Below are 57,671 nucleotides of genomic sequence, written 5' to 3' on the forward strand. Positions count from 1 at the left end.
TACGTTGACCGATTGGCCAAAAAACATCGGCTCTTTGAGCTGGTCGTTTTGGGTTTGGCAGAAAGTTGAGTAGGCCATGGTTACCAGAATACGTGAATAGAGAAAACGGGAGAGCGGGAGCCAATGCTCCCGCCCGGTTTATCAGATCTTGCAGGCCCCACCCGCGCAACCATCATCTTGCAGATCGGTCTGGGTGTCGTCCGCACCATCACGGGTGTTGTGATAGTAGAGGGTCTTGAGGCCGTATTTGTAGGCGGTCAGCAGATCCTTGAGCAGCTGCTTCATCGGCACCTTGTTGCCTTCGAAACGGGCCGGATCGTAGTTGGTGTTGGCCGAGATGGCCTGATCCACGAACTTTTGCATGATACCGACCAGCTGCAGGTAGCCATCTACGCTCGGCTGCTTCCACAGCAGCTCGTACTGATCTTTCAGGCGATCATACTCGGGCACCACCTGTTTGAGAATGCCGTCTTTGGACGCCTTGACGGAGACCAGGCCGCGCGGCGGCTCGATGCCGTTGGTGGCGTTGGAGATCTGGCTGGAGGTCTCGCTCGGCATCAGGGCGGTCAGGGTGGAGTTGCGCAGACCCACGGTTTTGATCTCTTCGCGCAGGGCTTCCCAATCCAGGTGCAACGGCTCGTTGCAGATGGTGTCCAGATCCCGCTTGTAGGTATCAATGGGCAGGATCCCCTGGGCATAGGTGGTTTCGCCAAACAGCGGGCAGGGACCGAACTCGCGGGCCAGCTGCACGGAGGCTTTCAGCAGGTAGTACTGGATCGCCTCGAAGGTGCGGTGAGTCAGGGCCAGACCGGAGCCGTCAGAGTAGCGGGCACCGTTTTTCGCCAGGTAGTAGGCGTAGTTGATGACGCCGATACCCAGGGTGCGGCGACCCATGCTGCCTTTCTTCGCGGCGGCGATCGGGTAGTCCTGATAGTCGAGCAGGGCGTCCAGGGCGCGCACCGCCAGATCGGCCATCTCTTCGAGATCTTCCAGCTTGTCGATGGCGCCCAGGTTGAAGGCGGAGAGGGTGCACAGGGCGATCTCGCCGTTGTCGTCATCGATGTTGTTGAGCGGCTTGGTGGGCAGCGCGATTTCCAGACAGAGGTTGGACTGGCGCACCGGCGCCACGCTCGGATCGAACGGGCTGTGGGTGTTGCAGTGATCCACGTTCTGGATGTAGATGCGACCGGTGCCGGCGCGCTCCTGCATCATCAGGGAGAAGAGATCGACCGCCTTGAGGGTCTTCTTGCGAATGGCCGGATCCTGCTCGTACTTGACGTAGAGCGCTTCAAATTTGTCCTGATCCGCAAAGAAGGCGTCATACAGACCCGGAGCATCAGACGGGGAGAACAATGTGATATCGCCGCCCTTGATGAGTCGCTGATACATCAGCTTGTTGATCTGCACCCCGTAGTCCATGTGACGGACCCGGTTCTCTTCCACGCCGCGGTTGTTCTTGAGCACCAGCAGGCTTTCCACCTCGGTGTGCCACAGGGGGTAGAAGAGGGTGGCCGCACCGCCGCGCACGCCGCCCTGGGAGCAGCATTTGACCGCAGTCTGGAAGTATTTGTAGAAGGGGATGCAGCCGGTGTGGAACGCTTCACCGCCACGGATGGGGCTGCCCAGACCGCGAATACGACCGGCGTTGATGCCGATACCGGCGCGCTGGGAAACGTAACGCACGATGGAGCTGGCGGTAGCGTTGATGGAGTCCAGGCTGTCGTCGCACTCGATCAGCACGCAGGAGCTGAACTGGCGAGTCGGGGTGCGCACGCCGCTCATGATCGGGGTCGGCAGGGAGATCTTGAAGGTCGAGACCGCATCATAGAAGCGCTTGATGTAGTCCAGACGGGTATCTTTCGGGTACTTGGAGAAGAGACAGGCCGCCACCAGCATGTAGAGGAACTGCGGGCTCTCGTAAATCTCGCCGGTGACGCGGTTCTGGACCAGGTACTTGCCTTCCAGCTGCTTGACCGCGGCGTAGGAGAAATTCATGTCGCGCCAGTGATCGAGGTGGGCGTTCAGCTCCTCGTATTCGGCCTGGGTGTAGTCTTCCAGCAGGTGCTTGTCGTACTTGCCCATGTCCACCAGCTTGGCGACGTGCTGATAGAGGTGGGGCGGCTCGAACTGGCCGTAGGCCTTCTTGCGCAGGTGGAAGATGGCCAGACGGGCAGCCATGTACTGATAGTCAGGGGTCTGCTCGGAGATAAGGTCAGCGGTCGCCTTGATGATGGTCTCGTGGATGTCGGCGGTACGGATACCGTCATAGAACTGGATATGGGACTTGAGCTCCACCTGGGAGACCGACACGTTGTCGAGCCCCTCGGCGGCCCAGTCCAGCACGCGGTGAATTTTATCCAGATCGATGGGTTCTTTGTGTCCGTTACGCTTCGTCACAAACAAGTTCATTGGCTGATGACCCCTTTCATTGATACCTGCCGGCATCGGTTGATTCCCGAAAAACCATCGCACAATGCTGCCGTGCTGACACCGACCTGAGGCGGAATTGGGCAGAGATTGTGCGATGAATCACAAGATATAGTGTTATTTTGATTTCGAGCTACAAGATAGTGAGGTCAGCCCCTCAATGCAATGTGTGGATAACTGGCTTGCTGTGGATAAATTGTGAGTGTTGCGACCGCTGTTAGTGATCGCTCACAGTGAGCGGGTTTTCATTCGTCCGCTTCGTCAAATGCAAGTATCCAGATCGAAGATGGAAAATTTAAATAACTTTTTTTGCTTGCGAAAGAGGGGGGATTTTACTAGCGCCAGAACACTGATTATCCCTTATGCAACAGGGGACAAAAGCTGTCCAGTTGTTGCGGTCGCGCTTCTTCGCGGCGCTGATGCAGGTATGGTGGACCCGGGGACTGCGAGGCGCCTTGGTTTTTCATATGAGTATGGCGGTAGGGGTAAGGTGCCTTTTTTATCCATCAATAAGGAATGGCGGCGCGGCAGAGTATAGGGATTGTCCGGGCATAAAAAAGGCGGACAACATGTTGCCCGCCTTTGGATGATCGCAGGATCAGCCCAGCTCGTAGCGTAACCAGTGGTGCAGCGCCTGCACGGTATCGAATTGCAGATCCGCGCCCCAGTCGGCGGGATCCTCATTGTCATTCAGATAACCCCAGCCAGCGACGGCGGTGCGCATCCCTGCATTGCGACCCGCTTCTATATCTCGCACATGATCTCCCACATAGAGGCAGTGGGCGGCATCGACCCCCAGCTGTTCGCAGGCAAAGTACATGGGGGCGGGGTCGGGTTTGCGCACTGGCAGGGTATCAGCGCTCACGGTGACGCCACAGCTGGCCAGTGCCGGCAGGGCGGCCAAGAGAGGTTCTGTGAGAAAACCCGGCTTGTTGGTGACGATGCCCCAGGGCATCTGCCGCTCATCGAGCCATTCGATGAGATCTTCCATTCCCTCATAGGGGCGGGTACCGACGCAAAGGTTGGCCGCATAGTGGTCGAGCAGGGCGGTACGCAGGCGGGTTGCCCCCAGCTCCTCAAGCAGCTCGTCGCCAAGGCCTGCCCTGAGCAGCCCCAGGGCCCCGTGAGAGGTGGTCTGACGGATGATGTTGTCAGAGAGCGGCGCAAAGCCTTCGCTTATCAGCACATGGTTGACGGCAGCGCCGAGATCCGGCGCCGTGTCGAGCAGGGTGCCGTCCAGATCGAACAGCACGCAGCGAAGGGGGGCCCGAGGGGTATCTGCCATCAGCTCTGCTCCGGGCGGACAAATTCCACCATGTAGTTGACGTCGACGTTGCGGCCGAGCTTGAAGTAGTTGGTGAGCGGAGAGTAGTGAACGCCGCTCATGTCACGCACCAGAAGGCCTGCCGCTTCACCCATGCGGCACAGTTCGGCCGGGGTGATGAACTTTTTGTGGTCGTGGGTCCCCTTGGGCACCATCTTCATCAGGTATTCGGCCCCGACGATCATCATCAGGTAAGACTTGGGGTTGCGGTTGATGGTGGAGACGAACACCTTGCCGCCCGGGCGCACCAGGGTGGCGATGGCGCGCAGCACGGAGGCCGGATCCGGCACGTGCTCCAGCATCTCCATGCAGGTGACCACGTCGTACTGACCGGCGGCTTCGGCTGCGTGGGCCTCGGCGGTGATCTGGCGGTATTCAAGCTCCACCCCCTGCTCCAGGGCGTGCAGGCGGGCCACCCCGAGGGGCTCCTTGCCCATGTCGATGCCGGTTACCCTGGCGCCGCGACGGGCCATGCTCTCGGAGAGGATGCCGCCACCGCAGCCGATGTCGAGCACGCGCTTGCCAAACAGGCCGCCGCTCTTGTCGGTGATCCAGTCAAGGCGCACCGGATTGATCTGGTGCAGGGGCTTGAACTCTCCCTCCATATCCCACCAGCGGGAGGCGATGGCTTCAAATTTGGCGATTTCGGTCAGATCGACATTGGCGTCACTGTTCATTTTTCGAAGATCCTGTGGCAAGGGCGCGAGGGGGAGTCGCGCGCAATCTATTGTCCTGGCGGGCATTATAACGGACGGACTTTGTCAAACCAGCCCGATTTGTGGCTTAAGAAATTCGCCTTGGTGTGTTACCATGTCGCGCTGTTTAAGCCAAAGAACAACTAATTAGGGATTAAGGCTTTCTATGAGCGATCTGGCCAGAGAGATCACGCCGGTCAACATCGAAGAAGAGCTCAAGAGTTCCTATCTTGATTACGCCATGAGCGTGATCGTAGGACGAGCTCTGCCGGATGTGCGTGATGGCTTGAAACCGGTTCACCGCCGCGTTCTGTATGCAATGAACGAGCTGGGGAACGACTGGAACAAGCCCTATAAAAAATCGGCCCGTGTGGTCGGTGACGTAATCGGTAAATATCACCCGCACGGCGACAGTGCCGTGTATGACACCATCGTCCGGATGGCGCAGGATTTCTCCATGCGCTATATGCTGGTCGACGGTCAGGGCAACTTCGGTTCGGTCGACGGCGACAGCGCTGCGGCCATGCGTTATACCGAAGTGCGGATGGCCCGCATCTCCCATGAGCTGCTGGCGGATCTAGACAAAGAGACCGTGGACTGGGTGCCCAACTATGACGGCACCGAGATGATCCCGGCTGTCATGCCCACCAAGGTTCCCAACCTGCTGGTCAACGGCTCCTCCGGTATTGCGGTGGGCATGGCGACCAACATTCCTCCTCACAACCTCACCGAGATAGTCAACGGCTGTCTGGCGCTGATCGAGAATGGCGATCTCACCATCGACGAGTTGATGACCTATATCACCGGGCCTGATTTCCCCACCGGCGGCATCATCAACGGTCGCTCCGGCATCGTGCAGGCGTACCGTACCGGTCGCGGCTCCATCTATGTGCGTGCCAAGGCCGAGGTGGAAGTGGACGATAAGAGTGGTCGCGAGACCATCATCGTTCACGAGATCCCCTATCAGGTGAACAAGGCTCGTCTGATCGAGAAGATCGCCGAGCTGGTCAAAGAGAAGAAGATCGAGGGCATCAGCGCCCTGCGCGATGAGTCCGACAAGGACGGCATGCGCATCGTTATCGAGATCAAGCGCGGCGAGTCCGGCGAGATTGTGCTGAACAATCTCTACAAGCACACCCAGATGCAGACCACGTTCGGCATCAACATGGTGGCGCTCGATAACAACCAGCCCAAGGTGATGAACCTCAAAGAGATCCTGGATGCGTTCCTGCTGCACCGCCGTGAAGTGGTGACCCGCCGGACCGTGTTCGAACTGCGCAAGGCGCGGGATCGGGCGCACATCCTGGAAGGTCTGGCGGTAGCGCTGGCCAACATCGATCCGGTGATCGAGCTTATTCGCCACAGCGCGACCCCGGCGGATGCGAAAGCGGGCCTGGTTGCCAAGGGCTGGGAGCTCGGCAACGTGGCTGCCATGCTGGAGAAAGCCGGCGACGACGCGGCCCGTCCCGAGTGGCTGGAGCCCGAGTTCGGTATTCGTGACGGTCACTACTACCTGACCGAGCAGCAGGCCCAGGCCATCCTTGACCTGCGTCTGCACAAGCTGACTGGCCTCGAGCACGAGAAGATCCTGGAAGAGTACCAATCTCTGCTGGATCTCATTGCCGAATTGCTGCACATCTTGGCGAGCCCGGTTCGCCTGATGGAAGTGATCCGCGACGAACTGCTGGCCGTGCGCGAGCAGTACGGCGACGAGCGTCGTACCGAAATCAGCATGTCCAGTGCCGAGATCAACATCGAAGATCTGATCACCCCGGAAGACGTGGTCGTTACCCTGTCTCACCAGGGGTATGTGAAGTATCAGCCGCTCTCCGACTACGAGGCCCAGCGCCGCGGTGGTCGTGGCAAGTCGGCCACCCGGATCAAGGAAGAGGACTTTGTGGAGCGTCTGCTGGTGGCCAACACCCACGACACCATTCTGTGCTTCTCCACCCGTGGCAAGGTCTACTGGCTCAAGGTGTATCAGCTGCCGGAGGCGTCCCGTGGCGCCCGCGGTCGTCCGATCATCAACCTGCTGCCGCTGGATGAGGGTGAGCGCATCACCGCCATCCTGCCGGTGAAGGAGTATGACGCCGACAAGTATGTCTTCTTTGCCACTGCCAACGGCACCGTGAAGAAGACCAGCCTGTCCGATTTCAGCCGTCCGCTCTCCTCCGGTATTCGCGCCATCAACCTCAAAGAGGGCGATGAGCTGATCGGGGTGGACATCACCGACGGCAGCAACGAGATCATGCTCTTCTCCGACGCGGGCAAGGTCGTTCGCTTCGCGGAAGGCAGCGGTCGCGCCGATGCGGATGCCAGCGATGATGTCGAAAACGACGACGATGCCGGCAACGACGATGATGGCAGCGACAACGGTGAAAGCACCGAGAGCAAGGGCACCTTCAAGGGCGTGCGTCCCATGGGGCGTACCGCCGCCGGTGTGCGTGGCATCAAGCTGGGCGCCGGTGACCGTGTGGTCTCCCTTATCGTTCCGCGCGGCGAGGGGGCTATCCTCACCGCCACCGAGAACGGCTACGGCAAGCGTACCGCGCTGGATGAATACCCGACCAAGAGCCGCGGTACTCAGGGCGTCATCTCCATCAAGGTGGACGAGCGCAACGGCAAGGTGATTGATGCGATCCAGGTTGAGGATACCGACCAGATCATGCTGATCACCAATGGCGGCACCCTGGTACGCACCCGCGTCGCCGAGGTGAGCGTCATCGGTCGCAACACCGGCGGTGTGCGTCTGATCCGTACCGGTGAGGACGAAACCGTGGTCGGCCTGCAACGTATCGCCGAGAGCGACGAAGAGGAAACCGAGGCACTGGCCGTCGAGGGTGAGGTGTCTGAAGGCACCGATACCGCCGCAGACACAGGTGCTGTCGATGCAGGGGAGGCGGGCGACGAGTAATCGTTCCCCCTTTTGCCCGATACGAAAGAGCGACCTTCAGGTCGCTCTTTTTTTATGCCCGCCGTTAGCTGCCCCAGCCAGGCTGCCGCCAGAGCGGCAACCGAGATGTCATCGGGGCGTCATGCCTCTGTCATGGGGGCAGGGCATCTTACCTGCGTCGGCGATCACAACGGCGGCCTCTGCCGCATAGGAGCATCTTATGACCAGCTGGGTGATGTGGGAAATCTGGTGGAGCCGGGTATGGGGCGAAGCTGGGAGGGACGAGGCGCAGCACGAACAGGAGCTGGAAGTGGCCCATGAACCGGCAAGGCTGCCGGTCGAGCTGATTGCCCGCGAGCGCGCTGCAGGAGTACGCCCCAGAGGCTGACTGGCGTCATGACGGGAATTAAAACAGCCGCAGCTGTTCGCCCGGGCGGATGAAGGCATCCTGGCGCAGTTGAAAGTGGCGCTTGCCAAGCCCGAGCCGCTTGGCGATCAAGCGAAAGCGCTGGGCCAGCAGATCGGCAAACTGGCCTTCTCCCCGCATCCTGGTCCCGAAGGCGGGACTGTTGAGAGTGCCGTCCCGGCTGGCTCGCAGCTGGTTGAGGATCGCCTCCTTCTGGCCTGGGTAGTATTGCTCCAGCCAGTCACTGAACAGCGATGTCAGTTCATGGGGCAGTCGCAGCAGGATATAGTCGGCGCAATGGGCACCGGCCTCGGCGGCGCTCTTGATGATCTGCTCGAGCTCGGGCTCGTTGAGGCGCGGGATCATGGGGGCCGCCAGCACCCCGACCGGCACGCCGGCGCGGGCCAGTTTCTCCACCACCTTGAGCCGCCCGGCCCCTGTGCTGGCTCTTGGCTCCAGCTGTCGCCGCAGGGTTTCATTCAAGGTGGTGACTGACACCATCACCTGACAGAGCCCCTCTTGGGCCAGCTCGGTCAGCAGATCGAGGTCGCGCAATATCATGGCGCTCTTGGTGATGATCCCCACCGGATGGCGATGGGCCAGCATCACTTCCAGCAACTGGCGGGTGAGGCGATAGTGGTGCTCGATAGGTTGATAGGGGTCGGTATTGGCCCCCAGCACTATGGTCTGCGGCTGATAGGCGGGTCTGGCAAACTCCCGGCGCAGCAGCTCGGCGGCGTTGAGTTTGGCAAACAGCCTGGTTTCGAAGTCGAGGCCGGGGGAGAGCTCGAGATAGGCGTGGCTCGGTCTGGCATAACAGTAAATGCAACCGTGTTCGCACCCCTGATAGGGATTGATGGAGCGGCCGAAGGGAACGTCGGGGGAGCTGTTGTAACTGATGATGCTGCGGGCGCTGATCTCCGTCACCTCGGTGCGGGGAGCGCTGGCGGCGAATGCCGCTTCCCACTCGGGTTGGGCCCAGCCGTCGTCGACCGCATCGACCTGCGGGCCGCTGAAACGGTGATCGACATTGTGGGAACTGCCTCGTCCTGCCATCGCATTGCACCAGCACTGTTTATATATACAGTTATCATGCTGACCCTCATTGCCGAATGCAAGTTTTGCCGACCTATCCCGCCATAAAAAGCATGTCAAAAGGATCTCTTGCTTGATCGCGGCGCTACATTTCGTTTACATAGACGAAATGCGAACTGGATCACGGAAATCATCATGGCCCCCATCACCTACCGCTGGCTCTTCATCGCCGTCATTGCGCTGGTTATCTGGCGCCTGATCCCGCTCTCCACCGAGCAGGAGCTGGCTTCGGCCAACCGGGCCTGGCGCACTGGCCATTTTGAAGAGGCGACCCGGGTCTGGTTGCCACTTGCCGAACAAGGGCTCCCCCGTGCCAAAGCCCTGATGGGTTGGAGCCACGAGGTGGGGCAGGGCAGCGAGCAGGACATGACCCTGGCCATCGACTTTTATCGTCAGGCCGCCCAGGCGGGAGACGCCTTCGGCCAATATCGGCTGGGGGAAGTGTATCTGCGCGGAGCCGGGGTCAAGCGGGATCTGCGCGAAGCATTTCACTGGATGGAGCTGGCGGCTCGCAACGGTGATGTACCCGCCATGCTCAAAGTCGGTGTGCTTCACCTGATGGGAGCCAGTGGGCAGGTTGATCTCACTCAGGCCAAACAGTGGCTCTATCAGGCCTCGCAGAAGGGCAACAAGCTGGCGTTGAAAGTGCTGCAGGAGCTGGTGCGGGCAGAGGAGGGGAACAGCACCTTCGATTTCAACTGGCAGCCTCTTTTGGGGCAATAATTCGCCACGATCCTGGCCGACTGTAGAAAATCTCGACAAACCCGATACAGCTGCAACAACTTCTGGTAGGATTGCCCCGTTTTGGCTTGGTTTGCCTCGATAAATTCGCTGTTCTCGTGACAGGCCGGCTTCGCAAAGTGCTGTGGAGAACCAGAACATCACCCTTTTTTGAATCGATTTTCCATCCCGCATGTGACCTTTGGTACGGGTCACCACTGTATAAGGAAACATATAATGCCAATCATTACTCTGCCTGACGGCAGCCAACGTCAATTTGCCCATTCTGTTTCCGTCATGGATGTGGCCGCGGACATCGGTCCCGGTCTCGCCAAGGCGTGCATTGCTGGTCGGGTAAACGGTGAACTGGTGGATGCTTGCGAGCTGATCGAAGCCGATGCCTCCCTGGCCATCATCACCGCCAAAGACGAAGAAGGTCTGGACATTCTGCGCCACTCCTGCGCCCACTTGCTGGGTCATGCCATCAAGCAACTCTGGCCCCAGACCAAGATGGCCATCGGTCCTGTCATCGACAACGGTTTTTACTACGACATCGATCTCGACCGCACCCTGACCGATGAAGATCTGGCTGCCCTGGAAGAGCGCATGATGGCGCTGGCCGCCAAGGATTACGACGTCATCAAGAAGAAGGTCTCCTGGCAGGAAGCACGCGATGTGTTCGAAGCCCGTGGCGAGACCTACAAGGTCGAGATCCTGGATCAGAACATCGCCCGTGATGACCAGCCCGGTCTTTATCATCACGAAGAGTACATCGACATGTGTCGCGGCCCGCACGTACCCAACATGCGTCACTGCCACCACTTCAAGTTGCAGAAGATGTCAGGTGCCTACTGGCGCGGTGACTCCAACAACAAGATGCTGCAGCGCATTTACGGTACCGCCTGGGCTGACAAGAAACAGCTCAAAGCCTACCTGCAGCGTCTGGAAGAGGCCGCCAAACGCGACCATCGCAAGATCGGCAAGCAGCTCGACCTGTATCACATGCAGGAAGAAGCGCCGGGCATGGTGTTCTGGCACAACGACGGCTGGACCATCTTCCGCGAACTGGAAACCTTCATCCGCGGCAAGCTCAAAGAGTACGACTATCAGGAAGTGAAAGGTCCCTTCATGATGGACCGTGTGCTGTGGGAGCGCTCCGGCCACTGGGATAAATATGCCCAGGCCATGTTCACTACCCAGTCAGAGAATCGCGAGTACGCCATCAAGCCGATGAACTGCCCGGGTCACGTGCAGATCTTCAACCAGGGTCTGAAATCCTACCGCGATCTGCCGTTGCGCATGGCCGAGTTTGGCTCTTGCCATCGCAACGAACCGTCAGGCTCCCTGCACGGCCTGATGCGTGTGCGTGGTTTTACTCAGGATGACGCCCACATCTTCTGTACCGAAGAGCAGATCATGGAAGAGGTATCTGCCTGTATCCGCATGGTTTATGACGTTTACGGTACCTTCGGTTTCGAGAACATCGTGGTCAAGCTCTCCACCCGTCCGGAGCAGCGTATCGGTTCCGACGAGGCATGGGATCGTGCCGAAGCCGCCTTGGCCGAGGCGCTGGACGTGAATGGTCTGAAGTACGATCTGCAGCCGGGTGAGGGGGCTTTCTATGGTCCCAAGATTGAATTCACCCTGCACGATTGCCTTGATCGTGCCTGGCAATGTGGTACCGTGCAGCTCGACTTTGCCCTGCCGGGCCGTCTTGGCGCCACCTATGTGGGCGAAGACAACGAGCGACACGTACCCGTCATGATCCACCGCGCCATTCTGGGTTCGCTGGAGCGTTTCATCGGTATTCTGACTGAAGAGTACGCCGGTCTGTTCCCGACCTGGTTGGCTCCGGTTCAGGCAGTGGTCATGAATATCACCGACAATCAGGCCGAATATGCAGTAAAAGTAGCCAAAGCATTGAATGATGCGGGTCTTCGTGCAAAAGCGGACTTGAGAAATGAGAAGATAGGCTTTAAAATCCGCGAGCATACTTTGAAGCGAGTGCCTTTCATGCTGGTCTGCGGCGATAAAGAAGTTGAAGCCGGCAAGATTGCAGTACGGACTCGCAAAGGGGCTGACCTGGGTACTTATCCTGTTGAAGAGCTGATTGCTCTATTGACCCAGGAAGTTCAGACCCGCGGACAAAAGAAAGTGGAGGAATAAGCTATAAAAGGCGGAAAAAAACTGGGCAAGCAGCCGCAAGCCCGCGCTCACCGGATCAACGAAGAGATCCGACTGAAAGAAGTTCGTTTGGCTGGTCTGGATGGCGAAGCGCTCGGTATCGTCTCCATCCAGGAAGCTCTGAACTTGGCCGCTGAGGCCGAAGTGGATCTGGTCGAGATTAGTCCGAACGCTGAGCCGCCCGTTTGCCGGATCATGGATTACGGCAAATTCCTCTACGAAAAGAGCAAAACCACCAAAGAACAGAAGAAAAAGCAGAAAGTCGTCCAGGTCAAGGAAATCAAATTCCGTCCTGGCACTGACGAAGGCGACTATCAGGTAAAACTACGCAACCTGGTTCGCTTTCTGGAAGACGGGGACAAGGCTAAGGTCACCCTGCGCTTCCGTGGTCGTGAAATGGCCCACCAGGATCTTGGTATCAAGGTTCTGGAGCGCGTCAAGAACGATCTGGAAGAGTTGGCCGTAGTCGAATCGTTCCCGAAAGTCGAAGGCCGTCAAGCTGTGATGGTCCTCGCGCCCAAGAAGAAATCTTAAGGCCCACAAGTAATTGACACATGGGGCTCGCTCCATGTGTCGGTTCGCCTTGCGATTTTGTTGTCACTCACAATGCGGAGTATGAAATGCCGAAGATGAAAACCAACCGGGGTGCTGCGAAGCGCTTCAAAAAGACTGGCTCAGGTCGCTTCAAGTGCAAGCACAACCACCTGCGTCACATCCTGACCAAGAAGAGCAGCAAGCGTAAGCGTCAGCTGGGACCGAAGTTCTTTGTTTCCGCTGCCGACCACAAACGTGTTGTCGCTTGTCTGCCGTACGCATAAGGGGGGATGTGAAAAATGCCAAGAGTTAAACGTGGTGTGACCGCTCGTGCTCGTCACAAGAAAGTAATGAAAGCCGCCAAGGGTTACTACGGCGCCCGTTCCCGTGTTTACCGCGTAGCGGTACAAGCGGTAACCAAAGCCGGTCAGTATGCCTACCGTGACCGTCGTCAGAAAAAGCGTCAGTTCCGTCAACTGTGGATTGCTCGTATCAACGCAGCAGCCCGTCAGAACGGTCTGTCCTACAGCCGTCTCATCAACGGTCTGAAGAAGGCTTCCATCGAGATCGATCGCAAGATCCTGTCCGATATCGCCGTTCACGACAAGCTGGCTTTCACCGCCCTGGTTGAAAAGGCTAAAGCAGCACTGGCTTAATCCGGTTCTGTTATGAAAGATAAAAGGAGGCTCAGGCCTCCTTTTTTGTTGTCCCATTTCTGCTAGCCAGAGGAATGGGAAGTCCAGAAGAGGTGATGTTAAGCCTGCATTCTCTACCCTTTATATGCCAACAAACTAATGTTCAAACAAACTATTTAAAGAGGGTAGGGGATAAAGTGAGACTCGCTTGATATAACAAAATGATTTATAGGGAGAAAAGGGGACCTTAAGTATGGTCAGCGAAGGGGCTTTTTTTGTATTATTCCCCTCTTGACCTTATTTAGCCTAAAGGCTCCTGTTCCGGGAGTGGTGACGAGGAAGACATGCAACAGCTTGAAGAAGTAGTCGGCCAGGCCAAGGCCGAAATTGAGGGCGTCAGCGACATCGCGGCCCTCGACGAGATCCGGGTCAAATATCTGGGTAAAAAAGGCTTTTTTACCGAGCAGATGAAAGGGCTGGGCGCCTTGTCCGCCGAAGAGCGTCCGGCTGCGGGCGCCGTGATCAACCAGGCCAAGCAACAGGTTCAGGATACCCTGAACGCGCGTCGTGAAGCCCTCGAAATCGCCGTGCTGAACCAGAAGCTGGCCGCCGAGACCATCGACGTCAGCCTGCCGGGCCGTCGCATCGAGAATGGCGGTCTGCACCCGGTGACCCGCACCATCGAGCGTATCGAGCGCCTGTTTGGCGAGATGGGTTTCAAGGTTGCCCGTGGTCCCGAGATCGAAGACGGCTTCCACAACTTCGATGCGCTGAATATCCCGGCCCATCACCCGGCGCGTACCGATCACGATACCTTCTACTTCAATCCTGATCTGATGCTGCGCACTCACACCTCGGGTGTGCAGATCCGCACCATGGAAAAGCAGCAACCGCCGATCCGCATCATTGCGCCGGGCCGCGTCTATCGTAACGACTACGACATGACCCACACCCCGATGTTCCATCAGGTCGAAGGTCTGCTGGTAGACGAGCATGCCAGCTTCACCGAGCTGAAAGGCATCCTGCACGACTTCCTGCGCAACTACTTCGAGGAAGATCTGACCATTCGTTTCCGTCCTTCCTACTTCCCGTTCACCGAACCGAGCGCCGAAGTGGACGTGATGGGCAAGAATGGCAAGTGGCTGGAAGTGCTGGGCTGCGGCATGGTGCACCCGAACGTGCTGCGTTCGGTCGGCATCGATCCGGAAAAATACTCCGGCTTTGCTTTTGGCATGGGCGTTGAGCGCCTGACCATGCTGCGCTACGGGGTCAACGACCTGCGTGCCTTCTTCGAAAACGACCTGCGCTTCCTCAAGCAGTTCAAGTAAGGGCGAGAGAACATGAAATTCAGTAAATCCTGGGTGATGGAGTGGGTCCGCACCGAGTTGAGTGACAACGCACTGGCCGAACAGATCACCATGGCCGGTCTGGAAGTGGACGCTGTGGAAGCGGTGGCCGGCCAGTTCAACAACGTGGTGGTGGGTGAAGTGGTCGAGTGTGCCCAGCATCCGGACGCCGACAAGCTGCGGGTGACCAAGGTCAATGTAGGTGAAGAAGAGCTGCTGGACATCGTCTGCGGCGCGCCGAACTGCCGCCAGGGCCTTAAAGTCTGCGTGGCCAAGGTAGGGGCGACCCTGCCGGGTGATTTCACTATCAAGAAAGCCAAGCTGCGCGGCCAGCCGTCCCACGGCATGCTCTGCTCCTTCAGCGAGCTGGGTATCGACGTTGAGGCCGATGGCATTATCGAGCTGCCGAGCGATGCCCCCATCGGTACCGATATCCGTGAGTACCTGAACCTCAATGACGTCGCCATCGACGTGGATCTCACCCCGAACCGTGCAGACTGCCTCGGTATCGCGGGTCTGGCCCGTGAAATCGGCGTGCTCAACAGTGTGGATGTGGTCGAGCCGAGCTGGACGCCGGCTGCCGCCACCATTGACGCCACTTTCCCGATCCGGGTTGAGGCGCCGGCCGACTGCCCGCGCTATCTGGGCCGCGTCGTCAAGGGGCTGAACCTCAAGGCCCAGAGTCCGCTCTGGATGCAGGAGAAGCTGCGCCGTGGCGGCATCCGCTCCATCGACGCCATCGTCGACATCACCAACTACTTGCTGCTGGAATACGGCCAGCCGATGCACGCCTTCGATCTGAGCAAGCTGGAAGGGGAACTGGTGGTGCGCCGCGCCAAGGCTGACGAGCCCATGACCCTGCTCGATGGCACCGAGGTGAAGCTTAAAGAGACCACCCTGGTGATCGCAGATAGCCAAGGCCCTGCCTGCATGGCCGGCATCTTCGGCGGTGATCGCACCGGTGTGTCCGAGACCACCACCGACATCCTGCTGGAGTGTGCCTTCTTCGCCCCCCTCTCCATCACCGGTCGTGCCCGTGCCTACGGTCTGCATACCGACTCTTCCCACCGCTTCGAGCGCGGGGTGGATCCCGAGCTGCAAGCCAAGGTGATGGACCGTGCCACCCGTCTGCTGCTGGATATCTGCGGCGGCGAAGCGGGCCCGGTTATCGAGGTCAAATCCGATGATCATCTGCCCAAGGCTGCTCCTATCAAGCTGCGTCGTGCCAAGCTTGACAAGGTGATCGGCATCAGCGTGGCGGACGCGCAGGTGGTCGAGATTCTGACTCGCCTCGGCATGCAGGTGACAGTGGAGGCGGACGGCTGGACCGCGCTGGCTCCATCCTGGCGTTTCGATATCGCCATCGAGGAAGATCTCATCGAGGAAGTGGCCCGTATCTACGGCTACAACAACATCCCCAACCTCAAACCGGCTGCCTCTCTGGCGATGGTGGAGCAGGCGGAAGGGCAGGTGACCCTCAAGCGGGTGCGCGACCTGCTGGTCGCCCGTGGCTTCCAGGAAGCGATCACCTACAGCTTCGTCGATCCCAAGACCCAGCAGACCCTGTTCCCGCAAAGCGATGCCATCGTGCTGCCGAATCCCATCTCGGTCGAGATGTCCGCCATGCGCGTCTCCTTGTTCCCGGGTCTGGTGGAAGCGGTGGTTTACAACCAGAATCGCCAGCAGCCGCGTGTGCGTCTGTTCGAGCAGGGTCTGCGTTTCATCAAGGATGAAAGCGCCGAGAACGGCATCCGTCAGGAGCCCATGCTGGCCGGCATCATCACCGGCAACCAGAGCGACGAACACTGGGACATCAAGAGCCGTGGGGCAGACTTCTTTGATCTGAAAGGGGATCTGGAAGCGGTACTGGATCTGACAGCCGAAGGCGCCACCTTCACCTTCGAGCGTACCGAACACAGTGCACTGCACCCGGGCCAGAGCGCGGCCATCCTGCGCAGCGGCGAGGTCATCGGCCATATCGGCGTGATCCACCCGAGCCTCGAGAAGAAGCTGGGTCTCAAGAGCCGCGTTGTCATGTTCGAGCTGGAGCTGGACAAGCTGACCCCGGCCAAGGTGCCGGTTGCAGCCGAAGTTTCCAAGTTCCCGGCCAACCGCCGTGACATTGCCGTGGTGGTTGACCGTCAGGTTCTGGCAGGCGATGTACTGGCAGTAATTAAAAAAGTTGGCGGAAATCAGGTAGTTGGAATAAACTTGTTTGACGTATACCAGGGCGCTGGTATGGCTGAGGACAAGAAGAGCCTGGCCATCAGCCTGGTGCTGCAAGATACCCAGCGCACCCTGGAGGAGAAAGAGATTGCCGAGACCGTGGACAATGTCGTGCGGGCCCTTGGTGAAGAGTTGAATGCATCCTTGAGGGATTGATCTATGGCGCTTACCAAAGCCGACATCGCAGAGCACCTGTTCACCCAGCTCGGGATGAGCAAGCGTGAAGCCAAAGACATGGTGGAAGCCTTCTTTGAGGAAATCCGACAAGCGCTTGAGCGTGGTGAACAAGTCAAGATTTCAGGCTTCGGTAATTTTGACCTTCGTGAGAAGAATCAGCGTCCCGGACGTAATCCCAAGACTGGCGAAGATATTCCCATCAGCGCCCGTCGTGTGGTGACCTTCCGGCCTGGCCAGAAACTCAAGGCCAGGGTAGAAAATGTTGAACCCAACGAGTAACAAAGAGCCAGGCTGACGCCTGGCTTTTTTCTTTCCCTATGATCCGAACCTCCATGTTGTTGCTGATGGCGCTGGTTGCAACGCCGCTGTCAGCCACCATACTGCCGCTGGCGCCATCCACCCAGGCTTATGCCAACTCTCTCAAACAACTGACATTCTGTTACCCGGCCACGCTGCCGCCACCCTATCTGCTGGCACAAGGTGGGTTGCTCAAGGATCAGATCACCCGTCTGGCCAAGCAGCTGCCGGTGCCGCTTCTGTTTCAGGAGCTGCCCGACTGGCAAACGGTGCGCGGCGCCTTGCTGGAGGGGCAGTGCGACATGGTTCCCCATATCGGGGCGGCGACGAGCAATCTGCCCAATACCTGGCTCAGTCGTCCCATGATGGAGACGGACTCTGCCGTGCTCTACCGGGGGGCGCTCCAGCAAGCCACTTTTCTGGCTTACGCAGGTTCCGATGCCGTATCGGTATTGCATGACATCTTTCCGGCGGCGGCGATCAGAACCCTGGCACCGGGGGAGTCCTTGTATGAGGCGATGAAGAGTGGCCAGGGCAATGCCTACTTTGGCGATTACCTGCAACTGCGTTATCTGATGAAGGAGTTTCCGGTGGAGGGGTTGCGACTGCGCCGTCTGCTCGGGGATGACAGGGTAATAAGCTACCGTCTGATGATGCGAGAAGAGCCCGAGCTTGTTCGCCTCATCGACACCGCCATTCGCTACATGCCTGCCGGCAGTCTCTATACGGATCTTGATCACTACCTCGATCAGAGCGCGTTCTCCTTCAACCAACCCCGTTTTAGCGATATCGAACAGGCCTGGCTGGCTGGCAGTCGCCGTACCGTGCGGTTGGTGGTCAACCCGGAACTGATGCCCTACAGCGGCCTTGACGAGCAGGGCAACCCGAAAGGGTGGAGCGCCGATGTGCTGCGCTGGATCACCCAGGAGACGGGCCTGAAGTACCAGGTGGTGCCTGCGCTTAGCAAGGCTGATGCCATCGAGAAATTGCGCAGCGGCGAGGCAGACATGATGACGGGTTTGCCGGAGTCTCCGATCCTGGCAGATGAGTTCACCTTCAGTCGGATGATCTCCATCAATCGCTTTGCGCTGATCAGCAAGGGGACCCTGGCAGCCACTCATATTTCGGCTCTCAAGCGGCAGCGGATCCTGGTGCCCGAATCGCTCTATGATCCCTCTTTGCTGACGCTGCTGGGGGAACAGGAGTGGATCCGCATCGGCACTTTGGAGCAGGGGCTTGATGCGCTGCGACAGGGAGAGGCGGATGCCATGCTGAGCGAGCTCTATCAGTTGCAATATCCGCAACGAACCCAGTTACTGGAAGGGTTCGAGATCAAGGAGATGGAGGACAGGTTTGGCATCGGGTTTGCCATTCGCCAAGACGAGGTCGAGCTGGCCAGCGTGCTGGATCGCAGCCTGATGACCCTGACCCGCAACCGGATAAATGAGCTCAATCAACGCTGGCGCCGCTTGGTTGTCGTGCAGCAACCCGGGGTGAGCTATCTCGCCTGGTTTGGCTCCGTCGGTTTGGCACTATTGATCAGCGCCATCGTCATCGGCGTGATCTGGCGATCCCGCCAGCAACTGGCGCGGGAAGTGGCTCAGCGCCAGGTAGCCGAGCGGGCCCTGGCCATCGAAAGCGAATTGCGTGACACCCTGTTCCAGACGCTACCGCTGCCGGTGTTTATGCGTGACAGCCAGGGCAGGGTCATCAAGTCGAACAAGCTGGGGCGGCGCCTGGCCACTCGATATGGCGATCAGCTGGCGTTGCCTCCGGTACAAGCCCACAAGGAGGAGGGGGAGCTGATACTGGGAGATCAGGTGTTCGCCTTCGTGCAGCACCCATTGCCGCGGGACAAGCAGACTCCGGTGACCGATCTTATCGCCCTCTCTGATATCAGCGCGCTGCAGGAGCGGGCGCGTATCCTGCGCCAGGCGGAGCGGCGGCTGCGGGCCCTGACCAATACGGTGCCCGGCGTGGTGCTGCAGTTTTTGTTCGAAGATGGCAGGGTCCAGGGCATAGAGTTCATCAGTCGGGGCTGCTACGGGTTGCTTGGGCTGGCCAGCCAGCAGATCCGGCGCGATCCCGGCCAGGTCTTTGCCCTGCTGGCCCGTCACGAGCTGCGCCAGTTGCGCGATACCATGCAGGAGCGGCTGCAAGCGGGCAAACCCTTCGTCCATACCTTGCGCTATCGTCATCCGCAGCATCAGGAGCGCTGGTTGCAGCTTGATGGCCGTGGCCGTCGCCAGGGACAGGGGTGGCGCGTCTATGCGGTGATGCAGGATGTGACTGCGCGTATCGAGCAGGAGCGGGCATTGCAACGTTCCCATGAGCAGGCGCAGCAGGCCGTGCTGGCCAAGGGGCGCTTCCTGGCCGCAGTCAGCCATGAGATCCGCACCCCCATGAACGCCATCCTCGGCCTGCTGGAGTGGCTTGCCAGCACGCCGCTCACTCAGGAACAGAGCTCGGCGCTGGGGCGAGTGCGACAGGCAGGGGACGAGCTGCTGGGGCTGCTCAACGACGTGCTCGATTTCAGCCGCAACGAGAGCAGCAAACTCTCTCTCTCACCCCAACCGACCGACTTCATCGAGTTGTGTGAACAGGTGGCGGCGGTGCACTGGAACAAGGCGCGCGACAAGCGCCTGCAACTGCGCCTGGCGCTGGATCCGACCCTGCCTGCCTTGCAGACCCTGGACCCTCACCGGATCCGCCAAATCCTGCATAACCTGCTCTCGAATGCCATCAAATTCAGCCAGCGGGGGGAGGTGGTGCTCTGGGCCACCCGGGCGGGCGACAGGCTCCGCTTCGGGGTGGATGACGAGGGCCCCGGCATTACCGCCGAGATGCGTCCCACCCTCTTCATGCCTTTCGAGCAATTTGCCGTGGCAGGGCAGCTGCGGGCGCCCGGCACCGGGCTCGGGCTTGCCATCTGCAAGCAGCTGGTCGAGCAGATGGGGGGCCTGATCGATGTGGTGGCCAGAGAGGGAGGCGGCAGCCGCTTCTTCTGCGAGTTGCCCCTCGATGTGATCCGGCAGACTCCCCACTGGCAGCCCGAGGTACGGCAGCTGGCGCTGGTGATGCCGCCGGATGAAACTGAGTCTCTCATCCCCTGGCTGGCGCGACTTGGCGTCAACGTGGCCCCGGATGCCGCCGATGTACTGGAGGCCAGAGAGGACGAGCGCGGTTTGTGGCATTGGCAGTGGGCTGGGGAGTCCTGGGTGCCAGGCACCCTGATCAGCCTGCTGCAGCCGCAATGGTTACCCGATGAACCGGTGGCCGACCTCCAGCCAGGATTGAATATCAAGGTGCTGCTGGTTGAAGATCATGACGTCAACCGGGAGCTTATTACCCTTCAGCTAAGACAACTGGGTGCCAGGGTGGTGGGAGCGGCCAACGGTCAGCTGGCGCTGCAGATCCTCGCAGAGCAAGAGGTCGACCTGGTGCTGACCGATCTGCAGATGCCGGTGATGAACGGGGCAGAACTGTGCCGGGCGTTGCGTCATTCCCCCCAATGGCGCCATCTGCCTGCCTATATCATCACCGCCGATCTGAGCGAGCAGGCAGCCCTTGAGTTGCAGTCCTGCGGTTGTGATGGGCATCTCGACAAACCCGTGGCTCTGCGGGAGCTGGCAACCCTGTTGCAGCAGCTGGGAGGCGGGCAGCAGTCAGAGAAGACAAACGAGCAGTGGGAGATGGCCCCCTCTCCCATGCTGACCGATGAGCTGATAGCGCTTTATCTGGAGACAACCCGGGGGGATCTCGCCGAATTGGCGCTGCACCTGGCCAACAAGGACACGTCCGGGGTGGAAGCCACTTTACACAAGGTCAAGGGGGCCGCCAGAATGGTGGGAGCTACCCCCATAGTCGCGGTGATTGAAGAGTGGCAGCGTGCTCGTCACTCTTTCCTCCAGGCCAGGTTGTCCCGGGCACTGGACGAGGTCAGTCGCCATTTCACCAAGAGAGCTCAAGATGATCATCACAGATGAAGAATTACTGGCGTTGCTCAACTCGGAAGAGCCCGGCTTGGCCAGCTTTAGACCCATCACCTTGTATACCCTGGATCGTGCCTCCTATGAGCACGTGAAAGGATGCGCACTGCCCGATTATGTCGCACTGCACCGTACCCAGCCCGACGCCTGCTGGCAGTGGGAGGGGCTCTTCACGGCCGGTGCAATCGCCATCTATGATCCCGCCTCTCACCGGCAAACCGGCGATCTTGCCCAGCTACAAGGCCATGTGGGGATCTATGCCATTGACGAAGAGTGGCAGGCCGGACTTGCCGACAGTTATCGCCGTTGGGGGGACTGGCTGGCGGCGCAGCGGATCCTGCTGCTCGAAGATCACCCGTTTCAGGGCAAGCAGCTGCAACAAACCATTGCCGAACTGGGGATCCCCTGTCAGTGGGTGCAGGAGGAGCAGGCCTGTCTGACGGCCCTTGCCGACGGGGAGATCCGCATGTTGATCTGCGATCTCAGCCTGGTGGAGCAGGATGCCATCAGCGTCTTGATGGGGCAGCCCCAGCTGCGTGAGGCTGGTTTGCCGATCGTGCTGCTGTCCGCCCATGAGCAGACCCTGCTCAACGGGGCGCGCCGCTTGTTGCACGATGCCGGCTTCAACGTCATGGCCGCTCTTGCCAAGCCCCTCGATACCGATGAACTGCTCAGATTGTTGCGCGCGCTCTATCTTGGTCCGTTGCGCCAGCGCCGCTTGAGCGGCCATCGTCGCACCATTCGTACCTGGCGGGGGGAGGTGCTGGGGCAACTCAGCCCGCGTTCCCATCCTTCCACCACCTCGCCGGTCTGGTTGACGGTGAGCGGCCTGCCGACCCGATGGGAGAGCCTGAGGGAGTGGCTGGGCGAACAGGCTCGCCAGCCTGCGGAGTTGACGCTGCTGATCCATCGCCGGGATCACCTGCTCACCAACGCCGAGCGCTTCGCACTGGTGCTGCAGGCCAGTCTGGCTGGCTGCAAGCTGGCCCTGGTGCTCGATAACAGCCAGCACCTTCCCTTTGATCTGCTGGAACGCCTGCCCCTTGAGGCCTTGCTGGTCGGGCAGGGGATGCTGCCCGAGCTGGAGTCCTTGAGTCCGGACTCCCTGCAGGGGCGTTTCATGGCGCGGGTGCGCGAGCTTGGTATCGCCATCTATCTCGACGACCCCTACAACCTGCTCGATATCGAGCCGTGGCGTGATCGCGGCATGGCCGGGCGCTGGTAGCCATGGCTCGTTATCTTTGCTGGCCGATGCACAGGGAACGTCTGGAGAAGGGGTTGGCGGGATGGCACCCTCCGCACTCCCGTGCCGATCTGCCCGTCGCGATGACGATTGCAGAGGTGCCTTGCCAGCTGCGTGAGCTGCGGGGCGTCGAGCCTGCCAGCATGCTGGCGGCCTACGATGCCCTTAGCGAAGAGAGCGTCTATCTGCGTTTCATGCGCCCCAAGCTGGCACCGCCACCCGATCAGGTCGCGGCGTTTCTTCATTACGACCCGGCCCGCCAGATCTCGCTGCTGCTCACAGCGCAGGATGGCCGTCCGCTGGCCCAGGCCCAATCCATCCGTCGTCACCGCCATCCGGAGCGGGCCGAGTTTTCCTGCATTGTGGCGGATCATTTCCAGCACAGGGGGGCGGGCAGGCGCATCCTGCTGGCATTGGCTCTGCTTGCCAGGGCGGAAGGGATCCGGGAGTGGGTGGCCGAGGTGCTGGCCCAGAACCGCCCCATGCTGGCCCTGCTCAAGCGATTGGGGTTGCCCCTGACCCTGGTTACGGGGCGCGAGCTGGTGTTCGTCAGGCTGGATCTCAGCGTGCTGGATGAGTGGCTCCCCGTTCACGCCCTTAATACCAAGGGCGAATAGAGCCCCATTTTCCCCTGTGCTAAGGTCACAGCTATGAGCAGGGATGAAAAGGAAGATGTCATGGGACAGACGTTCAAACATATAGTGATCCTGACCGGTGCCGGGATCTCTGCCGAATCCGGGATCAAGACCTTCCGTGCCTGCGACGGTCTGTGGGAGGAGCACAGGGTGGAAGACGTGGCGACGCCGGAAGGCTATGCCCGGGATCCGGAACTGGTGCAGCACTTCTACAACTCCCGCCGCAAGCAACTGCAGCAACCCCAGGTTCATCCCAATCCTGCCCACTATGCCCTGGCTAGGCTCGAGCGCCTCTTCCCGGGGTCGGTGACCCTGGTGACCCAGAATATCGACAACCTGCACGAGAGCGCGGGCAGCAAGAACCTTATCCATATGCATGGCGAGCTGCTTAAGGCGCGTTGTCCCGAATCGGGGCAGGTGATCGAGTGGCGCGGCGATCTGTCTCAGCACGAACTCTGCTCCTGCTGCCAGTTCCCCCAGCCGCTGCGCCCGCACGTAGTCTGGTTTGGCGAGATGCCGCTGGGGCTGGATCGCATCTACAGCGCCTTGGCCCAGTGTGATCTCTTCATCTCTATCGGCACGTCCGGCGCCGTCTATCCTGCCGCCGGTTTCGTGCATGAGGCGGGTTTGAACGGCGCCCATACCATAGAGCTCAACCTGGAGCCGAGCGAGGTGGGCAGTCAGTTTGACGAGAGGCGTTATGGCCCGGCATCCCTGCTGGTACCCGCCTATGTGGACGAGTTGCTCGAGGCGTGTGGCATCCATCAGCCCAGGATAGTGGATGGACACAACTGGATGGAGATGCGTGGCTCCTGACGCTTCGGAACTACTTGTAGGGGAAGGGAAAAATCCATCTTGATTACAATATCTACAGTTGCAATGGCTCATTGAAGTCGCCACACTGACAGCCAAATGATGGGATCTAGTTGGCGCAATAATCATGAATAGAATGAAGCAATGGAGTGCTTTTATCCTCCTGGTGCTGGCCAGTGCCTGTGCATCGGCCGCTTCCCCCCTGATAACGCTGGTGTTGCCGGATGGCCAGCAGCGTCAGCTCAATGAAACCGACCTGGCGACGCTGCCGCAGACCGAATTTCAGACCGTGACCCCCTGGACCCGAGGCACTCATCGCTATCGCGGTCCGACCCTGACGACCGTGCTGGCTGCGCAAGGAGTGCCACAGGCCCGCAAGATCGCCGTATCGGCTCTCAACGGTTATCAGCAGGAGGTGGATCTCGCCCTGTTTGACGGGGTGCCCCTGACCCTGGTCCGCCATGAGGATGACAAACCGCTGACCCGGCGCAACAAGGGGCCGCTCTGGCTGCTGATCCCCTTTTCCGACTATCCCAAGCTGGACGTGCCGGCCATCCACAACAACATGGTGTGGCAGGTGAACCGCATCGAGGTGATCCGCTGATGGGGCGTCGACGCCACAATGGATTGCTGATCGCCATTATTCTGCTGTTTCTGATCTCCTCCGGCTGCGGCCTCTATCTGCAGCACAAACAGGATCAGCTGCTCGATACCTACTACCGCAATGTCCACTGGAACATCAGCCAGGTGATGCTGGAGTCCCAGCGCTTTCTCTTCGATCTGCGCCTCTATCGGGCAGGCCGGCTGGAGATGGAGACCCTGAGCCTTCATTACGATCTGCTGTGGAATCGGCTCGATATCTTCCTTATCAGCAGCGAGACCGCCGAGGTTCGGGAGCGCTATGGATTAGGCAGGCATGTCGCCCGGCTGTTCGAGCAGCTCAAACAGCTCGAGCCCCTGATGGATGGTGGGACAGTGCCTTGGCGGGAGTTTGACATCTTGCTGGCTCAGATGGGCGAGCAGACCCGCCAGATTGAACAGATAGGCGAACACATTCTCTCCGGCCAGGAGCGGGAGGCGTCGGTCAACCAGATCCGCGATACCCTGTTCTGGCTGCAGATCTGGCAGCTCGTCCTGCTGGCGACCGGTGGCGTGCTGGTCTATGCCCTGATCCGGGCCAATTTGCAGAACCGGCGTCTCTCCTTGAGCGATCCCCTGACCCGGCTCGGCAATCGTCGGGCACTGCAGGAGGAGCTGGCGCGCGCCCTGCAAACCCCCGGCGTACTGGCGCTGGTGGTACTCGATCTCAAGCGCTTCAAGCAGGTCAACGATCTGCTCGGTTATCAGGTGGGCGACCGGCTGTTGCAAACGGTGGCCAGCAAGCTGCAGCAGGCCCATCAGGGGAATGCCTACCGGCTGGGCGGTGACGAGTTTGCGGTGATCTTAACCGCCGGCAAGCAGCCGCTGGCGGTGCAGATCCGCGATCTGATGGCGCTGCTTCACTTCGAATTCGTGACCCGGGAGAGCCGTTTCGATCTCGACTGCAGGCTGGGAGGGTCTGAGGTGCTGCCACCACAAGATCCCGTGCGCCTGCTCGATCAGGCCATCCTCGCCCTCAATCAGGCCAAGCGGGATGGCAGCAGCGAGCCAGTCTGGTACCAGCCCGGCATGCAGCAACAACTGATGCTGAACCAGCAGCAGACCCAGCGATTGCGCGACTGGCTGGCCGACGAGGCGCCTTGCCCCTTGCTGATCGACAGGTTGGTGCTGTGCAGTGAGCAGGGGGAGCGTTTGTGGCAGTGGTCCCTTCGCTGGCAGGAGAGTCTGGCTCCCTGTGAGGTGAGCTGGTTGCAGGAGGGGGGACTGCTTGGGCCCGTCATGGCCCGGTTGCTGCAAGAGGATGACACGGCGGCAAGTGAGCGCGAGTCACAGCTGGTGGCGCTGGATAATCAGGTGCAGTTGGCCCATGTGCTGGCTTATCTGCCGGATGTGCTCCCCAATTCCCTTGTGCTACGAGTGCCCACCCTGCAAAAGGAGGCGGCGCTGCTGGCGCGGGTGCAAGCCTGCGGCTGCGTGCTGGCCCTCGCGCAATTGGGCTCCAGCACGCCCGCCACGCTGGCGGCTGGCTGGCCGGTACGCTACTGGTTGCCTGAGCCTGCAACCCACGGCGATTTGTTGCAGCCGCTGGCCAATCGACTGGGATTGCAGTGGCTGCGTCCGGTCGATACGCCCGAGGCGAACAACCCGGCAAATCCATGACAAAGGGAGACCCCGGGGTCGCCCTTGTTGTCTCTGCGAACTTGTCGGTTCAGGCCTTGGGGGGAGGGGCGCAGGAGGTTCTGATCACCAGATCCGGCTCGACCGTGATCATCCTGTTTTCCACCTGTTCTCCATTGATCCGCGCCAGCAGGCGAGTGACGGCGAGGCGTCCCAGCTCCTCCTTGGGTTGGTTGATGGTGGTGAGGGGCGGTGACATAAATTCTGCCAGCGCCACGTTGTCATAACCGACGATGGAGAGATCGCGGGGTATGTGCAGTCCCACCTGATGGGCGGCACTGATGGCTCCCATCGCCATCATGTCGTTGCAGACAAACAGGGCAGTGGGGCGCGAAGGTTGCGCCAGCAGACGTCTCATGGCCTGATGGCCGCTGGCACAGTCAAAGTCACCCTCCTGGATCCAGGCCGGGTTCACGGTGAGCCCCGCTTCCTGCATCGCCTGCTCGAACCCCGCCTGACGCTGGTTGGCGGGGGCGCGGTTGTGGGGGCCCGTGATGCAGCCGATGGCAGTGTGGCCAAGTTCGATCAGGTGGCGGGTTGCCAGGTAACCGCCGCGATGGGAGTTGTCGGCGATAAGATCCACCTCCCGGCTATCCATGCCCCAGTCCATCACCACCACCGGCAGGCTCTTGAGCCAGTCGAGCTGGTTGAACACCTCCTGCTGCCCCTCGCTGCACATGATAAGCAGGCCATCCACCCGCTTGCGCAGCATCATCTTGAGGTAGGAGAGGGCAGTTTCGGCCTGTCCTTCGGTGTTGCCCAGCATCAGGTTGTAGCCCTGTTCGAAGCAGTAGCGTTCCACCCCGCGCACCACTTCGGCGAAGAATGGGTTGCTGGAGGTGGTCACCAGCATGCCGATACTGTTGGTCTCTTTCACCTTGAGGCTGCGGGCCACCAGGCTCGGGGCGTAGTTGAGATCGCGCATGGCGGCAAAGACCCGCTCCCGGGTCGTATCACTCACGAAACGGGTCTCGTTGATGACGTGGGAGACGGTGGTGGTTGACACCCCCGCCAGCGCCGCCACCTCCTTGATATTGGCCATCAGTGCCCCTGCGCTGCTTGGGCCTGCAGGAAGGTGTCGACCTCCTGCTTGCCGGGAATGGAGCTCTGGGCGCCGAATTTGGTGACGGAAAGCGCCGCCGCGCCGTGAGCAAAGCGTACCGCGCCGTTGAAATCGGCCCCGGCGAGCTGGGCGGCCAGCAGGGCACCGTTGAAGGTATCCCCGGCTGCCGTGGTGTCCACCGCCTCGACCCGAAAGCCCGGAATGAGTTGTTGCTGCTGGGCGTTGCTGCAATAGACCCCTTGCGAGCCTAAGGTGATCATCACCTCCGAAATACCCATCTGGTGGAAGCGATTGGCCGCCTCGCGGGCGCTCGCCTCATCGCTCACCTTGACCCCGGTCAGCAGCTCGGCTTCGGTCTGGTTGGGGGTGATGAGATCCACCAGTGCCAGCAGCTCGGCCGCGAGGGGCCGGGCGGGCGCCGGGTTGAGCACCACCCGGGTGCCATGGGCGCGGGCCAGGCGGGCGGCTTCAAATACGCTCTCGAGCGGCACTTCCAGTTGCAACAGCAGGGTGTGGGCATCGGCGATCATGGTTTCATGGCGTTTTACCATAGCCGGGGAGAGGGCACCGTTGGCCTCGGCGGAGATGCCGATGCTGTTTTCCCCCTCATCACTCACATAGATGATGGCGATGCCGGTGGGGAGCTTGTCGTCGAGCTCCACCGCGCTGACGTCAATTTCGTCCTGCGCAAAGCCCTGACGCATCTGCCGACCGATGGCATCGTCGCCGATGCGGGCGATAAAGGAGACGCTGGCGCCGAGGCGGGCGGCGGCGACCGCCTGGTTGGCCCCCTTGCCGCCCGGCACCACCTGGTAGCTGTGGCCGGTCAGGGTTTCACCGGGGCGGGGAAAGTGGGGAACGCGCAGTACATGGTCTGCATTGACACTGCCCAGAACGACGAGACGATTCATGTTGACTACTCCTGATGCATCTTGGCCTGGGGATCAGGTGGGCGTGAGCCCAGGCCGAGAGACACCGAGGGAAGGGGGAGGCGATCCTCCCCCATCCGTTTACTTGACGCGCTTACTTGGCGACCACTTGCAGCGGTACCGGGATGGATTTCTCCACCGGCTGGCCCTTGAGCACCTTGTCGGCGGTTTCCACGCCGATGGCACCGATGAGCGCCGGTTGCTGGGCCACGGTAGCGGCCAGTTTACCCTTGGCCACGGCAGCCTTGCCATCGTCGGTGCCGTCGAAGCCGACGATCATCACCTCTTTGCCGGCGGCCTGCACGGCGCGGATGGCACCCAGCGCCATCTCGTCATTCTGGGCAAACACCGCCTGTACACCCGGGTGGGCGGCCAGCAGGTTTTCCATGACGTTCAGACCCTTGGTGCGATCAAAATCGGCGGGTTGGGAGGCGAGCACCTCCAGTTTGTTGGCGGCCACGGCCAGGGCGAAGCCTTCGCCACGGTCACGGGCGGCGGAGGTACCGGCGATCCCTTCCAGCTGAATGACCTTGGCCCCCGGGCCCAGTTTCTCGGTGATGAAGTCGCCAGCCAGCTTGCCACCGGCCACGTTGTCGGAGGCGATGTGGGCCTTGACCTCACCCTGCGCGGCGCCGCGGTCCAGGGTCAACACCGGGATGTTGGCCCGGTTGGCCAAACGGATGGCGTTGCCCACGGCCTCGGAATCGGTCGGGTTGATCAGGATGGCATTGACCTTGCGCACGGTGAGATCTTCCATGTTGGAAAGCTCCTTGGCCGGGTCATTCTGGGAATCCAGCACCACCAGCTCGTAGCCAAGCTCCTTGGCTTTGGCTTCGGCACCCTCCTTCATGGTGACGAAGAAGGGGTTGTTGAGGGTGGAGACCACCATGGCCAGAGTGTTGTCGGCTGCGTGGGCGGTGCCCAGCACGGACATGATGGCGGCAGCGAGCAGGGTATTGAGCTTTTTCATCATTTCATTCCTTGTGTGTGGCGTGGCTAGTGTTATCAACGGTTGCTTTTGTTATCGATCATCACGGCAAGCAAGATCACGCTGGCCTTGGCGATCATCTGGTAATAGGAGCTGACATCGAGCAGGTTGAGAGCGTTGTTGAGGAAACCGATGATGAGGGCACCGATCAGCGTTCCCATGATGCGCCCCTTGCCCCCCATAAGGCTGGTACCACCCAGCACCACGGCGGCGATGGCATCCAGCTCGTAACCCATGCCGGCAGTCGGTTGGGCAGAGGAGAGACGGGAGGTGACGATAAGGCCGGCCAGGGCTGCCAGGGCGCCGCACAGACCATATACCGCGAGCTTCACCCGATCCACATTGATGCCGGAGAGGCGGGTGGCGGACTCGTTGCCGCCCAGAGCATAGATGTAGCGACCCAGGCGGGTGTGGTTGAGCATGAACCAGGCCAGCAGGAAGACGATGGCCATCAACCAGATGGGGACCGGCAGGCCGAACAGGTAGCCGGTACCGAGCCAGGCGAAGTGATCGGCGCCATCGCTAAAACCGGTGGAGATGGGGCGACCTTCGGTGTAGACCATGGTCACGCCACGCAGGGCGGTCATGGTGACCAGGGTGGCGATGAAGGCCTGCACCTTGCCCTTGGCGATGATGAGACCGCTGATCCCGCCGAGCAGGGTGCCGGCGATCAGGGTGAAGGGGATCACCATCCAGATTGGCAGATCCATGGCCACCATGCTGGCCGCCAGGGCGCCGCACAGGGCCAGCACCGAGCCGACCGACAGATCAATACCCCCGGTCAGGATAACCAGCGTCATGCCGACCGCGATGATGGCGTTGACCGAGGTCTGGCGCAGGATGTTGAGCAAGTTGTCGGCGGTGAAGAAGTTGGGGCTCAGGAAGGAGACCACGCCGATCAGCACCAGCAGGGCGACCAGGGATTTGTTCTCGATCCACCATGCCTTGCTCATGACGCCGCGGCGGGGAAGGGTTTGGGTTGTCATTGTGCTGCCTCTTGCTCTGCTTGCCACTGTTTACCGACTGCCGCCGCCATCAGTTTCTCCTGATTGGCGTCCCGGGTATTGAACTCTGCGCTGATGCGCCCTTCGTGCATCACCATGATGCGATCGCTCATGCCGAGTACTTCCGGCATCTCGGAGGAGACCAGAATGATGCTCATCCCCTCCTTCTTGAACTGGTTGATGAGCTGGTAGATCTCCTTCTTGGCCCCCACGTCCACGCCGCGGGTCGGTTCGTCCAGGATGAGGACCTTGGGCCTTGTCAGCAGCCCCTTGGCGATGGCCACCTTCTGCTGGTTGCCGCCGGAGAGCAGCTTGATGAGCTGTTCACTGCTGGGGGTCTTGATGTTGAACAGGCGCACATAGTCGCTCACCGCCTGACGCTCGGCCTGGCCGTCGATGCGCCCGCCCTTGTTGAACTCGTCGAGGGCGCACAGGCTCATGTTCTCGCGCACCGACAGTTCCAGCACCAGGCCGTCACCCTTGCGATCCTCGGAGATGTAGGCGATGCCGGCCTTGAGGCCATCGGCAGGGCTCTTGGGGCGCAGCGGGTTGCCATCGATGCGGATCTCGCCATTGTGGATGGGGCTGGCGCCATAGATGAGCTTCATCAGCTCGGTGCGGCCGGAACCCATCAGGCCGCTAAAGCCAAGGATCTCCCCCTGGCGCAGGGAGAAACTCACCCCGCGCACGCCGGGGCCGGCAAGATCTTTCACCTGCAGGCTGACCGGGCCGAGCTCGCGCACCAGACGCGGGTACTGCTCCTCCAGTCGGCGGCCCACCATCATCTCGATGATCTTGTCTTCATCGAGCTCGCTTACTGCCTTCTCGCCGATCCATTTGCCATCGCGCAGCACTGTGACCCGGTCGCAAATTTCGAAGATCTCCTTCAAGCGGTGGGAGATATAGACGATGCCGCAGCCCTGCTCACGCAGCTCGCGGATGACCTTGAACAACTGCTCGGTTTCGGTGTCGGTCAGGGCATCGGTGGGTTCGTCCATGATGATGACGCTGGCATCAAACGACAGCGCCTTGGCGATCTCCACCATCTGCTGTTCACCGATGGAGAGATCCCCGAGTCGGGTATCCGGGCCGTGCTTGACCCCGAGACGAGCAAGCAGGCTGGCGGCACGTTCGCGCAGCTGCTTGTGGTCGATATTGCCAAAGCGGGCGCGCGGTTCGCGGCCAAGGAAGATGTTGGCGGCAATGGAGAGCTCCGGCAGCAGGTTCAGCTCCTGGTGGATGATGCTGATCCCCTGATCCTGGGAGTCGCGGGGCCCTTTGAAGTGAACCGGCTGGCCGCGATAACTGATGCTGCCACTGTCGGCCTGATAGATGCCGGTCAGCACCTTCATCAGGGTGGACTTGCCGGCGCCGTTTTCGCCGAGCAGGGCCATTACCTGACCCGGGTAGACCTTGAGGCCTGCCTCATCGAGCGCCCGCACGCCGGGGAAGGTCTTGACGATCCCGGTGAGCGACAGAATGGGCGAGGGGGTTGTACTCATGGCTGATTCCTTGAAAGGGCTTAAAACGCCACACCGGCGCAGAGGATCAGGTTGGCGTAGGGGGTCACCTCGCCACTGCGCACAATGGCCTTGCTCTGGCGAGTGCGGGCCTTGAATGCTTCGTGCAGGCAGTATTCGATGGTGATGGGTTTGCCCTGGCTGATGGCGTGGGCCTCGATCTGCTCAAGCAGTGCCTGGTGAGCATCGGGGCTGATCTGCTTGATCTCGCTCGCCATGATCACCTTCTCCACCACCAGATCGGTGAGCAGGGCGCCCAGCACTGTCTCAAGGCTGGGGGTGCCCGCCATCAGCGCCAGATCGATGCGCTCGGGGCCTGCCGGGATGGGCAGGCCCGCATCGCACACGGTGATCTCGTCGGTGTGCCCCATCTGTGCCACCAGGGCACTCAGGGGGGCATTGAGCAGTACGCCTCGTTTCATACAGCACCTCGTCAGGTCTTGGCCTGTCCATCTGTTTTTGTCTGAAGCAACCGGTTACGCAACCGGTTGCGTGATAGCGCAAAGATAGGCCTTTCGAGTGCCAAGAGCCATCCCGATGGGGCAAAAATGTGAAAACGATCTCAAAGGTGTCAACAGAAAGGGCGGCAAGGGTGCCAGCAGAGGCCAAGCTTCCTGATGGATGCTGCTCCGTTGGCGAAGGGCTGGATAACTGGCGTGCAGGTTAACCCGCCCTGATGGTTATGGAATTGACAGTGCCCAATTGCCTTGCAAGCCAAGCGAGTCAGACCCCGTGTTGTGTCGCCAAGGTTTCCCGCTCACTTTCTTGCAAATGAACGAAGCGATGGAAAGGGCGGCAGTGCAGATGCAGAGAGGCTCAGGGCGCCTGCGTCGTTCGGCAGGGACTGAAAATATCGAGACGCTTGTCATAGACGGTCGTCTTGACGTCCCAGATCCCCAGCATGGACGAGAACAGATTGTCATGGGAGTAGGGGGTGGCGTTGGCATTTTTCTGCAGGCAGCGGATGTTCAGCTTCTTCTCCTTGATGAAGCCTGGCGACATCCAGATCTGCATCGGTATGCGAGTCTGTTCATCGGGGGCGATCCGGTACGGGGCCGAGTGCAGATAGAGCCCCATTTCACCGAGGGATTGGCCGTGATCCGATAGGTAGATCAGCGCCGTGTTGTACTTCTCTTCATACTGCTTGAGTCTGGCGATCAGCCGGGCAACCACCAGGTCGGCATAGCGGATGGTGTTGTCATAGGTATTGACCAGCTGCTCGGTCGTGCAGTTCTCGATGTCGCTGCGCGGACAGTCCGGCACAAACTTGCGCTGCTCACTGGGGTAGCGCTTGTAGTAGGTGGGGCCATGGCTGCCGAGCAGGTGAAAGGCGAGCATCTTGTCCCCCTTCATGTTGGCCACCTCATCATCCAGCCCCTGCAACAGTACCTCGTCGTAACAGGTGTCGCCCTTGCACAGAGTGGGATTGGTCGTGGGCTGGATCTGGATATTCGGGACCCGATCACAGACCCCTTTGCAGTTGCTGTTGTTGTCCTTCCAGTAGATGGAGATGCCTGCCTTTTGCAATACGTCCAGCAGTCCCTCGCTGTTTCGGGCCAGATTGCCGTCAAACTCCTCGCGCCCCATGTTGGAGAACATGCAGGGGACCGACACGGCAGTCGCTGTGCCACAAGAGCGCATCTGCCTGAAGGAGATGACGCCACCTGCCTTGCTGGTAAAGGGATTGGTCTCCCTGGCATAGCCATTCATCGAGTAGTTTTTGCTGCGGGCGGCTTCCCCCAATACCAGAAACATCAGGGTAGGTTTGGCCGAGCTGGCCGTCCGTTTGGCATCATCTCCCAGGGTCGTGAAGGGGGTGGGCTCGACCAGAAAGCGCTTGTAGATAAATTTGGTGGTGCTGTTGACGACGTTGGCCGGCACGATTTCACGCTTGAGGCTCGAATTGTTGCGACCCACCGAGACGTAATCCTGATAATAGAGTGCGGCAATAGCTGTCACTATGGCCAGGGAGACCAGCATGGAGAGGGCACGAGCGAGGAGGCCTTTGTACCAGCGGTTGGCATAGTTGATCTTGATGAAAAACAGGCCGATCGCGGGGAGGATGCCGGTCACCGTCACCCAGGCGACGATGGGCGCACTGACATAGGCCAGGGCTTCGCTCTGGTTGGTCTCGAAGACGTTCTGGATCATGGTCTGATCAAACTGGACGCCATATTTGAGCATGGTGTAACTGGCAATGGCGCTGATGACGAAGAGGAGCGCGAAGAAGGGCTTGAGCAGATAGCGGATGGAGAATGGCACAAACACGAAGTTGAGCGCTGCGACCAGCAGGATAGGGAGCGAGATGACAAAGCCCGTCTTGACGCGCTCCAGCTGGGAGAGAATGTCATAGAGATGCAGCCAGATGGGCCAGTTGAACAGGCATGCAAACACGACCGCCAGCAGGGCAATGAAGGGGACCACTCTTGTTTCCATCACAAAGGGCATACAGGCATCCTGATCGCAGATGGTGAAAATGGAATTCACGACAATGGCAGCGGCATATCACTTGGCAAGGTTGCCAATTTTCAGTGAATGACGCTGTGGATTACCGATATACGAAGTGGTTTATGAATGTGGCGTTAACGCTGGCATTGCTTGCCTGTGGCGCACTGCATGGCAGATTTGGCAGGACAACAACATAAAAACCCCCGGCGTGGCCGGGGGCAATGGACTTAATTGGCGTTGGCCACCATGGCCTTGAGCTGCAGGAAATACTGCTCGTAGAGCTGGGAGGCGTCCCCCACATCGGACTGGAACACCCCTTTTTGCTTGGTCTCGTCGCTTGGGAAGACCATGGCATTGTTTCGAAACTCGGGAGAGAGCAGGGGGATGGCATCCTTGACCGGGGTCGGGTAGCCGATGGTTTCGGCCACTTTGGCAGCCACGTCCGGACGCATCAGGAAGTTGATGAGGGCGTGGGCCTCTTTCACGTGCTTGGCCTTGGCGGGAATGGCTAGGTTGTCCATCCACAGTACGGCACCTTCCTCCGGATAAGTCATCTTGATGGCCGGGTATTCGCGCTGGGCGCCGTAGGCAGAGCCGTTCCACAGCATGCCGATGTTCACTTCACCGGCGATGAAGGGGTCGGCCGGGTTGTCGGAGTTGAACGCCTTGACGTTGGGCATCAGTTTTTTCAGGTACTCGAACGCCTCGGCGATCTGGGCCTTGTCCTGGGTGTTGGGGCTGTAGCCCAGCTGAACCAGGGCGATATGGAACACCTCGCGGGCGTCATCCATCAACAGCAGGCTTTCTTTCCACTCCGGTGCCCACAGCTGCTTCCAACGGGTGATGGGTTCGCTAATCATCTCGCTGTTGACGCCGATGCCGGTGGCGCCCCAGATATAGGGGACAGAGTAGCGGTTATCCGGGTCGTACTCGTGGTTGAGCAGGGTGGGGTCCAGGTGCTTGAAGTTGGGCAACTGGGCACGGTCGAGGGGTTGCAGCATCCCCTCCTTGGCCATCTTGGAGATGAAGTAGGTGCTCGGCACCACCACATCGTAGCCGTCGCCATGGGTCTTCAGCTTGGCGTAGAGGGTCTCATTGGATTCATAGGTGGAGTAGATCACCTTGATGCCGGTCTCTTGCTGGAACTGCTCCAGCAGACCGTCCGGTACGTATTCCGACCAGTTGTAGAAGTAGACCACCTTGTCTTCGCTGGCCTGTACCGGCGTGCTCAGCAGCGGGGCGGAGAGGGTGAGGGCGGCGGCCATCATGGCGCCCGCCTTGTACTTGATTGTCATCAGAAACTCCTTGAGGTAATGGGGCCTTGCGGCCCACCGTGACAGAGTTCGCCTGCGCCAGCGGTGTTGCTGCGTGACGCCGTCATGTGGCGAAAAGGGGCTGCGCCGGGGCGCAGCAAACAAGCCGAGCAAACGGGCAGGCTATGCCTACCGCTTGCGCAGTAACAACTGGGCGACCAGCACCATCCCCAGTGAGGCGATGAGCATCAGGGTGGCCAGGGCGTTGACCTCGGGGGAGACCCCCACCTTGACCATGGAGTAGATCTTGAGGGGCAGGATCTCGTAGGCCGGTCCGGTGACAAAGGAGCTCACCACCACGTCGTCCAGGGACAGGGTGAAGGAGAGTAGCCAGCCCGCCATCACCGCCGGCAGGGCCAGCGGCAATATGATCCGGCGAAAGATGATCCCCTCGCCAGCCCCCAGATCCCGGGCCGCCTCCAGCATCCGCACATCGAAGCCGCACAGCCGCGAGTAGACGGTGATGACCACGAAGGGCAGGCAGAAGGTGATGTGAGCGATGAGCAGGGACCAGAAACCCAGGGCAACGCCGGTAGCCACGAACAGGGTGAGCAGCGAGATGGCCATCACGATGTCCGGGGACATCATCACCACGAACAGCATGCCGCTGACGTACTGCTTGCCCCGGAAGCGATAGCGAAACAGCGCCACTGCGGTGAGGGTGCCGATCAGGGTGGCCGACGTGGCGCTAAGGGCGGCGATGGTCAGGGAGTGCTGGGCCGCCTGCATCAGGCTGGCGCTGGCGAAGAGCTTCTCGTACCAGCTCCAGGTAAAGCCGCGCCAGTCGATGCCGTACTTGGAGAGGTTGAAGGAGTTGGCGATCAGCACCCCTATGGGGACATAGAGGTAGGTGAACACCAGCAGCAAAAATCCCGCTTTCAGTGCGCGCATCATGCCAGTTCCCCCTTCTTGCTCAGCAGTTTGCCCGCCCGCCAGTAGCAGTAGACCAACAGGGCCATCAGCACCGTCAGCATCACGCTGATGGCAGCGCCGAAGGGCCAGTCACGGCTGTTGAGGAACTGGGTCTTGATGAGGTTGCCGATCAGCAGGTGCTTGGCGCCGCCCAAGAGATCGGAGACATAGAACATCCCCATGGCGGGCAGAAATACCAGCAGGCAGCCTGCGATGATACCGGGCAGGGTGAGCGGCAGCACGATACGGTGCAGCCGCTGCCAGCCGTTTGCTCCCAGATCCCGCGCGGCTTCAAGCAGCCGGCCATCGAGCTTCTCGATGCTCGAATAGAGAGGCAGCACCATGAAAGGGAGCAGCACGTAAACCAGGCCTATGATAACGGCCACCTCGGTGTACATCATCTGCAATGGCCGCTCGATGAGTCCCAGATCCAGCAACCAGCCGTTGATGAGGCCACGGGTGCTGAGCAGCACCTTGAGGGCATAGGTGCGGATGAGGGAGTTGGTCCAGAAGGGGACCACCACCAGAAACAGCAGCAGGGGGCGAATGCGGCTCGGCAGATGGGCCAGCAGCCAGGCAAAGGGGTAACCCACCAGCAGACAGATGGCGGTGGCCACCAGCGCCAGCCACAGGGAGTGGAGCAGCACCTCAAAATAAAGGGGCTCCAGCAGTCGGCCATAGTTGCCCCAGGTGAAGATCGGGCTGATGAGGGCCGACTCGTCCCGGGTCAGGAAGCTGACCCCGAGGATCATCAGGTTCGGAAAGAAGACGAACAGGGTCAGCCAGCCGAGGATCAGCGCGATGGCCCCGTTGCGAAAACCGTTGTGGGCAAAGCTCAGGGGAGCCCGGCCGCGGCGTGAATTAGTGAGGTTCATAGGGCAGCACTACCTCCCAGCTGTCGACCCAGTGGATGGCCACCTCCTGGCCCAGCCGGTAGTCGAAATCCGGGTCATCCTCGTCGAAGAACTCCGAGATCAGCAGTTGCTTGCCGCTCTCGAGCTCGATCACCGAGTCCAGGGTTGCGCCCTTGTAGTTGCGCTCGCAGATCTTGCCTGCCAGTGCGCCAGCCTGATCGGCCCCGTTGTCGAGAATGCGCAGATCTTCGGGGCGCAGTAGCACCAGTACCTTGTCGGCGGGATTGAAGGGCAGGGCGGTGTGGAGCAAGCATTCACGCCCTTCCACCTCGGCGCGCCAGACGCCGGGTTCGCTCTGGCTGATCAGGGTGCCATCCATCACGTTGATCTCGCCGATGAAGCGGGCAACGAACAGGTTGGCCGGAGATTCGTAGATGTCGCGCGGGGTGCCGCGCTGGATGATGTTGCCTCCCTCCATCACCAGGATGCGGTCGGACATGATGAGTGCCTCTTCCTGATCATGGGTGACGAAGACGAAGGTGATGCCGAGGCGGCGCTGCAGTGCTTTCAGTTCGGTCTGCATCTGCTTGCGCAGCTTGTAGTCGAGGGCCGAGAGAGATTCATCGAGCAGCAGCAGGCGTGGCTTGTTGACCACGGCGCGGGCGATGGCAACCCGTTGCTGCTGACCGCCAGAGAGCTGATCCGGACGGCGGTTGGCCAGATCGGAGAGCTGCACCATGGCCAGGGTCTCCTCGACCCGCTGGCGGATTTCGCTTGCCGGTACCTTCTGCATCTCGAGGCCAAAGGCGACGTTTTCGAACACCGTCATATGGGGAAAGAGCGCATAGCTCTGAAACACGGTATTGATGTGTCTGTGTTCGGCGGGAATGTGGGTGATCTCGTCCCCGGCCAAGTGGATGGTGCCACCGTCTACCGATTCGAGCCCGGCCAGCAGGCGCAGCAAGGTAGTCTTGCCACAGCCGGAGGGACCCAGCAGCGTGAGGAATTCCCCGTCATAAATATCAAGGTCAAGGTCATTGAGAATCACCTTGCCATCGTAGTGTTTGCTGATCTTGTTCAGCGCGACAATTACCTGTTGGTTTTTCATCATCCGCCAGTCTCACCCCAGCCAGTGGCCATCGTGTTGAAAGAAGGGTCGCATTCTATTGCAGCCGACACATGAAATTAAAGGCTTTTTAGCCCGAACAGGACAGGAAAAACGGCTACGAATACCAGATCAAACCGCTATAATGTGCCACCTGATTCGTTCGTTTTCGATGTTGGATAGTCAATTGAGTAACAAAATGCGTATTGGTGGCTCCCTGGAGCAGTCCCTGAGCCAGGGTTATCGCCTCGATTTGAAAGGGGTGATCCAGGAGGGGTGGCAACAGACCCGCCGCACCGGATTTGGCCTGCTGCTGGCCATCGTCGGGGTCACGGCAATCTGGATCCTGCTCAGCAACATCTTGCTGGTGCCCTATATCGGTGACGATACGCAGATGAACGTGGCCATGGTGCTGAGCCTGCTCATTACCGTCATCATGGCACCCATGACCAGCGCGCTGGACATGCTGGGGCTGCAGCAGTCGGTGGGGGTACGTGCCAGGGCCAACCAGGTGTTCGACTTTTTTCGCCACTTCGTACGCCTCGGCATGCTGAGCCTGCTCGGCAGCGTGCTCACCAGCCTGTTTGGCCCGCTGTTCGAGCTGGTCGGCTTGCCGGTGGTGTTCTCTTTTGTACCTTCTGCCCTCATCGGCATGGGCCTTATCTTCACCGTGCCCCTGGTGCTGGAGCGCGGATTGACGCCGGTGCAGGCCATTGTGGTCTCCCTGCGGTTGTTTGTGCGAGGCTGGCCCAGCCTGGTGCTGTTTCATGGCGTCATGGCGGCGCTGCTGTTTCTCGCCCTGCTCCCCATGGGGTTGGGACTTATCTGGATGGCCCCTCTCTACTTCAACTGCAAGGGGATCCTCTATCGGGATCTGTGCGGCGTGGCAGTAGAGGTCAATGAAGTGACCGAACGGGAAGGGCCCGATCATTTCAACGCATGATGCATAAGGATATTGAATGACCTGTCGCAATGGAGTGACCTCGGCGTTGCGCCGCGCCCTGCTGGCAAGCCTCTTGCTGCCGGGGCTGGCGGTGGCGGCACCTACGCTGGATCTGCAATACAGCACCTTCAACAGCCAGATGAAGAGTGTGGCCAAGGGGGATTTCGGTCATGCCAGGTTGGGATTTTATCTGACCGATCCGCAAAATGGCCGGCGCTGTACTCTGACCTCGGCCCGGGTGTCGACGCCGGACAGGGATGTAGCCGCCGAGGTAACGGTGGACAGCGAACTGCGCCTGCCTTTTGACGGGGATCTCAATCTCGACAAGGCCACTGTGGTGGTGGAGCTGCAAGAGCCCCATACCAGCTGTGACATGGCGGTACAGGTGATGGCCGATGCGCCGGCAGGCAGCCAGTTTCCGGTAGCGGAGATTGCCACTCGCCAGCAGCAGATGCAGCAGTTGCTCGACAAGATGGCGGGCATGGTGGGCAAGTATTTCCTGCCGGCCATGGAGGGGGTGCACATCGCGTTGGTCGAACCGAGCGGAACCGCCTATCTCATCGAGGGGGCCCGTCAGGAGGCGTTGCCCTGGCAAGATGGTCAGCTGCAGTTGAACAAGGCACAGCTTGCCGATTTTGCGGGCGGCACCTTGCGTCTGCAGGGGGAGGTGCTGCGACTGACCCCCTGGTTGCGCAAGGAGTAACGGGGCAGAGCCAGCCACACGGATAGAAAAAAGGAGCGACGGGTCGCTCCTTTTTCATTGCTGTTGATTATTGCTGTTTTGGCAGCAGAGGGTTTAGCGCACCTCAATCACATCCAGCATGTCCATCTCGTCGATGTCGAGGTGAGGCACCTTCGGCATCTCGGGGGGATCAAACGCCTTGTCGCCGCCATCTATGATGCCGGAGTCGCGGTTGATGCTCTTGAAGTCAAACAGCTTGTGATCGAGCAGGTGGCTCGGGATCACGTCCTGAATGGCGGTGAACATGGTCTCGATGCGACCCGGGAAGCGGCGATCCCAATCCTGCATCATCTGCTTGATGGCCTGGCGCTGCAGGTTCTCCTGGGAGCCGCACAGGTTGCAGGGGATGATGGGGAAGGCCTTGACGTCCGCATAGCGGATCAGGTCTTTTTCCTTGCAGTAGGCCAGCGGGCGGATCACCACGTTCTTGCCATCATCGCTCACCAGCTTGGGCGGCATGGACTTGAGCTTGCCGCCGTAGAACATGTTGAGGAACAGGGTCTCGAGGATGTCGTCACGGTGATGGCCCAGGGCAATCTTGGTGCAGCCCAGCTCCTGGGCGGTGCGATAGAGGATGCCGCGACGCAGGCGCGAGCAGAGCGAGCAGGTGGTCTTGCCCTCGGGAACCTTCTCCTTGACGATGGAGTAGGTGTCCTCTTCGACGATCTTGTACTCGATGCCGAGAGTGTCGAGGTATTCCGGCAGGACGTGCTCGGGGAAGCCGGGCTGCTTCTGATCCAGGTTGACGGCGACCAGATCGAAATGGATGGGGGCACTGGCTTTCAGGTTCATCAGTATGTCGAGCATACCAAAGCTGTCCTTGCCGCCGGACAGACACACCATCACCTTGTCACCCTCTTCAATCATGTTGAAGTCGGCAATGGCCTGACCCACGTTGCGCCGCAGGCGCTTTTGCAGTTTGTTGAAACTGTATTTTTCTTTGGCGTTCAGCTCTTCTAGCATGCTCGTAAAACCCGGGACACAAATAAGCGCGTTATTATAGCCATGTCCCGGGGGAGGGCAAGGTGCCTTATGCCTGATTACGGCGGCTGTCCACCGGGCAGCTGTAATCGGCCGGTTTGAGGATCAGGATGTCGCACGGCAGCCTGTCCACCACATGCTCGGCGGTGTTGCCAAGCAGGGCGGCCGAGAGGCCGGTACGGCCGACGCACCCCATGATCATCAGGTTGGCATTGAGCTCTTCTGCCATGTCCGGCAGCACCTCTTCGGGCAGGCCTTCCGCGACCCGGGTCCAGAGGTGGCCGATCCCGAACTTGTCGGCGTGGCTCAGCAGCAGGTTTTCGTGATGCTTGCGGATCGCCTCGTTGTAGGCTTTGGGATCAAACTCCGGCAGTTCGATGGCCACGTTGACCGGCGTGCCAGGGTAGGTGTTGACCAGATAGAGGTTGGCCCCCAGCAGTTCGGCGATGTCTGTGCCCTCCTGGGTGATCCGCTCGTTGAGTACCTTCTGATCGGGGTCGTCGCTCGAGCAGTTGATGGCGGCGATGATGTTGCCGCCACGCTGCCAGTGCCCTTCTTTCACCAGCAGCACCGGGCAGGGGCATTTGCGCAGCAGGTGCCAGTCGGTGGGAGTAAAGATGAAGGTTTGCAGGAAACTGTGATGGTGGGTGGCCTTGACCACCAGATCGTGGCGCTGCTCCAGCACCTCCTGAATGACGCACTCGAAGGGACGGTTGTGCCAGACCACTTTCACCTCGCAGGTGATCCCTTTTTCCCGGTAGGGAGTCAGGATCTCGTCCAACCACTCCTGGCGCTGGGAAATGACACCGTGGCGCATCTCTTCCCGCTCCTCCGCCGACAACATGGCGGTCATCTCGTACGAGAAGTCATAGATGGTGAGCAGCAGGGTCAGATGGGCATTGTTGTCCAGCTCGGCGATCTTGACCGCCCGTTCGAGAGCGATTTGCCGCTCTTCTTCGGGGTTGATAACCACCAGAATGTTCTGATATTTGACCATCTTCTCCTCCTTGGAAAATACCAATGTCAGCAGGACTTTAGCATTTACAGCTTAGCGCAGGAGGCAGGTGGCGGTCGTGTGCCGGATCAAATTCCAGAGGAAAGGATCCGGCAGAGGAGAGGGGAAAAAGCGGGGAGATCAGCCGCAGGTCGGACGGGTGGCGCCAGCCATCTGGCCGAGTGCCGCGTGATCGAGCACGGTAATGTACTTGCCCTTGACGCTGATAAGACCGGACTTCTGGAAGCGGCCAAGCAGACGGCTGATGGTCTCGACGGTGAGGCCCAGATAGTTGCCGATGTCGCCCCGGGTCATGGAGAGACGGAACTCCTTGGCGGAAAAACCGCGCTCGGAGAAGCGTACCGACAGGTTGTGCAGAAAGGCTGCCAGTCGCTCTTCGGCATTCTTCTTGGAGAGCAACAGGATCATCTCCTGATCGCCCATGATTTCGTTGCTCATCAGTCGCATGATCTGCTGACGCAGCTTGGGCATCTTGCCGGAGAGATCGTCAAGTACTTCGAACGGGATCTCGCACACCATGGCGGTTTCCAGCGCCTGGGCGAAGGAGGGGTGAGCCTGTTTGTGGATGGCATCGAAGCCGACCAGATCACCAGCTAGATGGAAGGCGGTGATCTGCTCATCCCCTTGCTCTGTGATGGTGTAGGACTTGATGGTCCCGGAACGGATGGCGTAGAGAGACTTGAACTCGTCGCCGGCCTTGAACAGCTCTTCACCCTTCTGGATCGGCTTCTTGCGCTCGATGATGCTGTCGAGCTGATCCAGCTCGTTGTCGTTCAGGGTAAAGGGAATGCAGAGCTGACTGATACTGCAGTCCTGGCAATGAATTGCACAGCCACCGCTCTGGATACGTCTGCCAGGTTTCTTTTCCGGGATCATAGGCTCATACGAATAATTGATTTATATCAAACAAGTTTACCATCAACTCATCCGTTTTGGATAGGGTTTCAAAAGGATGCAATGCCAACCCACAGGGTGTGAACCCCATAAAAAATGAGCAACAGGGCGCCCCCAAGGCGCAAACTGCGCAGGGTCAGCCAGTAGCGCAGCCGATCTGCGAGCCCCCCCAGAGCAAACAGGGTAGGCAGGGTGCCCAGCCCAAACGCAAGCATGATGAGAGCGCCGCCGCTGGCCGAGCCCGCCGCCGCGCTCCAGGTCAGCATGGAGTAGACCAGCCCGCAGGGCAGCCAGCCCCAGACCATGCCAAAAGGCAGCGCCTGCAGGGGGGAGGTAAAGGGCAGAAACTTGCCCGCCAGCGGTTTGATGTGGGGCCAGAGTCTGGCGCCCATGCGTTCGAGCAGCAAAATGCCTTGCCACCAGCCTGCCAGATAGAGGCCGAGGGCGATCATCAAGAGAGCCGCGATGAGCCGCAGTCCGGCGATGGCGTGTTTGCCAGCCCCAAGCTCGCTGGTGGTGGCCAGCAAGCCCCCCACCAGAGCACCGGCAATCACATAGCTGAGGATCCGGCCCAGGTTGTAGTTGAGCAGATAAGCGAGGCGTCCCCAGAAGTGCTGTTTGTCGGCCGGGATAGCCATGGCAAGGGCCGCCGAGACACCGCCGCACATGCCGATGCAGTGTGCCGAGCCCGCCAGTCCCACCAGCAGGGCTCCCAGAAGATCAAGATTGTGCGTCATCTGGGCTGTGCTTGGTTGATTTCTGGGCAGGTTGGTCCTCATCAAACAGGATGTTGGAGCCCTGTCTGTCGAGGTCCTCAAACTGTTCGGAGCGAATGGCCCAGAAGAAGACGACCCCGGCGATGATCACAAACAGGATGGCGATGGGGATCAGGACAAAAATGATGTTCATGGTCTCTACCTTGGCAAATGCCTCCTTGGCGACTGAGCCCCATGGTAACCCCGTTCGGGTCGCCGGCCAGTCGCCACGGGTCAAAAATGTGGCCTGCGTCGGTGACAGGCCATCGAGTCAATGGTCATGTCAGCGATTGAGGCGCATGGAGTTGGTGACCACGATGAGGGAGCTCAAGGACATACCGGCCGCCGCCAGATAGGGGGGCAACCAGCCGCTGGCGGCCAGCGGCAACACCAGCAGGTTGTAGCCGATGGACCAGGCAAAGTTCTCGATGATGATCTTGCGGGTGCGCAGGGCCAGCGTCCTGGCGTCCAGCAGACGATGCAGATCGTCGGCCAGCAGGATGGCATCGGCGCTGTTTTTGGCCAGGTCCGTGCCGCCCGCCATGGCGAACGAGGCATGAGCCCCGGACAGCACTGGAGCATCGTTGATGCCGTCACCCACCATGATGCTGATCTCACCGTCAGCCTCCCGTCCCTTGAGGTAGGCGAGCTTGCCATCGGGGGTGACACCCTTGATCAGCTCGTCCACGCCAAGCTCACGGGCTATTTCATCGGCCTGGGCCGAACTGTCGCCGGTGAGGATGGTGGTCTGCAAACCGGCCGCCTTGAAGGCGGCGATGAGTGCCTTGGCGTCGGGGCGCAGGGTATCTTCCAGCTCGAAGCGGGCCAGGATCTGGCGCTCGTCGGCCAGATAGATGGCGAGGCCGCGGGGGCTGACGAGGTCATCGCCCAGTCCCAGCCAGCCAGCGCTGCCGATGCGATAGGGCACCCCATCGACAATCCCGGTGACACCGTGGCCGATGACGGGAGTGATGTCGCTCGCATGAGGCAGCAGGGCGATGCCATCGGCCGGCAGGCGGAAAGCGCGGGCGATGGGATGTTCGGACTGTGCCTCCAGGGCGCGGGCGATGGCAAGACAGGTGTCGCTGTCGAGATCCCCCAGCACCTGGGTGCGGCAGAGGCGAATTTCCCCCGTGGTCAGGGTGCCCGTCTTGTCCATCACCACCCGGTTGGCTTTGGTCAGCACGTCCAGCACGTGACCGCGACGCAGCAGTATGCCGGAGCGGGTGAGGTGAGCCGTGGCCGAGGTGAGTGCGGTGGGGGTGGCCAGCGACAGGGCGCAGGGGCAGGTGGCGACCAGCACCGCCAGGGTGATCCAGAATGCCTGCTCCGGCTGGTGAAAATGCCAGAAGGTCCACACCAGGGCCGCGATGATGAGCAGCACCAGAATGAAGTGGCGCGACAGCACATCGGCCATCTGGGCGATGGCGGGCTTGTCGTCAAGAGCGTGATCCTGCAGGCGCATGATCTGGGCGATCCGCGACTCCTCGATACGATGGCTGACCCGGATCTCGAGGGGGGCATCGGTATTGATGGTACCGGCATAGACCTGATCCCCATGCCCCTTGAGCAGCGGCAACTGTTCGCCGGTCAGCATGGACTCGTTGAGGCTGGCTTCCCCCCGCACTATGGTGCCGTCGGCCGGCAGGGTAGCGCCCGCCAGCACACGGACTCTGTCTCCTACTTGCAGGGTCTTGGCGGCGACCTCATGTTCACCTTCCTCGTCGATGCGGGTTGCCATGATGGGCACCAGTCGCGCCAGGTTGGAGCTCGACTCGGACGCCTTGCGTCTGGCCCTGAGTTCGAGAAAACGCCCCAGCAGCAGGAAGAAGACGAACATGGTGATGGAGTCGTAGTAGACCTCACCCGTGTTGAAGACGGTAGCCCACATGGAGGCGACAAAGGCGCCGATGAGGGCCAGGGATACCGACACATCCATCGAGAGGTGACCCTGCTTCAGGCTGCGCCAGGCGTTCACGTAAAAAGGCTGGGCCGAATAGATCATGATGGGGGTGGAGAGCAGCAGGCTTATCCACTTGAAGTAGACCATGAACTCCTCCTCCACGCTGATGAAGAAGTCCATGTAAAGGGCCACGGCGCACATCATTACCTGCATGGAGCCGAGCCCGGCAAGGGCCATCCGGAACATGTAGCGGCGCACCTCTTTGGCGTAAAGCGCCTCTTGCTGATGGGTCTGGAAGGGGTAGGCGCGATAGCCAACCTTGACGAATCCCTTGAGGATGTCGCTTAAAGAGAGCTTGTCCGGATCCCACTTGATGCGGGCCCTGTGGGTGGTGGTGTTGACGTTGATGTAGCGCAGTCCGGGGAGGGTCATCAGGTGGCGTTCGATAAGCCAGGCACAGGCGGCGCAGGTGAGCCCCTCTACCGTCAGCTGGATCTCCCGCACGTTGCCGCTGTCGGTGACAAACTCCTGCTGCACCTCGGCCAGATCGTAGTGGGTGAGGGCGGCCAGCTCCTCGGGCACCAGATCCCCCTTGGCACCCGGCGCGGTGCGGTGATCGTAATAGCTGGCCAGGCCACACTCCATGATGGTTTCCGCCACCGCCTGGCAACCCGGGCAGCACATGGGGCGGACGATGCCCTTGATCTCGAGGGCATAGTGACTGTCGGCGGGAACCGGCTCGCCACAGTGAAAACAGCCGGTCATGGTTTAGCGTCCTTTGGGATCGAGTTCGACAGGGGCCTGAGTGGGCAGTTGAACCGTTTCTTGCAGTCGCCATTCGTGGTTGAAGGCATCGACCCTGAGGTGCCATTTACCGGTCAGGGGGCGTTCAAAGTGGAAGCGATAGGTGCCGCTGCCATCGGCGGTGATCAGGTGCTCGCTGTCCTGACCGGCCAGGGTGGGGTGGAACAGGGAGAGGTACAGCGCCTGTCCTGGCGGGATGTCGCCACTGAGCGGCTTGAGGGTCAGCTCCTGACCGTTGACCTCCAGCGCAAAGCGGATGTTGAGCGCCTCGGCCCGGTCAAACTTGCTCAGATCCTGATTGATCTCTTTCCCTTGTTTGTAATAGTCCTCTGCCACCAGATTTACTCCATCCTTGCTGGCGATGATGGCGGTGGCGATGCTGCCGACAACGGCTGCGGTGGGGAGGGCGATGATAAACCAGGGCCAGAATTGGCGATACCAGGGTCGGGTCATGATTGCTACTACCGTGAAACGAATGATTAACGAGGAGAATGGCTTTTACGCAACACAAGATAACAAAAAGCCTCGAGTAGTCGAGGCTTTTTGCTGTGTAATCACGTGTTTATCACATGTTACTTCGGGTGTGGCCGACCTTATTTGGCAGTCTGTGGGTGAGACAGGCTGTAAACGTAGGAGGCCAGCAGGTGCACCTTGTCTTCGCCCAGAATGTCTTTCCAGGCCGGCATCACACCGTGGCGACCATGGGTGATGGTCTGGACCACCACTTCGCGGGAGCCACCGTAGAGCCAGGTGCTGTTGGTCAGATCAGGCGCACCGACGGCGATGCCGCCCTTGGCATCCGGACCGTGACAGGCGGCGCAGACCGCAAAGCGGGCTTCACCCTTCTTGGCTTCCACCAGATCAACCTTGCGACCAGACAGGCTCAGCACGTAGGAAGCGACTTCCTGCACGCCATCCTTGCCCAGGATCTCGCCCCAGGCCGCCATGATCCCCTGACGACCGCCCATGATGGTGGTCTTGATCTGATCCGGGGCACCGCCCCATTGCCATTCGCTGTCGGTCAGGTTCGGGAAACCGCGACCACCGCGGGCATCGGAGCCGTGGCACTGGGAGCAGTTCTGCAGGAACAGACGCTGACCCACCTTGCGGGCTTCCGGGTCGGCGGCGATCTCCTCGATGGGGCGATAGCTCTTGCCGTCAGCCTGGTAGGCCAGCTCGCGGAACTTGGCGCCGTAGATCTCGTCAGCCTTGGCGATCTCGCGGTCATATTCCACCGCACGACCTTCCGACTTGGCAGACTCGGTCGCAGCGCGGGATTCGGCCAGCGAACGGACATCCTGGTTGGAACTTTGCCAGCCCAACAGACCCTTGAAGTTGCCAAGGCCCGGGAAGGCGACCAGATAGACCAGACCGGTGACGATGAAGAAGAGGAACATGTAGGTCCACCACTTCGGCAGCGGGTTGTTGATCTCTTCGATGCCGTCGAAGGAGTGACCCATCGACTTGCCTTCTTCAACACCCATCTTGTCCTTGCGGCACCACATCAGCAGCAGGAAGCAGCCGAGGATGGTCCCCAGGGTAATGACGGTTACGAAAATACTAAACAGAGTGCTCATTATTGTTTCGCTCCTGCGTTCTTTTTATCAGCACCGGATTGCTCATCATCGGCGAAAACCAGATTGGCAGCCTCGTCGAAAGCGGTCTTGCGGCGTTTGCTGTAAGCCCAGACGAAGATGCCGATCATGATGGCCATCAACAGCAGGGTGTACAGACCGCGAAAAGTGCCGTAGTCCATCTCCACACTCCTTATTTCAGGGCATGGCCCAGTGATTGCAGATAGGCCACCAGGGCTTCCAGCTCGGTCTTGCCCTTGACGGCATCACCGGCGCCCTGAATATCGGCATCGGTATAGGGCACGCCGAAGTGGTCGCGGAACAGCGCCAGTTTCTTGCCTGTCATCTCGCCGGTCAGCACGTTGCGATCAAGCCAGGGGTAGGCGGGCATGTTGGACTCGGGCACCACGTCGCGCGGGTTGATCAGGTGAACCTTGTGCCACTCGTCGGAGTAGCGGCCCCCGACCCGTGCCAGATCCGGACCGGTACGCTTGGAGCCCCACAGGAAGGGGTGCTCCCACACGCTTTCACCGGCGACCGAGTAGTGACCGTAACGCTCGGTTTCGGCACGGAACGGACGGATCATCTGGCTGTGGCAGTTGGTGCAGCCTTCGCGGATGAAGATATCGCGCCCTTCCATCTGCAGGGCGGTGTAGGGCTTGAGGCCCTCCACCGGCTCGGTAGTCTGCTTCTGGAAGAAGAGCGGGGTGATTTCGACCAAGCCACCCAGGCTGATGGCAAATATGATGCCGACCACCAGCATGGGAACGCTTTTTTCAAAGATCTCGTGACGGTTATTGTTGCTCATGCTTTGACCTCTTCAATCATGCTGGCTGGGCGACGGGTTCCAGGGAACCCTTGGGCGCGGTGATGGTGCGATAGGCGTTGTAGGCCATCAGCAACATACCGGTGACAAAGAAGCAGCCACCCAGGAAGCGCACGAAGTAGAAGGGATAGGAGGCCTGCAGGGCTTCCACGAAGCTGTAGGTCAGGGTGCCGTCTTCGTTGACTGCACGCCACATCAGACCCTGCATCACACCGGAAATCCACATGGCGACGATGTAGAGCACGGTGCCCACGGTAGCCAGCCAGAAGTGCACGTTGATCAAGCGGATGCTGTACATGCGGCCCTGGCCGAACAGGTTCGGGATCAGGTGGTAAACCGCACCGATGGAGACCATGGCAACCCAGCCCAAGGCACCGGAGTGAACGTGACCTACGGTCCAGTCGGTGTAGTGGGAGAGGGCGTTGACCGTCTTGATCGCCATCATGGGGCCTTCGAAGGTCGACATGCCGTAGAACGACAGGGAGACGATCAGGAAGCGCAGGATGGGGTCATAGCGCAGTTTGTGCCAGGCACCGGAGAGGGTCATGATGCCGTTGATCATGCCGCCCCAGGAGGGCACGAACAGGATCAGGGACATCACCATGCCGAGGGACTGGGCCCAGTCAGGCAGGGCGGTATAGTGCAGGTGGTGCGGACCGGCCCAGATATAGAGGGAGATCAGCGCCCAGAAGTGCACGATGGAGAGTCGGTAGGAGTAAACCGGGCGGCCGGCCTGTTTGGGCACGAAGTAGTACATCATGCCAAGGAAACCTGCAGTCAGCAGGAAGCCTACCGCGTTGTGACCGTACCACCACTGCACCATGGCATCCATGGCACCGGAATACATGGAGTAGGACTTCATGCCGGACAGCGGCACTTCCATGTTATTGACGATGTGCAGCACGGCGACCGTGATGATAAAGGCGCCGAAGAACCAGTTCGCCACATAGATGTGGGAGGTGGTGCGCTTCATCAGGGTGCCGAAGAAGACGATGGCGTAGGCGACCCAGACCACGGTGATCGCCAGATCGATCGGCCACTCCAGCTCGGCATACTCTTTGGCGGTCGTGAATCCCAACGGCAGCGAGATGGCCGCAGAGAGGATGATTGCCTGCCAGCCCCAGAACACGAAGCTGGCGAGCGGGCCACCAAACAGCCGGGTCTGGCAGGTACGCTGCACCACGTAGAAGGAGGTCGCCATCAGGGCGCTCACCCCGAAGGCGAAGATCACCGCGTTGGTGTGCAGAGGCCGCAGACGACTGTAAGTCAGCCAAGGGGTTTCGAAGTTGAGGGCAGGCCAGATCAGCTGGGCTGCGATCAGTACGCCAACCGACATGCCGACAATTCCCCAGACAATCGTCATGACGGTAAACTGGCGAACAACGGTGTAGTTGTACTCAGGATGGTTAGTTGTATGGCTCATCGTTATATTCCGCTTCCGATGCTGCTGTTGTTTGGTTTTTGTCCGGCGAACCGGACCTGTTTCATCGAGTCACCGCCCACCAGTTGTTAACATCTGTTAACGAAAGGAAAAGCAAAAGATGACCATATGAAAACTGCATGGGAATGATACTGAAGTGACAGGTAAAATAACAGTATAAACAGTGATATATTTGGCTCCGTCCGGCCTCGTTTTAACCGCGATTTACCTTGTGCGAGATCACAAAAATACTATTTTTTCTGCATCTTATTGGGACCGCTTTTCATGAAAGAAAAACTCACTAGCCGTAAAGTCATGCACCTCGGACTGGTGCTGGCCCTATTATTGGGGCTCATTGCATACCGTACCTGGTTTTCAACCGAAAACAGCGCCGCACCCGCGCCGATAAAAGATCAGATTTGTGATCTTTCCCACAGCAGTTGCACTGTCTCTGTCGGCGAAAAACCCCTGACGGTGGCGGTGGCCGATCTGCCGGTACGCGCCGAACGGGATTTTGCCCTGCGCATGACGGGGGGGGATCCGGCCATTACCCCGGTGAAGGCATGGCTGGAAGGGCGGGATATGTTTATGGGAACCATTCCGGTCAAGTTTGAACAAATAAGCGGCGGTTGGCAGGGAACGACCTTGGTGGGCAGTTGTACTTCTCCCACTATGGTCTGGCTGCTCAATATCGAGTGGAGCAATGGCGAGCGCCAGCAATTGGCGTTGTCGGTTGCCCGGGAATAAGTCGTTGGCCGCAAAGGAGTGGAAAAAATATTTGAAATTTCCATGCCAGGCGTTACCTTCCCTTGGCCTACAGGGAGTGAAATCTATTTAATCATGACTGAGAAAAATCAATTTTATCGAACCCTCAATCAACAGGCGCGAGCCCTGCTGGAGGGAGAAACCGACCTGATTGCCAACCTGGCCAACCTCTCCGCCCTGCTCAATCAGGAGCTGGCAGATATCAACTGGGTCGGTTTTTATCTGTTGCAAGGGGACACCCTCGTATTGGGGCCCTTCCAGGGCAAGCCGGCCTGTGTCCGCATTCCCGTCGGCCGTGGTGTCTGTGGTACCGCCGTGTCAGAGGGCAAGACCCAGCTGGTGGATGATGTGCATCAGTTTGATGGGCATATTGCCTGTGACGGTGCCAGCAATGCCGAAATCGTGATCCCGGTGCGCCGCAACGGCGAGATCATCGGGGTGCTCGACATCGACAGTCCGATTTTTAACCGTTTCGATCAGGAAGACCGGATTGGCCTGGAAGAAACGGTGCAAATTTTGGAAAGCATGCTCTAAGTGATTGCTTAGATGGTTCGCAAAAGGCCCCAAGCTCTCTATAATGAGGCCTTTGTTGTGCTCGGGAAGTGCCCGTGCGTTTATATGAAAGCCAAGGTTATACATGGAAAACACTGAGAAGCTGAAGAACAGTAAAGAAATCGTTGCCTACCTGGTCGAGAAATTCCCGGCCTGCTTCGTTGCTGAAGGAGAGGCCAAGCCGCTCAAGATTGGCATCTTCCAGGATTTGGCCGAGCGTCTTGCTGACGATGCCAGAGTCTCCAAGACCATGCTGCGCTCTGCTCTGCGTCAATATACTTCCAGCTGGCGCTACCTGCATGGCCTCAAGGCTGGCCAGGCTCGTGTCGATCTGGACGGTAACCCGGGCGAACTGCTGACCGAAGAGCACATCGAACACGCCAAGCAGGCGCTGAAAGAGAGTAAAGAACGCGTCTTTGCCAGCCGTCGTACCAACAACAAAGAGAAGGATGACAAGGCCAAGAAACCCCGTCGTCCGGCTCCTCGCAAGACCGAGAAGGCGGATGTCGCCGCCAAGCCAAAGGCTCAGGAGAAAGCGCCTGTTGCCGATGCTCCGCTGGTCAAGGTGGATGCCGCTACCCTGAAAGTGGGTCAGGACGTCCGCGTGGTCATGGGCAAGTCTCCGGTTCCCGCAACCATCAAGGAAGTGACCAAGGACGACGTTCAAGTCCAGCTGCAGACCGGCATGACCCTGCGGGTCAAATCAGAGCACCTGGTTCTCTAAGGAGAGACATGTTGAAGCATGGCGTAATTCGTTTTTCCCTCGTTGCCTGTAGCCTGGCGCTTGCCGGGCTCGCACAGGCCATCGAGCCGGTGCTCAAGGAGAGTGATTTGCCTGTGTTGGCTCAAGAGAGCCAACATGCTACGGCCAGCAAGCGAATTGCCAATCTGTTTACCCGCTCGCATTACAAACAGTTCAAGCTGGATGATGCCTTTTCCTCCGTGATCTTCGACAAGTATCTGGAGAATCTGGATTACAGCCGCAACCTGTTTTTGGCCTCTGACATCAGCCGTTTTGAAAAGTACCGTAACGGGTTTGACACCGACCTCGAAAGAGGTCGTCTGGCACCCGCCTACGAGATGTTCAACCTGAGTCAGCAGCGGCGTTATGAGCGGTTCGAATACGCCCTCAAACTGCTCGATACTCCTTTCGATTTTACCCAGCCCGACAACTATGTGTTCGATCGGGAAGGGGCGGCTTGGCCGAGGGATGAAGCCGAACTCAACGAGTTGTGGCGCCAGCGGGTCAAGTACGATGCACTGAGCCTCAAACTCAGCGGCAAGGAGTGGCCCGAGATCAAGGAGCTGCTTGGTAAGCGTTACAACAACGCCATCAAGCGGATGTCCCAGACCGAGAGCGAGGATGTGTTCCAGCTCTTCATGAACTCCTTTGCACGCGCCATCGAACCACACACCAGTTATCTCTCACCGCGCAGCGCCGATCGTTTCAACACCGAGATGAACCTCTCGCTGGAGGGGATTGGTGCCGTACTGCAGGCGGAGGATGACTTCACTGTCATTCGTTCCCTGGTGCCCGGTGGTCCTGCTGCCAAGTCCAACAACCTCAAGCCCGATGACAAGATCACCGGGGTAGGGCAGGAGGATGGCAAGATCGTCGATGTGATCGGCTGGCGTCTTGACGACGTGGTCGAGCTCATCAAGGGGCCCAAGGGCAGCAAGGTGAAGCTGGAGATCCAGCGCGGCAAGGGCGCCAGCGCCAAGACCGAGCAGATCGAGCTGGTGCGGGACAAGGTGCGCCTCGAAGATCGCGCCGCCAAGTCCAAGGTGATCACCGCCGAAGGCAAGAAGATCGGGGTCATCGAGATCCCCAGCTTCTACGTCAATCTTCATGAAGATGTGATCAAGGAGCTCTCCAGCCTCAACAAGCAGAAGATCGATGGCCTCATCATCGATCTGCGCGGCAATGGTGGCGGTGCCCTGACCGAAGCTTCGGCCCTGAGCGGTCTCTTCTTTGCCAGCGGTCCCGTGGTGCAAATTCGTGATCACATGGGCCGCATCACGGTCAATGGCGATGACGATGGTCAGGTCTACTACGGTGGCCCCATGTCGGTGATGATCGATCGCTACAGCGCCTCGGCCTCCGAGATCTTCGCCGCCGCCATGCAGGACTACGGCCGCGCCCTGATCCTCGGGGAAAACTCGTTTGGCAAGGGGACGGTGCAGCAGCATCGCAGCCTGGCCAAGGTCTACGACTTCTACGAGCAGCCGCTGGGTCACGTGCAGTACACCATCGCCAAGTTCTACCGGATCAACGGCGGCAGCACCCAGAACAAGGGGGTTGCACCGGACATCAGCTTCCCGACGCCAGTTGCGCCGGAAGAGACTGGCGAGAGCCGCGAGTTCAACGCGCTGCCGTGGGACAAGATAGCCTCGGCCAACTACCAGACGCTGGGCAATTTCACCAGCCAGCTGCCCAAGTTGCAGGCGGCCCACGATGCGCGGATTGCCAAGGATCCCGAGTTTGCCTACGTAATGCAGGACATCGCCGAGTACCAGGGGGAGAAAGACAAAAAATCGGTCTCCCTCAACGAGGCAGAACGTCTGGCAGAGCAGGCCAAACAGGACGAGAAGGCGCTCACGCGCGCCAACGAACGTCTGGCCCGCCTTGGCAAGCCTGCGGTGAAGAGCCTGGATGACTTGCCTGCCGATTTTGAGGCGCCCGATGAGTATCTCGTCGAGGCGGCCAACATCACGGCGGATCTGGCCAAGGCCGGCAAACGCAGTTGAGTTGGCCAATCTGAATCTACAAGGGCGACGCGAGTCGCCCTTTCTTTTATCAGACCGCAAATCGTTTGACCCCGCCTGCCGGTTGTGCCAGCCTCTTTCTCGCCTTTAACAAGCGTGGAAGCAGACAATAATGACAAATCACTCCCAGGCCATGACGGCCAAATATCGTCAGGACTACCAGGCCCCTCTCTACTGGATTGATACCATCGATCTGGATTTCCAGCTGCAGGAACCCCTCACCCAGGTCACCGCCATCACCCGCATTCGACGCAACGGCGATCACAACGAACCTTTGGTGCTCGATGGCGAACAGCTGACGCTCAAGAGCATCGCCATCGATGGTGTGCCGTGCGAGCATTATGAGCTGGGGGAGGGTAGCCTGACCCTGTTCAACCTGCCCACCGAGTGTGTGCTGACCATAGTCACCCTGCTAGATCCCGCCGCCAACAGCGCGCTGGAAGGACTCTACAAGTCCGGTGATGCCTACTGCACCCAGTGCGAAGCCGAAGGGTTTCGTCGCATCACCTATTATCTCGACCGGCCCGATATCCTGGCCCGCTACAGCACCCGCATTACCGCAGACAAGGCCAAGTATCCCTTCCTGCTCTCCAACGGCAACAAGGTCGACAGCGGCAATCTGGACGGTGGTCGCCACTTCGTGCAGTGGCAGGATCCCTTCCCCAAACCCAGCTATCTGTTTGCTCTGGTCGCCGGGGATTTTGACGTGGAGCGAGGCAGTTACGTAACCCTAAGTGGCCGCAAGGTGGCCCTCGAGATCTTCGTCGACAAGGGCAACCTGGATCGGGCTGGTTTCGCCATGGAGAGCCTCATCAACTCCATGCGTTGGGACGAACAGCGTTTCGGTCTGGAATACGACCTCGATATCTACATGATCGTCGCGGTGGACTTCTTCAACATGGGCGCCATGGAGAACAAGGGGCTCAACATCTTCAACTCCAAGTTCGTGCTGGCCAACCCGGCTACCGCCACCGACAGCGACTACCACGGTATCGAACGGGTGATCGGTCACGAATATTTCCACAACTGGACCGGCAACCGGGTCACCTGTCGCGACTGGTTCCAGTTAAGCCTGAAAGAGGGACTGACGGTGTTTCGGGACCAGGAGTTTTCCTCCGATCTCGGCTCCCGTGGGGTCAACCGCATCAACAATGTACGCACCGTGCGCGGCCCGCAGTTTGCCGAAGACGCCGGTCCCATGGCCCACCCCATCCGCCCGGATGTGGTGATCGAGATGAACAACTTCTACACCCTGACCGTTTATGAGAAGGGTTCTGAAGTGATCCGCATGATGCACACCCTGCTTGGTGAAGAACATTTCCAGGCCGGCATGCGCCTCTATTTCGAGCGCTTTGACGGTCAGGCTGTGACCTGCGATGACTTCGTACAGGCGATGGAAGATGCCTCCGGGGTGGATCTTGGCCGCTTCCGTCGCTGGTACAGCCAGTCCGGTACCCCAGAGCTGACGGTAACCGACGAATACGACGCCGCCAGCGACATCTATCGCCTGCACGTGCGCCAGCACACGCCACCGACCCAGGATCAGCCACAGAAACTGGCACTACACATTCCCCTCGACATCGAGCTTTATGATGAACAGGGGGCCGTTATCCCGCTGCAATATCAGGGCAAGGCGATAGGCAACGTACTCGATGTGCTGGAGTCTGAGCAGACCTTTACTTTCGATCGAGTGCCAACCAAACCGGTTCCCTCCCTGTTGCGGGACTTCTCAGCCCCGGTCAAGTTGCACTATGACTACAGCGACGAGGCGCTGGCTTTCCTGATGCGCTTTGCCCGCAACGAATTTGCCCGCTGGGATGCCGCCCAGATGCTGATCAACAAGGCGGTGATTGACGGGGTTACCCGGGTACAACAAGGGCAGGACGTGGCGGTATCGGCCACCTTGCTGGATGCCTTTGTCGCCATTTTGGATGACGGCGAGCTGGATCCGGCGCTCAAGGCCGAGATCCTGGCGCTGCCGGGGGAGGCGACCCTGGCCGAACTGTTCGAGGTGGCTGATGTCGATGCCATCCATCGGGTGCGTGATGAGATCCAGCTGCGGCTGGCGCAGGCCTTCGGGGCGCGGCTGGCCGCCCAGTACGACAGTCTGAAGCTGCCGACTTATCGGGTAGTGCATGCCGACATGGCCAAGCGTGCCCTCAAGGGCGTGGTACTTGGTTATCTGGCGGCGCTCGACGCAGACAGCGCCGATCTGCTGGTGCGCCAGCAATATGCGGCCGCCGACAACATGACCGACACCCTGGCGGCGCTGCAAGTGGCCAACAGCCATCTGCTGCCGTGCCGCGCCGAGCTCCTGGCCGATTTCGAAGGCAAGTGGGCGCACGATGGTCTGGTGCTGGACAACTGGCTGCGCCTGGTGGGAAGCAAGCCGGCTGCCGATGTGCTGGCCGATGTGAAGCTGGCGATGGCGCACCCCACCTTCAGCATTCGCAACCCGAACCGGCTGCGGGCGCTGATCGGCAGCTTTGCCATGAACAACCAGGTGCAGTTCCATGCCCGCGATGGCAGCGGCTACCGCTTCCTGACCGATCTGCTGATCGAGCTCAACGAAGTTAATCCCCAGGTGGCGTCACGCCTCATCACTCCCCTTATTCAGTTCAAACGGCTCGATGAAGAGCGCAAGGGGCTGATCCGCGCCGAGCTAACCCGACTGGCCAGCCTTGAAGGATTGGCGCGGGATCTGTTCGAGAAGGTGAGCAAGGCGCTGCTGCAGTAAGGAAACAGGGCAGGGGATGGGTCTCTTCTGCCCACTCTTGCCCGCGTTATGCCCGTGAAGATAAAGACAAGGCGAGCGGTTCGATTGAACCCTCGCCCTTTTTGAAGGAGCCGACGTGAAGCAGTTTACCTTTCGATTATCTCTGAGCCACGACGAGATCATGCTGATGTACCAGGGCCACGTCAGGCGCCTGGTGGTGGGAACCGAGCAAGGGCTCACCATAGAGATAGGGTTGGAAAAAATCCGTCCCTTTGTCGCCCACAGCGGGGTGTACGGCTATTTTCGCCTGAAAACCCAGGACGATTATCGCTTCATCAGCCTGGAACGCATAAATTAACATTTTTGGAACAGATTGCCGACTAGTTATCTCGCTTTTATCACTAACTATCCGGTAATTTTCCGCAAAGGCAGTGAGAATTTCTGTTTTTTTTATCATTGGCAAAATTTCTCACAGTTTAAGTCGTGATCTGTCCCCTGTTTTTAACAACTTATTAGCACTATCGCTCGCCTTCCCTTATTCAAGCCATTACACTTCGCAACAACTCTGTACCAGCGGGCAATCAGGGTGATTGCCTCTGCGTCGGTGGTTAATGTCGTCCGATAAGGAATATAAAAATGGCATTGAAAGACGCCCCTACCTCAGTTCTGCTCGAAAACGTTCTCAGCCTGATCAACCAAAAATTGCCCAAAAACAGTGCCTCCCTGGTCGAGCGCTTCGTTGCCAAGTTTTACGGCAACATGGCCAGCAGCGACCTGCATGATCGCAACGACAGCGATCTCTACGGGGCGGCGCTGAGTCTGTGGAATGCGCTCAACCAGCGCGTCGGTACCGCGCCCTGCATCCGGGTCTACAACCCGGAGCTGACCCGCCACGGTTGGCAATCTCCCCATACCATCGTCGAGATCATCCTGCAGGATGCCCCTTTCCTGGTGGACTCCATC

General features: G+C 59.7%; 52 protein-coding genes (2 of these 52 cut by a window edge). 25 read left to right on the plus strand and 27 right to left on the minus strand.

Annotated elements, in window-relative coordinates; genetic code table 11:
- The 4 genes from nrdB to ubiG form a co-directional block, all read right to left on the minus strand.
- Positions 1-78, minus strand: the 5' end (the start) of a protein-coding gene (nrdB, locus tag BN1123_RS07310) for a class Ia ribonucleoside-diphosphate reductase subunit beta (protein WP_026457495.1). Its footprint begins 1,056 nt before the window's first position; only the first 78 of its 1,134 coding nucleotides appear in the window; its start codon is at positions 76-78; its stop codon lies off the left edge, out of view.
- A gap of 63 nt (positions 79-141) precedes the next feature.
- Positions 142-2,409, minus strand: a complete 2,268-nt coding sequence (gene nrdA / locus BN1123_RS07315; protein WP_042026147.1) for a class 1a ribonucleoside-diphosphate reductase subunit alpha — start codon at positions 2,407-2,409, stop codon at positions 142-144.
- 616 nt (positions 2,410-3,025) lie between these two features.
- On the minus strand, positions 3,026-3,712 hold the full coding sequence (locus BN1123_RS07325) for an HAD family hydrolase (protein ID WP_042026149.1): 687 nt from the start codon (positions 3,710-3,712) through the stop codon (positions 3,026-3,028).
- On the minus strand, positions 3,712-4,428 hold the full coding sequence (ubiG, locus tag BN1123_RS07330) for a bifunctional 2-polyprenyl-6-hydroxyphenol methylase/3-demethylubiquinol 3-O-methyltransferase UbiG (RefSeq protein WP_042026150.1): 717 nt from the start codon (positions 4,426-4,428) through the stop codon (positions 3,712-3,714). Before ubiG ends, BN1123_RS07325 begins: the two co-directional genes overlap by 1 nt.
- 184 nt (positions 4,429-4,612) lie before the next feature.
- On the opposite strand from ubiG, the gene gyrA reads away from it, so the two are divergent.
- Positions 4,613-7,360, plus strand: a complete 2,748-nt coding sequence (gyrA, locus tag BN1123_RS07335; RefSeq protein ID WP_042026151.1) for a DNA topoisomerase (ATP-hydrolyzing) subunit A — start codon at positions 4,613-4,615, stop codon at positions 7,358-7,360.
- A 199-nt stretch (positions 7,361-7,559) separates the two neighbouring features.
- The gene (locus tag BN1123_RS21660; RefSeq protein ID WP_005300645.1) at positions 7,560-7,727 is read left to right on the plus strand and encodes a hypothetical protein; all 168 of its coding nucleotides are present in this window, start codon (positions 7,560-7,562) and stop codon (positions 7,725-7,727) included.
- A gap of 18 nt (positions 7,728-7,745) precedes the next feature.
- Here the strand turns inward: BN1123_RS21660 and BN1123_RS07340 are convergent, their stop codons facing one another.
- Positions 7,746-8,801 (minus strand): PA0069 family radical SAM protein, encoded by a 1,056-nt coding sequence (locus BN1123_RS07340; RefSeq protein ID WP_042026154.1) that lies wholly within the window; start codon positions 8,799-8,801, stop codon positions 7,746-7,748.
- A gap of 174 nt (positions 8,802-8,975) precedes the next feature.
- On the opposite strand from BN1123_RS07340, the gene BN1123_RS07345 reads away from it, so the two are divergent.
- From BN1123_RS07345 to BN1123_RS07410, 14 genes are all read left to right on the plus strand, one after another.
- On the plus strand, positions 8,976-9,563 hold the full coding sequence (locus tag BN1123_RS07345; RefSeq protein ID WP_042026156.1) for a tetratricopeptide repeat protein: 588 nt from the start codon (positions 8,976-8,978) through the stop codon (positions 9,561-9,563).
- Positions 9,564-9,797: 234 nt separating this feature from the next.
- Positions 9,798-11,726, plus strand: coding sequence for a threonine--tRNA ligase (gene thrS, locus BN1123_RS07350; RefSeq protein ID WP_026458172.1), 1,929 nt, complete (start codon positions 9,798-9,800; stop codon positions 11,724-11,726).
- A 21-nt stretch (positions 11,727-11,747) separates the two neighbouring features.
- Positions 11,748-12,278 (plus strand): translation initiation factor IF-3, encoded by a 531-nt coding sequence (infC, locus tag BN1123_RS07355; protein ID WP_234923365.1) that lies wholly within the window; start codon positions 11,748-11,750, stop codon positions 12,276-12,278.
- 86 nt (positions 12,279-12,364) lie between these two features.
- Positions 12,365-12,562, plus strand: coding sequence for a 50S ribosomal protein L35 (gene rpmI / locus BN1123_RS07360; RefSeq protein ID WP_005300673.1), 198 nt, complete (start codon positions 12,365-12,367; stop codon positions 12,560-12,562).
- A 15-nt stretch (positions 12,563-12,577) separates the two neighbouring features.
- On the plus strand, positions 12,578-12,934 hold the full coding sequence (gene rplT, locus BN1123_RS07365; RefSeq protein ID WP_026456846.1) for a 50S ribosomal protein L20: 357 nt from the start codon (positions 12,578-12,580) through the stop codon (positions 12,932-12,934).
- Positions 12,935-13,257: 323 nt separating this feature from the next.
- The gene (gene pheS / locus BN1123_RS07370) at positions 13,258-14,241 is read left to right on the plus strand and encodes a phenylalanine--tRNA ligase subunit alpha (protein WP_026456847.1); all 984 of its coding nucleotides are present in this window, start codon (positions 13,258-13,260) and stop codon (positions 14,239-14,241) included.
- A gap of 12 nt (positions 14,242-14,253) precedes the next feature.
- Positions 14,254-16,641, plus strand: a complete 2,388-nt coding sequence (pheT, locus tag BN1123_RS07375; RefSeq protein ID WP_042026161.1) for a phenylalanine--tRNA ligase subunit beta — start codon at positions 14,254-14,256, stop codon at positions 16,639-16,641.
- 3 nt (positions 16,642-16,644) lie between these two features.
- Positions 16,645-16,941 carry an integration host factor subunit alpha gene (ihfA, locus tag BN1123_RS07380; RefSeq protein WP_005300715.1) on the plus strand — a complete coding sequence of 99 codons (297 nt, stop codon included), beginning with the start codon at positions 16,645-16,647 and terminating at the stop codon, positions 16,939-16,941.
- Between the two features lie 38 nt (positions 16,942-16,979).
- Entirely contained in the window at positions 16,980-20,945 is a 3,966-nt protein-coding gene (locus BN1123_RS07385; protein WP_082037490.1) for an ATP-binding protein, read from the plus strand.
- The gene (locus tag BN1123_RS07390; RefSeq protein WP_042026162.1) at positions 20,929-22,173 is read left to right on the plus strand and encodes a response regulator; all 1,245 of its coding nucleotides are present in this window, start codon (positions 20,929-20,931) and stop codon (positions 22,171-22,173) included. Before BN1123_RS07385 ends, BN1123_RS07390 begins: the two co-directional genes overlap by 17 nt.
- 2 nt (positions 22,174-22,175) lie before the next feature.
- Complete coding sequence (locus tag BN1123_RS07395; protein ID WP_042026163.1) at positions 22,176-22,808, plus strand: GNAT family N-acetyltransferase; 633 nt, start codon at positions 22,176-22,178, stop codon at positions 22,806-22,808.
- Positions 22,809-22,868: 60 nt separating this feature from the next.
- Positions 22,869-23,642 (plus strand): Sir2 family NAD+-dependent deacetylase, encoded by a 774-nt coding sequence (gene cobB / locus BN1123_RS07400; protein WP_042026164.1) that lies wholly within the window; start codon positions 22,869-22,871, stop codon positions 23,640-23,642.
- Between the two features lie 124 nt (positions 23,643-23,766).
- Positions 23,767-24,243 (plus strand): putative pterin-binding protein, encoded by a 477-nt coding sequence (locus BN1123_RS07405; RefSeq protein ID WP_026457662.1) that lies wholly within the window; start codon positions 23,767-23,769, stop codon positions 24,241-24,243.
- Positions 24,243-25,898 carry a GGDEF domain-containing protein gene (locus BN1123_RS07410; protein ID WP_042026165.1) on the plus strand — a complete coding sequence of 552 codons (1,656 nt, stop codon included), beginning with the start codon at positions 24,243-24,245 and terminating at the stop codon, positions 25,896-25,898. The genes BN1123_RS07405 and BN1123_RS07410 overlap by 1 nt, the downstream gene beginning before the upstream one ends.
- 49 nt (positions 25,899-25,947) lie before the next feature.
- Here the strand turns inward: BN1123_RS07410 and BN1123_RS07415 are convergent, their stop codons facing one another.
- The 11 genes from BN1123_RS07415 to potA all read right to left on the minus strand — a co-directional run bounded on the left by BN1123_RS07415 (position 25,948) and on the right by potA (position 38,058).
- Positions 25,948-26,958, minus strand: a complete 1,011-nt coding sequence (locus tag BN1123_RS07415) for a substrate-binding domain-containing protein (protein ID WP_042026166.1) — start codon at positions 26,956-26,958, stop codon at positions 25,948-25,950.
- Entirely contained in the window at positions 26,958-27,890 is a 933-nt protein-coding gene (rbsK, locus tag BN1123_RS07420) for a ribokinase (protein ID WP_042026167.1), read from the minus strand. Before rbsK ends, BN1123_RS07415 begins: the two co-directional genes overlap by 1 nt.
- Positions 27,891-28,002: 112 nt before the next feature.
- Complete coding sequence (gene rbsB, locus BN1123_RS07425; protein ID WP_042026169.1) at positions 28,003-28,878, minus strand: ribose ABC transporter substrate-binding protein RbsB; 876 nt, start codon at positions 28,876-28,878, stop codon at positions 28,003-28,005.
- A 35-nt stretch (positions 28,879-28,913) separates the two neighbouring features.
- Entirely contained in the window at positions 28,914-29,882 is a 969-nt protein-coding gene (rbsC, locus tag BN1123_RS07430; RefSeq protein WP_042026171.1) for a ribose ABC transporter permease, read from the minus strand.
- Positions 29,879-31,402 carry a ribose ABC transporter ATP-binding protein RbsA gene (rbsA, locus tag BN1123_RS07435; protein WP_042026173.1) on the minus strand — a complete coding sequence of 508 codons (1,524 nt, stop codon included), beginning with the start codon at positions 31,400-31,402 and terminating at the stop codon, positions 29,879-29,881. Before rbsA ends, rbsC begins: the two co-directional genes overlap by 4 nt.
- Before the next feature lie 20 nt (positions 31,403-31,422).
- Entirely contained in the window at positions 31,423-31,842 is a 420-nt protein-coding gene (gene rbsD / locus BN1123_RS07440) for a D-ribose pyranase (protein WP_042026174.1), read from the minus strand.
- 394 nt (positions 31,843-32,236) lie between these two features.
- Positions 32,237-33,868: a phosphoethanolamine transferase gene (locus BN1123_RS07445; RefSeq protein WP_042026176.1), complete on the minus strand. Its 1,632-nt coding sequence runs from the start codon at positions 33,866-33,868 to the stop codon at positions 32,237-32,239.
- 227 nt (positions 33,869-34,095) lie between these two features.
- Complete coding sequence (locus BN1123_RS07450; RefSeq protein WP_042026178.1) at positions 34,096-35,163, minus strand: extracellular solute-binding protein; 1,068 nt, start codon at positions 35,161-35,163, stop codon at positions 34,096-34,098.
- Between the two features lie 147 nt (positions 35,164-35,310).
- On the minus strand, positions 35,311-36,075 hold the full coding sequence (gene potC, locus BN1123_RS07455; protein WP_042026179.1) for a spermidine/putrescine ABC transporter permease PotC: 765 nt from the start codon (positions 36,073-36,075) through the stop codon (positions 35,311-35,313).
- Positions 36,072-36,968: a spermidine/putrescine ABC transporter permease PotB gene (potB, locus tag BN1123_RS07460; protein ID WP_042026180.1), complete on the minus strand. Its 897-nt coding sequence runs from the start codon at positions 36,966-36,968 to the stop codon at positions 36,072-36,074. The genes potC and potB overlap by 4 nt, the downstream gene beginning before the upstream one ends.
- The gene (potA, locus tag BN1123_RS07465) at positions 36,955-38,058 is read right to left on the minus strand and encodes a spermidine/putrescine ABC transporter ATP-binding protein PotA (protein ID WP_042026181.1); all 1,104 of its coding nucleotides are present in this window, start codon (positions 38,056-38,058) and stop codon (positions 36,955-36,957) included. The genes potB and potA overlap by 14 nt, the downstream gene beginning before the upstream one ends.
- Positions 38,059-38,251: 193 nt before the next feature.
- Here potA and BN1123_RS07470 point away from each other — a divergent pair, with 193 nt between their 5' ends.
- Complete coding sequence (locus BN1123_RS07470; protein ID WP_042026182.1) at positions 38,252-38,995, plus strand: DUF2189 domain-containing protein; 744 nt, start codon at positions 38,252-38,254, stop codon at positions 38,993-38,995.
- Positions 38,996-39,011: 16 nt separating this feature from the next.
- Positions 39,012-39,698, plus strand: coding sequence for a DUF2987 domain-containing protein (locus BN1123_RS07475; protein ID WP_042026183.1), 687 nt, complete (start codon positions 39,012-39,014; stop codon positions 39,696-39,698).
- Between the two features lie 93 nt (positions 39,699-39,791).
- On the opposite strand, the gene ttcA is transcribed toward BN1123_RS07475, so the two are convergent.
- The 11 genes from ttcA to ccoN all read right to left on the minus strand — a co-directional run bounded on the left by ttcA (position 39,792) and on the right by ccoN (position 49,912).
- Entirely contained in the window at positions 39,792-40,700 is a 909-nt protein-coding gene (ttcA, locus tag BN1123_RS07480; protein WP_042026184.1) for a tRNA 2-thiocytidine(32) synthetase TtcA, read from the minus strand.
- Between the two features lie 67 nt (positions 40,701-40,767).
- Entirely contained in the window at positions 40,768-41,715 is a 948-nt protein-coding gene (uspE, locus tag BN1123_RS07485; protein ID WP_026458104.1) for a universal stress protein UspE, read from the minus strand.
- Positions 41,716-41,853: 138 nt separating this feature from the next.
- Entirely contained in the window at positions 41,854-42,609 is a 756-nt protein-coding gene (locus BN1123_RS07490) for an FNR family transcription factor (protein WP_026458105.1), read from the minus strand.
- Positions 42,610-42,677: 68 nt separating this feature from the next.
- Entirely contained in the window at positions 42,678-43,364 is a 687-nt protein-coding gene (locus tag BN1123_RS07495) for a sulfite exporter TauE/SafE family protein (RefSeq protein WP_042026185.1), read from the minus strand.
- Entirely contained in the window at positions 43,348-43,536 is a 189-nt protein-coding gene (gene ccoS / locus BN1123_RS07500) for a cbb3-type cytochrome oxidase assembly protein CcoS (RefSeq protein ID WP_042026186.1), read from the minus strand. The genes BN1123_RS07495 and ccoS overlap by 17 nt, the downstream gene beginning before the upstream one ends.
- 129 nt (positions 43,537-43,665) lie before the next feature.
- Positions 43,666-46,050: a heavy metal translocating P-type ATPase gene (locus tag BN1123_RS07505; protein ID WP_042026187.1), complete on the minus strand. Its 2,385-nt coding sequence runs from the start codon at positions 46,048-46,050 to the stop codon at positions 43,666-43,668.
- Between the two features lie 3 nt (positions 46,051-46,053).
- The gene (locus BN1123_RS07510) at positions 46,054-46,542 is read right to left on the minus strand and encodes a FixH family protein (RefSeq protein ID WP_042026188.1); all 489 of its coding nucleotides are present in this window, start codon (positions 46,540-46,542) and stop codon (positions 46,054-46,056) included.
- A gap of 140 nt (positions 46,543-46,682) precedes the next feature.
- Positions 46,683-47,666 carry a cytochrome-c oxidase, cbb3-type subunit III gene (gene ccoP, locus BN1123_RS07515; RefSeq protein WP_042026190.1) on the minus strand — a complete coding sequence of 328 codons (984 nt, stop codon included), beginning with the start codon at positions 47,664-47,666 and terminating at the stop codon, positions 46,683-46,685.
- Positions 47,666-47,845 carry a CcoQ/FixQ family Cbb3-type cytochrome c oxidase assembly chaperone gene (locus BN1123_RS07520; RefSeq protein ID WP_026456585.1) on the minus strand — a complete coding sequence of 60 codons (180 nt, stop codon included), beginning with the start codon at positions 47,843-47,845 and terminating at the stop codon, positions 47,666-47,668. Before BN1123_RS07520 ends, ccoP begins: the two co-directional genes overlap by 1 nt.
- Positions 47,846-47,856: 11 nt before the next feature.
- Positions 47,857-48,471: a cytochrome-c oxidase, cbb3-type subunit II gene (gene ccoO / locus BN1123_RS07525; RefSeq protein ID WP_042026191.1), complete on the minus strand. Its 615-nt coding sequence runs from the start codon at positions 48,469-48,471 to the stop codon at positions 47,857-47,859.
- Positions 48,472-48,487: 16 nt separating this feature from the next.
- Positions 48,488-49,912 carry a cytochrome-c oxidase, cbb3-type subunit I gene (ccoN, locus tag BN1123_RS07530; RefSeq protein WP_026456586.1) on the minus strand — a complete coding sequence of 475 codons (1,425 nt, stop codon included), beginning with the start codon at positions 49,910-49,912 and terminating at the stop codon, positions 48,488-48,490.
- Between the two features lie 282 nt (positions 49,913-50,194).
- On the opposite strand from ccoN, the gene BN1123_RS07535 reads away from it, so the two are divergent.
- From BN1123_RS07535 to BN1123_RS07565, 7 genes are all read left to right on the plus strand, one after another.
- Positions 50,195-50,656, plus strand: a complete 462-nt coding sequence (locus BN1123_RS07535; RefSeq protein WP_042026192.1) for a hypothetical protein — start codon at positions 50,195-50,197, stop codon at positions 50,654-50,656.
- A 93-nt stretch (positions 50,657-50,749) separates the two neighbouring features.
- On the plus strand, positions 50,750-51,208 hold the full coding sequence (locus tag BN1123_RS07540) for a GAF domain-containing protein (RefSeq protein ID WP_042026193.1): 459 nt from the start codon (positions 50,750-50,752) through the stop codon (positions 51,206-51,208).
- Positions 51,209-51,311: 103 nt separating this feature from the next.
- Positions 51,312-51,950, plus strand: a complete 639-nt coding sequence (proQ, locus tag BN1123_RS07545; RefSeq protein ID WP_026456589.1) for an RNA chaperone ProQ — start codon at positions 51,312-51,314, stop codon at positions 51,948-51,950.
- Between the two features lie 8 nt (positions 51,951-51,958).
- Positions 51,959-53,974 carry a carboxy terminal-processing peptidase gene (gene prc / locus BN1123_RS07550; protein WP_042026194.1) on the plus strand — a complete coding sequence of 672 codons (2,016 nt, stop codon included), beginning with the start codon at positions 51,959-51,961 and terminating at the stop codon, positions 53,972-53,974.
- Between the two features lie 130 nt (positions 53,975-54,104).
- Entirely contained in the window at positions 54,105-56,729 is a 2,625-nt protein-coding gene (gene pepN, locus BN1123_RS07555; protein ID WP_042026197.1) for an aminopeptidase N, read from the plus strand.
- A gap of 115 nt (positions 56,730-56,844) precedes the next feature.
- The gene (locus BN1123_RS07560; RefSeq protein ID WP_042026198.1) at positions 56,845-57,066 is read left to right on the plus strand and encodes a DUF2835 family protein; all 222 of its coding nucleotides are present in this window, start codon (positions 56,845-56,847) and stop codon (positions 57,064-57,066) included.
- 278 nt (positions 57,067-57,344) lie between these two features.
- Positions 57,345-57,671: the start of an NAD-glutamate dehydrogenase gene (locus tag BN1123_RS07565; protein WP_042026200.1), read on the plus strand. It continues 4,512 nt past the right edge of the window; the window shows 327 of its 4,839 coding nt (coding positions 1-327); its start codon is at positions 57,345-57,347; the stop codon falls past the right edge of the window.

It is taken from the genome of Aeromonas enteropelogenes (assembly GCF_000819845.1).
GTDB classification, from domain to species: Bacteria; Pseudomonadota; Gammaproteobacteria; order Enterobacterales; family Aeromonadaceae; genus Aeromonas; species Aeromonas enteropelogenes.

Excerpts from the sequence above, each read along its gene's own strand:
- rbsK (WP_042026167.1), bottom strand. The coding sequence starts at position 27,890 with ATGAATCGTCTCGTCGTTCTGGGCAGTGTCAATGCAGACCATGTACTG.
- rplT (WP_026456846.1), top strand. The coding sequence starts at position 12,578 with ATGCCAAGAGTTAAACGTGGTGTGACCGCTCGTGCTCGTCACAAGAAA.
- proQ (WP_026456589.1), top strand. The coding sequence starts at position 51,312 with ATGGAAAACACTGAGAAGCTGAAGAACAGTAAAGAAATCGTTGCCTAC.
- BN1123_RS07495 (WP_042026185.1), bottom strand. The coding sequence starts at position 43,364 with ATGACGCACAATCTTGATCTTCTGGGAGCCCTGCTGGTGGGACTGGCG.
- BN1123_RS07395 (WP_042026163.1), top strand. The coding sequence starts at position 22,176 with ATGGCTCGTTATCTTTGCTGGCCGATGCACAGGGAACGTCTGGAGAAG.
- ihfA (WP_005300715.1), top strand. The coding sequence starts at position 16,645 with ATGGCGCTTACCAAAGCCGACATCGCAGAGCACCTGTTCACCCAGCTC.
- ccoN (WP_026456586.1), bottom strand. The coding sequence starts at position 49,912 with ATGAGCCATACAACTAACCATCCTGAGTACAACTACACCGTTGTTCGC.
- BN1123_RS07405 (WP_026457662.1), top strand. The coding sequence starts at position 23,767 with ATGAATAGAATGAAGCAATGGAGTGCTTTTATCCTCCTGGTGCTGGCC.
- BN1123_RS07505 (WP_042026187.1), bottom strand. The coding sequence starts at position 46,050 with ATGACCGGCTGTTTTCACTGTGGCGAGCCGGTTCCCGCCGACAGTCAC.
- BN1123_RS07385 (WP_082037490.1), top strand. The coding sequence starts at position 16,980 with ATGATCCGAACCTCCATGTTGTTGCTGATGGCGCTGGTTGCAACGCCG.
- ttcA (WP_042026184.1), bottom strand. The coding sequence starts at position 40,700 with ATGCTAGAAGAGCTGAACGCCAAAGAAAAATACAGTTTCAACAAACTG.
- potC (WP_042026179.1), bottom strand. The coding sequence starts at position 36,075 with ATGATGCGCGCACTGAAAGCGGGATTTTTGCTGCTGGTGTTCACCTAC.
- pepN (WP_042026197.1), top strand. The coding sequence starts at position 54,105 with ATGACAAATCACTCCCAGGCCATGACGGCCAAATATCGTCAGGACTAC.
- BN1123_RS07475 (WP_042026183.1), top strand. The coding sequence starts at position 39,012 with ATGACCTGTCGCAATGGAGTGACCTCGGCGTTGCGCCGCGCCCTGCTG.
- BN1123_RS07490 (WP_026458105.1), bottom strand. The coding sequence starts at position 42,609 with ATGATCCCGGAAAAGAAACCTGGCAGACGTATCCAGAGCGGTGGCTGT.
- cobB (WP_042026164.1), top strand. The coding sequence starts at position 22,869 with ATGGGACAGACGTTCAAACATATAGTGATCCTGACCGGTGCCGGGATC.
- BN1123_RS07345 (WP_042026156.1), top strand. The coding sequence starts at position 8,976 with ATGGCCCCCATCACCTACCGCTGGCTCTTCATCGCCGTCATTGCGCTG.
- ccoO (WP_042026191.1), bottom strand. The coding sequence starts at position 48,471 with ATGAGCAACAATAACCGTCACGAGATCTTTGAAAAAAGCGTTCCCATG.
- BN1123_RS07340 (WP_042026154.1), bottom strand. The coding sequence starts at position 8,801 with ATGGCAGGACGAGGCAGTTCCCACAATGTCGATCACCGTTTCAGCGGC.
- rpmI (WP_005300673.1), top strand. The coding sequence starts at position 12,365 with ATGCCGAAGATGAAAACCAACCGGGGTGCTGCGAAGCGCTTCAAAAAG.
- potA (WP_042026181.1), bottom strand. The coding sequence starts at position 38,058 with ATGATGAAAAACCAACAGGTAATTGTCGCGCTGAACAAGATCAGCAAA.
- ubiG (WP_042026150.1), bottom strand. The coding sequence starts at position 4,428 with ATGAACAGTGACGCCAATGTCGATCTGACCGAAATCGCCAAATTTGAA.
- rbsA (WP_042026173.1), bottom strand. The coding sequence starts at position 31,402 with ATGAGTACAACCCCCTCGCCCATTCTGTCGCTCACCGGGATCGTCAAG.
- BN1123_RS07410 (WP_042026165.1), top strand. The coding sequence starts at position 24,243 with ATGGGGCGTCGACGCCACAATGGATTGCTGATCGCCATTATTCTGCTG.
- BN1123_RS07415 (WP_042026166.1), bottom strand. The coding sequence starts at position 26,958 with ATGGCCAATATCAAGGAGGTGGCGGCGCTGGCGGGGGTGTCAACCACC.
- BN1123_RS07445 (WP_042026176.1), bottom strand. The coding sequence starts at position 33,868 with ATGCCCTTTGTGATGGAAACAAGAGTGGTCCCCTTCATTGCCCTGCTG.
- BN1123_RS07325 (WP_042026149.1), bottom strand. The coding sequence starts at position 3,712 with ATGGCAGATACCCCTCGGGCCCCCCTTCGCTGCGTGCTGTTCGATCTG.
- thrS (WP_026458172.1), top strand. The coding sequence starts at position 9,798 with ATGCCAATCATTACTCTGCCTGACGGCAGCCAACGTCAATTTGCCCAT.
- BN1123_RS21660 (WP_005300645.1), top strand. The coding sequence starts at position 7,560 with ATGACCAGCTGGGTGATGTGGGAAATCTGGTGGAGCCGGGTATGGGGC.
- gyrA (WP_042026151.1), top strand. The coding sequence starts at position 4,613 with ATGAGCGATCTGGCCAGAGAGATCACGCCGGTCAACATCGAAGAAGAG.
- BN1123_RS07540 (WP_042026193.1), top strand. The coding sequence starts at position 50,750 with ATGACTGAGAAAAATCAATTTTATCGAACCCTCAATCAACAGGCGCGA.
- BN1123_RS07535 (WP_042026192.1), top strand. The coding sequence starts at position 50,195 with ATGAAAGAAAAACTCACTAGCCGTAAAGTCATGCACCTCGGACTGGTG.
- rbsD (WP_042026174.1), bottom strand. The coding sequence starts at position 31,842 with ATGAAACGAGGCGTACTGCTCAATGCCCCCCTGAGTGCCCTGGTGGCA.
- rbsC (WP_042026171.1), bottom strand. The coding sequence starts at position 29,882 with ATGACAACCCAAACCCTTCCCCGCCGCGGCGTCATGAGCAAGGCATGG.
- ccoP (WP_042026190.1), bottom strand. The coding sequence starts at position 47,666 with ATGAGCACTCTGTTTAGTATTTTCGTAACCGTCATTACCCTGGGGACC.
- uspE (WP_026458104.1), bottom strand. The coding sequence starts at position 41,715 with ATGGTCAAATATCAGAACATTCTGGTGGTTATCAACCCCGAAGAAGAG.
- BN1123_RS07510 (WP_042026188.1), bottom strand. The coding sequence starts at position 46,542 with ATGACCCGACCCTGGTATCGCCAATTCTGGCCCTGGTTTATCATCGCC.
- BN1123_RS07450 (WP_042026178.1), bottom strand. The coding sequence starts at position 35,163 with ATGACAATCAAGTACAAGGCGGGCGCCATGATGGCCGCCGCCCTCACC.
- pheT (WP_042026161.1), top strand. The coding sequence starts at position 14,254 with ATGAAATTCAGTAAATCCTGGGTGATGGAGTGGGTCCGCACCGAGTTG.
- ccoS (WP_042026186.1), bottom strand. The coding sequence starts at position 43,536 with ATGAACATCATTTTTGTCCTGATCCCCATCGCCATCCTGTTTGTGATC.
- rbsB (WP_042026169.1), bottom strand. The coding sequence starts at position 28,878 with ATGAAAAAGCTCAATACCCTGCTCGCTGCCGCCATCATGTCCGTGCTG.
- BN1123_RS07470 (WP_042026182.1), top strand. The coding sequence starts at position 38,252 with ATGCGTATTGGTGGCTCCCTGGAGCAGTCCCTGAGCCAGGGTTATCGC.
- potB (WP_042026180.1), bottom strand. The coding sequence starts at position 36,968 with ATGAACCTCACTAATTCACGCCGCGGCCGGGCTCCCCTGAGCTTTGCC.
- nrdA (WP_042026147.1), bottom strand. The coding sequence starts at position 2,409 with ATGAACTTGTTTGTGACGAAGCGTAACGGACACAAAGAACCCATCGAT.
- BN1123_RS07520 (WP_026456585.1), bottom strand. The coding sequence starts at position 47,845 with ATGGACTACGGCACTTTTCGCGGTCTGTACACCCTGCTGTTGATGGCC.
- pheS (WP_026456847.1), top strand. The coding sequence starts at position 13,258 with ATGCAACAGCTTGAAGAAGTAGTCGGCCAGGCCAAGGCCGAAATTGAG.
- BN1123_RS07390 (WP_042026162.1), top strand. The coding sequence starts at position 20,929 with ATGATCATCACAGATGAAGAATTACTGGCGTTGCTCAACTCGGAAGAG.
- prc (WP_042026194.1), top strand. The coding sequence starts at position 51,959 with ATGTTGAAGCATGGCGTAATTCGTTTTTCCCTCGTTGCCTGTAGCCTG.